Consider the following 47,088-nt stretch of genomic DNA (forward strand, 5'->3'; position numbering starts at 1 on the left):
GCCATCGGCGCCGGGGTCGCAGGGAGCCGTTCAGGAACTGTGGCCTGAGGCCGCAAACGCAGGATGCATACCGTCCGGCACACGCAGCGGGCATGGAGCGGCGGCTATGCTGCCGCTGCCCGTTTTTCCCGGCGGAGGAACCCCGATGATACGCATCGGCGAGATCGACCATGTCGTGCTGCGCGCCATCGACCCGGAGGCGATGCGGCGCTTCTACTGCGACGTGCTCGGCTGCCGCGAGGAGCGTCGCCAGGACGAGATCGGCCTGGTGCAGTTGCGCGCCGGCGCCTCGCTGATCGACCTGGTGGGCATGGACGGCAAGCTGGGCCGCATGGGCGGCGCCGCGCCGGGCAGCGAAGGCCACAACATGGACCACCTCTGCCTGCGGGTAGAGGACTACGACGAGGCGGCGATCCTCGCCCACCTCAAGGCGCACGGCGTGCGCATCGGCGAGCTGGGGTCGCGTTATGGCGCGCGCGGCGAGGGTCCGTCGATCTACTGCTACGACCCGCAGGGCAACATGGTGGAGCTGAAGGGGCCGGCGGTCATCTGAGGCTTCTGGAAGGTTCGAATCGCGGGCAGGATTCGAACCTTCCCTGGCGAAACGAAAAAGGTCGCCTTGCTGCGGCCGCGGGCAGCGAGGGTCACCCCTGATCGATCGTGGCGCCCAGGGCGGCGGCGAGGTTGCGGCAGTCGGCGAAGTGCCAGTCGGCAAGATCGGGCCAGCGGTTCACGGGCAGGTTCACCAACACGGACTGCGCGCCGGCAGCGCGGGCGCAGGCCAGATCGTGGGCATAGTCGCCGACCATCGTCAGCGTGGCCGGTTCGACCGCCCAGCGCCCAGCCAGCACGTGCAGGCCCGCGGGGTCGGGCTTGGGCGGCGCGTCTTCGCGGCCCAGCACGTCGCCCGGGTCGAAACAGTCGGCCAGGCCGATCCCTTCGAGGGAAAGCAGGGCCAGCTCGCGCAGGTTGCGGGTGAGGATGCCCAGCCGGCAGCCGCGCGCCGCGAGTGCGCGTACCAGCGCCGCAGCGCCGGCGGCGGGACGCGAGGCCTGCGCGAGTCCGCGTTCGTGCTCCAGCAGCCACGCGCGTTTCGCGTCCGCCTCGTGCGCGGGCAGCGCGGCGATGTGGGCGAGGATGTCCTCATCCGCACGGATGTCCAGCGCGCGGCGGATCGCGGCGAAATCGTGCACGGCCACGGTCAGCGTACCGTCCAGGTCGAACACCCAGTGGCGCCGTTCGGCGAGGGCATGGGGCGCGGACATCATCGGCATCGGCGGTTCATCCGTGGCGGCGCGTACGGATCGCAGAAACGACGAAGCCCGCATCGCTGCGGGCTTCGTCTACAATTGGTGCCCAGGAGAGGACTCGAACCTCCACGGTTTTACCCGCTAGTACCTGAAACTAGTGCGTCTACCAATTCCGCCACCTGGGCAAGGTGTCGCGCGAGCCAAGCGGGCTGCGTGAGCCGCGTAGAGTAGGGATCGGGCCGAACCTTGTCAACACTCAGGTTGACGCATTCATACATCGGGCTGCGCCATTGGCGGCGCGGCACCCCACACAAGGCTATTTCGTGACCAAGAAGAACAAGGAAGGCAGGCGCGCGGGCACCCGCGCAGCGCCCCGGAACACCCCCGCCCGCGCCGGGCGGGCCGAGCAGGGGCCACCTGCCGGCAGACGCAGGCAGGCGGGACAGGCGCGCGACCCGCACGCCGAGCGCGAGGCGCAGCGCTACGAGCGCCCCATCCCCAGCCGCGAGGCCATCCTCGCCCTGCTGGAGGAACGTGGCGAGCTGCTCACCGAGGCGCGCATCGCCGAGGCGCTGGAGCTGCATGACGCCGACGACCTGTTCGCGCTGCACAAGCGACTGGGTGCGATGGTGCGCGACGGCCAGTTGCTGCTGGGGCGCCGCGGCGGCTATGCGCCGGTGCAGAAGCTGGACCTGATTCCCGGCGTGGTGCTGGCGAACGCCGAAGGCTACGGCTTCCTGCGCCCCGACGAAGGCGGCGAGGACCTTTACCTCTCGCCGCAGCAGATGCGCGGCGTGCTGCACGGCGACCGCGTGCTGGCCAGCGTGGTGGGCGTGGACCGCCGCGGCCGCCGCCAAGGCGCGATCGCCGAGGTGCTGCAGCGCCGTTCGCCGCGCCTGGTGGGCCGGGTGGTGGTGGAGAACGGCGTGACCCTGGTGGCGCCGGACGACCGCCGCCTGCACCAGGACGTGATGATTCCGCCCGGCGAGACCCAGGGCGCCCGCGCCGGCCAGATCGTGGTCGCCGAGATCACCGACCCGCCCACGCCGCACCGCGGCCCGCTGGGCGCGATCCGTGCCGTGCTGGGCGAGCGCCTGCAGCCTTCGCTGCTGATCGAGATGGCGATCGCCAGCCATGACCTGCCGCACGAATGGCCGCCCGAGGTGTTGCGCGACGCGGCCGAGGTGGAGCCGGAGGTCACCGCCGCCGAGCGCGAGGGCCGGATCGACCTGCGCAAGCTGCCGCTGGTGACCATCGACGGCGCCGACGCGCGCGATTTCGACGATGCCGTGTATGCCGAGCCGAAACGCGGCGGCGGCTGGCGGCTGGTCGTTGCCATCGCCGATGTCTCGCATTACGTGCCCGTCGGCAGCGCGCTGGACCGCGAGGCGTTCGAGCGCAGCACGTCCACGTATTTCCCCGGCTTCGTGGTGCCGATGCTGCCGGAGACGTTGTCCAACGGCATCTGCTCGCTGAACCCCAAGGTCGAGCGGCTGTGCATGGTCTGCGACATGGTGGTCGACGCCGAAGGCGAGGTGGCGAAGTCGAAGTTCTACCCGGCGGTGATGCGCTCGCATGCGCGGCTCACCTACGACCAGGTGTGGCAGGCGGTGGGCCTGCGCGAGGCCGGCGCGCTCGATGCGGTGGCCGACGTGCTGCCGCAGCTGGAAAACCTGCATGCGCTGTACAAGGCGATGGCGGCGCAGCGCAAGCGCCGCGGCGCGATCGACTTCGAGACGCCCGAGGTGAAGTTCAGCCTCGACCAGCGCGGCGAGGTGGTGTCGGCCGGCGCCACCGAGCGCAACGACGCGCACAAGCTGATCGAGGAATGCATGATCGCCGCCAACGTGCAGGCCGCGCTGTTCCTCGAAAAGAAGAAGATTCCCGCGCTGTTCCGCGCCCACGAGCCGCCGCCGGCGGAGAAGTACGAAGACCTGCAGCAGTTCCTGCGCGAGTTCAAGCTGCGCATGCCGCCGGTGGAGGAGGTGACCCCCGCCGACTTCGCCGACGTGCTGCGCCTGGTGGCCGAGCGCCCCGAGCGCGAGCTGATCCAGAGCGTGCTGCTGCGCGCGCAGAGCATGGCGGCCTACCAGCCCGACAACCGTGGCCACTTCGGCCTGGCGCTTTCGGCGTATGCGCATTTCACCTCGCCGATCCGCCGTTACCCGGACCTGCTGGTGCATCGGGCGATCCGCTACGCGCTCACCGGCGGCAAGCCCGCGGGCTACACCTGGACGCCGGCGCAGATGGCCACCATGGCGGTGCACTGCTCGCAGCGAGAACGCCGTGCCGAGGAGGCCGAGCGCGACGTGGACGAGCGCTACAAGTGCGCGTGGATGGCCAAGCACGTGGGCGAGGAATTCGCCGGCGTGGTCACCGGCGTCACCTCGTTCGGGCTGTTCGTGGAACTGGACGAATCCAAGGTCTCGGGCCTGGTCCACATCAGCCAGCTCAGCAACGACTACTACCATTTCGACCCGCAGCGGCACCTGCTGAAAGGCGAGCGCAGCGGCACGCAGTACCGGCTGGGCGACCACGTGCGCGTGCAGGTGCTGCGCGCCAGCCTGGAGGACCGCAAGATCGATTTCCGGCTGGCGGCGCCGCGCGCTTCCGCCGCACCACCGCCGCGCAGCGGGAAGTCTTACGATTACGCCGCGGCGGGCGAGCGTTATTCGCTGCCCGGCCGCAAGGCGTCGCCGCCGCCCGGTCGCCGGGCGGAAATGGTGTTGCCGCCGCTGCCGCCGCGCGATAATCCGCCGCCTGCCGCTGCGCGGCCGTCCACCAGGGCGGCGGAGAAGAGCGGCGGCAAGCAAGGCAAGGCCGTGCAGAAGGCGCCGCGCGCGGCGAAGAAACCGGCAAAGCGTCAACCGGAACCGAAAGGCAGGAAATGAGCGAGCACTGGATCGTCGGCATCAACCCGGTCGATGGCGCCCTGGGCAATGATGCCGCACGGGTGCGCGAGCTGCTGGTCGAGAACGGCCAGCGCAACACGCGCGTGCACGAGCTGGCCGAACGCGCGAAGGCGCTGAATATCCCGGTGCACCACCGCCCGCGCGAGCAACTGGACAAGCTTGCCGGCGAGGCGCGCCACCAGGGCGTGGCGGCGCTGTACGAGGCGCCGGCGCTGGTGGGCGAGGGCGATCTGCCCGAGTTGCTGGGGCAGGCCAATGGCGCGGCGCTGGTGCTGGTGCTGGACGGCGTCACCGATCCGCACAACCTCGGCGCCTGCCTGCGCAGCGCGGCGGCCGCGAATGCCACCGCGGTGATCGTGCCCAAGGATCGCGCCGTGGGCCTGACCCCGGTGGTGCGGCGCGCCTCGGCGGGCGGCGCGGACCGCGTGCCGCTGATCGCGGTGACCAATCTCGCGCGCACGCTGCGCAACCTGAAGGATGCCGGCGTGTGGATCACCGGCCTCGCCGGCGACACCGAGCAGTCGATCTACGGCATCGACCTGAAAGGTCCGGTGGCGGTGGTGATGGGCAGCGAGGGCGAGGGCCTGCGCCGGCTCACCCGTGAGACCTGCGATTTCCTGGCGAAGATTCCCATGCCGGGGGCGATGGAAAGCCTCAACGTTTCCGTGGCGACCGGTGTCGTATTGTTCGAGGCGTTGCGTCAAAGGAGCGGATTGCCATGACTTTCTACTGGCACGATTGGGCCGGCTACATCGGTGTGCTGCTGGTGCTGCTGGCATTCTTCCTGCTGCAGGCCCACAAGCTGCATGGCAACGGCTTGACCTACCAGCTCATGAACGTGCTGGGCGCGGTGGGCGTGATGCTGTCGCTGCTGTTCGGCAGCTTCAACTGGCCGGCCTTCGTCATGCAGCTCGCGTGGCTGCTGATCGGCATCTATGGCATCGTGCGCGGGGCGCAGCGGCGCCGCGAGGCGCGACTGCCCTGAAACCTTCGGCCCGGCGGGCCGGCCGCGGCGGGACGACCCGACGCGATATCCCACTGGCGGGGACGACTCCGCGCGACATCCAAGGAGTAGTCCCATGGCATGGCTTTATCTGGTACTCGCAGGCCTGTTCGAGATCGTCTGGGCGATCGGCCTCAAATACACCGACGGCTTCAGCCGGCTGTGGCCCAGCGTGGGCACGCTGGCGGCGATGGCGGTGAGCATGCTGCTGCTGGCGCTGGCAGTGAAGACGCTGCCGATCGGCACCGCCTATGCGATCTGGACCGGCATCGGCGCGGTGGGCGCGGTGATCCTGGGCATCGTGCTGTTCCACGATCCCGCCACGCCGTTGCGGCTGGCTTGCGTGACGCTGATCCTGCTCGGCATCGTGGGCCTCAAGCTGGCCGGCGGGGCGCACTGAGCGTGCGCCCCGCAGCGGCCGCGGCGACGTTCAGTCGTTGCGGCCGTCCAGCTTGGGCATGTCGGGGTTGGCGGTGAGGTCGCCCTTCTTGCGCTGGGCGGTGAGCGGCTCGCCGGTGACCTGGTACCACACGTTCTCGGCGATGTTGGTGGCGTGGTCGCCGATGCGCTCGATGTTCTTCGCCATGAACAGCAGGTGCGTGCACGGCGTGATGTTGCGCGGGTCTTCCATCATGTAGGTGAGCAGTTCGCGGAAGTAGCCGGTATAGGCGTCGTCCAGCTCCACGTCGTCTTCCCACACTTGGTAGGCGCGTTCGGCGTCGCCGTCGCGGTAGGCGATCAGCACTTCGCGCACCTCGGCGGCCGCCAGCTCGGCGAGGTGGGCGAGGCCGCTGGTGGGGTTGATGGGCGCGGCCATGGACAGCGGGATCGAACGCTTGGCCACGTTCGCCGCGTAGTCGCCGATGCGCTCGATGTCGGCGGCGATGCGCAGCGCGGCGAACACGTTGCGCAGGTCGCCCGCCATCGGCGCACGCAGCGCCAGCAGGCGCACCACGTCGTGGCTGATTTCCTGCTCCAACTGGTCGATCGCGTCGTCGTTGCCCACCACGTGCTGGGCGGCGCGCTCGTCGCGGCGCTCGACCACGTCGATCGCGGCCTCCAGCTGACGTACCGAAAGCTCGCCCATGCGTACCAGTTCGCCGGTGAGGCGCGCCAGCTCGTCATCGTAGCTCTTGATGATGTGTTCCTTGCCGGTGCTCATGATCGCCTCGCTCAGCCGAACCGGCCGGTGATGTAGTCCTCGGTCTGCTTCTTCGAGGGCTTGGTGAAGATCTTCTCGGTGACGTCGAACTCGATCAGGTCACCCATGTACATGAAGGCGGTGCGGTCGGAGACGCGCGCGGCCTGCTGCATGTTGTGGGTGACGATGACGATGGTGTAGTCGTGCTTGAGTTCCTCCACCAGCTGCTCGATGCGGCTGGTGGCGATCGGGTCCAGCGCCGAGGTCGGCTCGTCCAGCAGCAGCACCTCGGGCTTGAGCGCGATGCCGCGGGCGATGCACAGGCGCTGCTGCTGACCGCCGGAGAGGCCCAGCGCGCTCTGCTTCAGCTTGTCCTTCACCTCGTCCCACAGCGCGGCGCGGCGCAAGGCCTGCTCCACGCGCTCGGTCATGTCGGTCTTCGACAGCTTCTCGTGGTGGCGGATGCCGTAGGCCACGTTCTCGAAGATCGTCATCGGGAACGGTACCGGCTTCTGGAACACCATGCCGACCTTGCTGCGCAGGCGGTTCAGCGAATACCCGGAATCGAGGATGTTCTCCCCGTCCAGCAGCACCTCGCCGGTGGCCACCAGCTTCGGGTAGATCGCGTAGATGCGGTTGAAGATGCGCAGCAGCGTGGACTTGCCGCAGCCGGAGGGACCGATGATCGCGGTCACCACCTTCTCCGGGATGTCCATGGTGATGCCTTTCAGCGCCTCGGATCCGTTGTAGTGGAAGTGGAGGTCGCGGACCGCGATCTTGGTGGGCGTCGTGGTGTTGGTTTCCGCGGCGGCCGTGAAGTCCGCGGCGTTGGCGGCGAGGTCAGTCATAACGCACCTTGTGGCGGGAGAACAGCATTCGGGTCAGCAGGCTCAGCACGAGCACGAACAGCGTGATCAGCAGTGCGCCGGCCCAGGCGATGGTGTGCAGCGCGGGACTGGGGTCGTTCGTGTACTGGTAGATGGCCACCGGCAGGCTCGCCATCTTGTCCATCGGGTGCACGGTCATGAAATTGTTGCCGAACGCGGTGAACAGCAGCGGGGCGGTCTCGCCGGCCAGCCGCGCCAGCGCCAGCAGCACGCCGGTGACGATGCCGGAGGTGGCCGCGCGCATCAGCACCTGCACGGTCATCTTCCACTGCGGGACGCCCAGCGACAGCGTGGCCTCGCGCAGCGTGCCGGGCACCAGCTGCAGCATCTCGTCGGTGGTGCGCACGATCACCGGCAGGCCGATCAGCGCAAGCGCCACCGCGCCCGCGAAACCGGAGAACGACACCTGGCCGTGGGTGAAGTTGGACATCGGCAGCACCACGATCACGTACACGAACAGGCCGAGCACGATGGACGGGGCCGACAGCAGGATGTCGTTGAGGAAGCGTATCGTCGCGCCGAGCTTGGTGCGGTTCGCGTACTCGGCGAGGAAGGTGCCGGCGAGCACGCCGATCGGGGCGCAGATCAGCAGCGCCATGAGGTCCATGATCAGGCTGCCCGCGATCGCGTTCGCGAGGCCGCCTTCGGCGCCGTAGGCGGTGATCTTGGTGAACAGGCGCGGAGTGATCGCGGCCAGGCCGCTCTTCAGCGTCATCCACAGGATCCAGGCGAGGAACACCAGGCCCAGTGCGGTGGCGAACGCGCTGAGGCCCAGCGCGATCACGTTGATCGCGCGGCGACGCACATAGACGGAGGCGGCCATCAGTTGCCCTCCCGGCGCGCCAGCTGGCGCAGCATGAGGCGTGCGATCAGCAGCACCACGAAGGTCACCACGAACAGCAGGAAGCCCAGCGCGATCAGCGCCGAGCGGTGCGTGCCCACCGCCTCGTTGAACTCGTTCGCGATGGAGGAGGAGATCGAGGTGCCCGGCATCAGCAGCGAACTGGAGATGCTGTAGGCGTTGCCCAGCACGAAGGTCACCGCCATCGTTTCGCCCAGCGCGCGGCCCAGGCCGAGGAAGACGCCGCCGATCACCGCCGAGCGGGTGTAGGGCAGCACGATGTCCCACACCACTTCCCAGGTGGTGGAGCCCAGCGCGTAGGAGGATTCCTTGAGCCGCACCGGCACGGTCTGGAACACCTCGCGCATCACCGAGCAGATGAAGGGCAGGATCATCACCGCCAGCACGATGCCCGCGGTGAGCAGGCCCAGGCCCAGCGGCGGCCCCTGGAACAGTTTGCCGACCAGCGGCAGTTTGCCCAGCGTGTCGCTGAGCGCAGGCTCGATGCTGGCCATGAACGGCACGAACACGAACAGGCCCCACATGCCGTAGATGATGGACGGAATGCTGGCCAGCAGTTCGATCGCGGTGGCGACCGGACTGCGCAGCCAGGCCGGGGCGATCTCGGTGAGGAACAGCGCGATGCCGAAGCTCACGGGCACCGCGAGCAGCAGCGCGATCAGCGAGGTCACCAGGGTGCCGAAGATCGGCGCCAGTGCGCCGTAGTCGTCGGTGACCGGATTCCAGGCGTCGCTGGTGAGGAAACGGAAGCCGTCCTTGAACAGCACCTCGCGGCCGCCCCACAGCGTGGACAGCGCGGCGCCCAGCAAGGTGGCCAGCACCAGCAGGGCGCAGAACATCAGCAACCAGCGGAACCACCTGTCGTGGCGGGCGTCGATGCGGCTGCGCTGTTCGGCGTCGGAAGCGAGGTCGGTGGCAGGGATCGATGACATGCGGTTTCCGCTTTGGGATCTTTTTCTTCTCCCCGGGGAAGGGAGGAAATGGCCCGGGGGCCCGGACGAAGGCCCGGGCGTCGCGAATCGTCTCGCGGCGCCCGGGCCCGTGCCCAACCCCTCCGACACAGGAGGGGCTTCATCGCGAGCTTACTGCTTGAACTCGGTCTTCCAGTAGTTCTCGATCTGGGTTACCAGGCTGGGGGGCAGCGGCACGTAATCCAGCGAGCGGGCCTGTTCCTGGCCGTTCGCGTATGCCCACTTGAAGAAGTCGAAGGTGACCTTGCCGTTGGTGGCGTTCTTCGGCTGCTTGTACATGATCACCCACGAGGTGGCGGTGATCGGCCACGCATCGGCGCCCGGTGCGTTCGTCATCAGCAGGTTGAAGTTCTTCGCGTGCGCCCAGTCGGCGGTGTCGGCGGCGGCCTGGAAGGTGGAGGTCTTGGGCTCGACCACCTTGCCGGCGGCGTTCTTCATCACCGCATAGCCGATGTGGTTCTGCAGCGCGTAGGCGTATTCCACGTAGCCGATCGAGTTCGGGATCTGGCGGATATAGGCTGCGACACCCTCGTTGCCCTTGCCGCCGATGCCGGTCGGCCAGTTGATCGCGCTGCCTTCGCCCACCTTGCTCTTCCAGTCGGCGCTGACCTTGGACAGATAGTCGGAGAAGTTGAAGGTGGTGCCCGAGCCGTCAGAGCGGTGCACCACGGTGATCTTGGTGCTCGGCAGCTTGAGGCCGGGATTCAGCGCGGCGATCGCGGGGTCGTTCCAGGTGCTGATGTTGCCAAGGAAGATGGCGGCGAGCGTGGGGCCGTCCAGCACGAGTTTGCCGGCGGCCACGCCGGGCACGTTGAACGCCGGCACGATGCCGCCGATCACGTCGGGGAACTGGCCCATGCCGAACTTGTCGAGCGTCGCCTCGTCCAGCGGGATATCGCTGGCGCCGAAGTCCACGGTGCCGGCCTTGATCTGGGCGATGCCGCCGCCGGAGCCGATCGACTGGTAGTTGACGCGGTTGCCGGTCTTCTCGGCGTAGCTGGCAGACCACTTGGAGATCACCGGGTACACGAAGCTGGAGCCCGCACCGGTGATGTCGGTGGCTGCGGCGGACATGGCGCCGAACGAGCAAGCGGCGGCGATCGCGGTGAACGCGCCGAGGCGGAACATGAATCGGGGTGAGGTCAACACGGTGGCTCCTTGGGAGTGCACGGGCGGCGCCCGGTGTGCTCGCCATTGCAGCGGTGGCGTGTTGCAATGAAATGAGATGAATGTTTCAGTTGGATGACAATGCCGCCCGGAAGGGGGCTCAGCCGATGTCCAGGCCCATGCGGTCGCGCTCGAACATTTCCAGTTGGCGCCAGCGGTTGACGATGTCGCAAAAAAGTACGGCGGTACTTTCGGCGTCATAGATCGCCGAATGCGCCTCGCGCGTGTCGAACATGCGACCGGAGGCCTGCACCGCCTTGCTGAGCACGGTCTGGCCGTAGGCGAGGCCGCCCAGGGTGGCGGTGTCGAAGCAGCTGAAAGGGTGGAACGGGTTGCGCTTGTTGCCGGTGCGGCGCACCGCGGCATTGAGGAAGCCCAGGTCGAACGCGGCATTGTGTCCCACCAGGATCGCGCGCTGGCAGCCGTGCTCGCGCACGGCGCCGCGTACCGCCTGGAACACGTGTTCCAGCGCCGCGCGCTCGTTCAGGGCGCCGCGCAGCGGGTTGTCCGGGTCGATGCCGGTGATTTCCAGCGCGCGCGGGTCCAGGTTCGCGCCGGGGAAGGGCTCCACGTGGGCATGTACGGTGGCGTGCGGATGCACGAAGCCGTGCGCATCCATGCTTATGGATATCGCGGCGATCTCCAGCAAGGCGTCGCGCTCGGCGTCGAAGCCCCCGGTCTCCACGTCCACGATCACCGGCAGGAAACCGCGGAAACGTTCGGCCACGCGGCCGGCCATGCTGTTGTTGGAAACGTCCATCGACGAAGCATATCAGCCGCCGGGCGAGGGTCGCGGGGGTGCCGGCGGAGCAGGGTGTCTTCGTTCTGTCATGTTAAGTGCACGCAAACGTAAACACGGGTGAGCATGCTGCGCCCCGTTCATGCCTTGCCGGCCGGCGTAAGCCAGGGGACGGTCGAGGCGGATCCCGCCATCACCCATCAGTGGAGAAAAGCATGCACTCGAAGACGCTCGCCATCGCGATCGCCGCCGGCCTGGGCCTTACAAGCTTCGCGGCCAGCGCCGCCGCGCCGCAGAAGACCACGCACCACAAGGCCGCCACGCCGGCGAAGGCCGCGACGGTCACTGCCGCCGAGGTCGCCCAGCTCAAGGCCCAGCTCGCCGCCCTGCAGGAGAAGGTGGACGAGCTGCAGGCGCAGTCCAGCGCGCAGAACGAGGCGCAGAGCCAGACCGCGCAGGCCGTGCAGCAGGTGAAGCAGGAGAGCGCCACCCCGGCCGCCTCGCTGACCAAGCGCGTCGACGCGCTGGACAAGCTGGTCAACAACACCAAGATTTCCGGCAAGATGTTCTTCGACTTCAGCAACATCGACCAGAAGAACAGCGACACCGGCAAGACCGCGGCCAACGGCGTCGGCTTCGACGTGAAGCGCTTCTACCTGGGCGTGGACCACAAGTTCAACGACGTGTGGTCGGCCAACCTGACCACCGACTTCAACTACTCCAGCACGCTGGGCCAGACCAGCGTGCTGGTGAAGAAGGCCTACGTGCAGGGCAAGTTCGACAAGGCGGCGATCTTCCGCATCGGTTCGGCCGACATGCCGTGGATTCCGTTCGTCGAGAACGTGTACGGCTTCCGCTACGTCGAGAACACCATCACCGACCGCCTGAAGTACGCGAACTCGGCCGACTGGGGCCTGCACGCCTTCGGCGACGTGGGCGAAAGCAACATGTTCAACTATGCGGTGTCGGTGGTGAACGGCGCCGGCTACAAGAATCCGAGCCGCAGCAAGGGCGTGGACGTGGAAGGCCGCGTGGGCTTCATGCCGTTCGAGGGCATGACCGTGGCGGTGGGCGGCTACTCCGGCCACCTCGGCAAGGAAACCCAGCTCGCCAACGCCGCCCACACCGCGGAGCGTGGCGACCTGCTGCTGGCCTACGTCAACAAGAGCTTCCGCGTCGGTGCCGAGTACTTCACCGCGAAGAACTGGAACAACGTGATGACCCCGAAGGCGGACAAGGCCGACGGCTGGTCCGTGTGGGGCAGCGTGGCGCTCACCGACGAGCTGGCGCTGTTCGCCCGCTACGACGAAGCCAAGCTGAGCAAGGACCTGGACGGCAACGCCAAGGACACCTACTACAACCTCGGTCTGCAGTACCAGGTGACCAAGGGCTTCAAGCTGGCCGGCGTGTGGAAGCACGAGAAGGGCGACAAGTCGGTGGCCACGCCGCTGCCGCCGCACGTGCAGAACGTGAAGACCAACGAGATCGGCGTGTTCGGCGAAGTGGCGTTCTAAGCCGCATCCCGGGCGCCGTCGCCATGGCGACCGCCCCTTCTCGCAGGGAAGGGGCGGTCGGGCGACGGGAGCCGCGACACGCGCGATATCGGTATCGCTTATCGCAAGGGAGTTCGACCCAGGGACGGAAAACGGCGGGCACGATGCCCGCCGTTTGCTTTTTTGCCGATGGGTGGCGCAACGCTCAATGGCCGAGGAAGGACGACACCGCCTTGTCGGCCACGTGCTTGCAGGCCTGCTTCGCCAGGCCGCTCTTCAGGCTGCCCAGGTCGAAGCTCTTGCCGTTCCCCGCCTGCAGGATGCCGCCCAGGCCTTGCTGGTAGCCGCTGTCCTGCTTCGCCGTGGCCGCGCCGCCGAACTTGCCCAGCAGCTTTTCCTTGAGCGTGTCGGTGGCGCTGGGCAGGTAGCCGTGCGACTGGCAGTAGCCGAGCACGCCCGCGGCGTTCTGCGCGCTGCCCAGCGAGGACAGCGACGGCAGCGCCGAGGTCGAGCCGTGCTGGCCGAGCAGGCCGCCGGCGGCGCTCTTCAGCGAATCCAGGCTTTGCGCGGACGCCGTGCCGGCGAACGCCAGGGCGGCGGCGAGCAGCAGCGGGCGGACAGGGATGGCTTGCATGGGGAAACCTCCGTGTGGGTGGAGGTTGCGTTTATACGCCATCCTTCGGTGCGTCGAGCAGTCGGCGGCCCCGGCGGTTCAGGTGGCCTTCGTCTTGTCCTTGTAACGACACAGGTCGCGGATCACGCAGTCCGGGCAGTCCGGCTTGCGCGCCTTGCACACGTAGCGGCCGTGCAGGATCAGCCAGTGGTGGGCGTCGCGCCTGAACTCCGCCGGCACCACCTTCTCCAGCGTGTCCTCCACCGTCCGCACGTTCTTGCCGGGCGCCAGCCCGGTGCGGTTGGCGACGCGGAAGATGTGCGTGTCCACCGCGATGGTGGGCTCGCCGAACGCGGTGTTGAGCACCACGTTCGCGGTCTTGCGGCCCACGCCCGGCAGCGCCTCCAGCGCCTCGCGGGTGCGCGGCACCTCGCCGCCGTGCTGCTGGACCAGCAACCCGCACAGCGCGATCACGTTCTTCGCCTTGGCGTTGAACAGGCCGATCGTGCTGATGTACTTCTTCAGCCCTGCCTCGCCCAGCGCGAGGATCGCCTCTGGCGTGTTCGCCACCGGATAGAGCTTGCGCGTGGCCTTGTTCACGCCCACGTCGGTGGCCTGCGCGGAAAGCACCACGGCGACCAGCAGTTCGAACGGCGTGGTGTAGGCGAGTTCGGTGGTGGGCTGCGGATTCAGTTCGCGCAGGCGGGTGAACAGCTCGACCACGTCGGCGCGCTTCATGGGCATGGCGGGATGTCCGTCTTCATGGGGATGCCGGGATATCCGCCTTCATGGGCATGGCGAAATGTCGTCATGCCGGCGAAAGCCGGCATCCAGTGCCTTGCCGTCGCCTGAGTACCAAAGTCGCTGGATTCCAGCGTGCGCTGGAACGACGACGTGCGGCGGTGCGCTTTCAAGGCGACTTGCCTTGTTTCGCGCGGGCGCGGGCCAGCGCGGCCAGCACCGGGCTGGTGCCTGCGGCGGCATCCACCTTCGCCTTGCGCGCGATCAGTTCCGCCTCGCGCTCGGCGGCTTCGCGTGCGAGCCGCGCCTCGCGGCGCCGGAAGTGTTCGCGCGCCGCATCGGCATGCGCCTGGTCGATCTGCTCCGCGGGCATGGGTTCCAGCACGATGCAGTCCACCGGGCAGGCGGGCACGCACAGCTCGCAGCCGGTGCAGTCGTCGGCCAGCACCGTGTGCATCAGCTTGGCCGCGCCCACGATGGCGTCCACCGGGCAGGCCTGGATGCACTTGGTGCAGCCGATGCATTCGTCCTCGACCACCCGCGCCAGCATGCGCGGCTTCTCCACGCCGTTGGCGGGATTCAGCGGCAGCGCAGGTCGATCCAGCAGGGCCGCCAGTTTCGCGATGCCGGCAGCGCCGCCGGGCGGGCACTGGTTGATCTCCGCTTCGCCGCGGGCGATCGCCTCGGCGTAGGGCCGGCAACCGTGGTAGCCGCATTGCTCGCATTGCGTCTGCGGCAGCAGCGCGTCGATGCGGTCGGCTGGGGGCGGAACGGGCGACATCATCGGCGTATTGTCGCGCAAGCTCCGCCGGGATGTGGCATCCATCATGTCCAGCGACAGGGCAGTGCGGGGGGCCATGGGGCCGCAGGATTTGCCGCGGGGCGGATTGTGGCGCCAGGAACGAATCGGACGCCTGACGGCGCCCGATTCGCCCGCATTGGCTGCGGGAGGCCGCTATTTCTTCGTCGACTTGTGGATCTGGATCTTGACCGACTGCGAGGCAATGCCGTTGGCGATCACCACGAGGTCGTACGGGCCGTCTTGCATGTTTGCCGGAATGTCGACCTGCGTCCCCACCAGGGTGGAGCCCGTCGCCACGCCCATGCTGGTGTGGTCATGCGTGCGCAGGTAGGAAACCGCCCCGGTAGGACGATAGGTGACCCGCACCAGGGGATAGTTGGTGAAGGAGTCGCCGTCGTCGCCGTAGTAGCTGCCCTGGGTCAGGCCGTTGAACTGGTAGCCGGAGATGGCGAAGGTGGTGCCCGCGGTGACCTGGTTGGGCGAATTCATGATGACCGGCGCCCAGTCCCAGGAAGCGCTGCCGGATGGAGTGAATGTATCGGCCTCGTTCAGGCTGCCGACCAGCACCTGGCCTGTGGGCAGGGTCAGGTTGAACGCGATGAAGGTCGGGATGCCGGCAGCGAAAGCCGGCTGGTTGGCGAGGGGCGAAGCCGTCGTTCCGCTCGGATCCAGGCTGAAGTAGGTCGAGGGAGGGGCGTAGCATTCGGGGGCGCCGATGAGCAGGGCGGTGCCGTCCGGAAGTACGCTGCCGGGGCCGTCGCAGGTTCCCTGCGGGATGCCGTTGGCGTCGATCAGCGAGGCCGATGCCGACCAGGAGCCTGTGCCGTGCAAGCTCGTGGGCGGCGTATAGACCGCGGTGTTCCCGCCCAGGGCCGGCACGACCAGCACGGTTCCATCCGGCCTCAGCAAGCCGGGACCGATTTCATAGTCGCGCGGGTCGGAGAGTTGCACCGGCGGCGTACCCGCCGGAATCCACGCGCCGTTCGGGGTGCCGTCCAGCCACGGCGGCAGGTAGCGATAGCCGCTGTTGTCTTCGACGTCCAGGGTGAAGACCGAGCCGTCCGGGAGCAGGGTCCAGCCGTTTTCGAGATTGCCGTGGGTGTAGGGCAGGCCCTTCGGATGCAGCACGGTCCAGGTCAGCGTCTTCGGGTCCAGCAGCGCGCTGTCGGCCGTGTAGTACTGGTTCGACGCCAGCAGGAGCTGGCTGTTCGGCATCACGACGCAGGAGTTGTCGCCACCGAAGACCTTGTAGCTGTACACCTTGCCGTTCGGGAAGGTCAGCGGCTGATTGGGCAGGGAAGGCAACGAACCCCAGGTGTTCGTTTGCGGATCATAGATCGCACCCTCGTTGGCTTCGGCGACCGTCGGGTTGCCGTTCGCGTCGAACAGGTATTCGCCGCCGAAGACGACGACACGTCCGTCCGCGAGCACGGCATGGCATTCGTACAACGGCGCATAGCCGTTCGGCATGGGCGCCAGCTTGGTCAGGGTGCCCTTGAGGTAATTGCCGGTGGCGTCGGGGTGCAGCGCCCACCAATAAGGCGTGCCGTACTCGCGGATCATCACGTCGCCGTTCGTAAGTTGCAGCGATGTGGACGGATAGAACGGCGGATTGTCCGCCGGGATCAGCGACTGCCACGTGCCGACCATCGCGCTCGAGGTATTCGCGTTCAGCTGAACGACCGTGCCTGCCGGGACGCCCGCGGCCTCCGGCCAGTGGCTCGGCGCCGGTGGGGGCATGTTGTCGTTGTCGTCCTGGCTCGCCCGCATCGCCGTGGTGCTCCCGTCGGGCGGGACCGGGCGTGGGTGGCGGTGGGATGCCTGTGCCGGGAGGGCCAGGCAGGTGCAGGCGAGCAGGGCGCCGATGGCGAAGGAAAGGGGGTGCTGACGTAAATTCATTGGGGTCTCCTGAACAAGGGAAAGAGTGCGAACAGGTGGGTGTTGCACGCATACCGCAGCAGGTGACCGGAATATCGTTGTTTTTGATGTTGCAGCCGACCCCAAAGACCATCAGTCCTTCGTCTCGGACTCCCCGCGGCGTTCGACGCACCGCGTACCCGGGCGTCGGGCGGCTACAACTACACGGGTCCAGCTCAAGAGATTGTGATGATTCAGTGCACGGCGGCGCCCGGCCTGGCGCCCTGGTCGGCATCGAGCAGGAACAGGTCGCTGCCGCCGTCGCCGGCGGAGAGGATCATGCCTTCGGAGAGGCCGAAGCGCATCTTGCGCGGCGCGAGGTTGGCGATGAACACCACGTTGCGGCCGACCAGTTTTTCCGGCTCGCCGTAGGCGGCGCGGATGCCGGAGAAGATCTGCCGCTTGCCGAGTTCGCCGGCATCCAGTTCGAAGCGCAGCAGCTTGTCCGAGCCGTCCACGAATTCGCAGGCCAGCACCTTGCCCACGCGCAGGTCGAGCCTGGCGAAGTCGTCGATGGCGATGGTGGCGGGCGCGTCAGTGGCGACGGGGGCAGCAGCGGGCTTGGCGGTGTCGTTCACGGGTTTCTTCTTGGTAGTTTCGGCGGCAGGCGCGGGGACGCCCAGCGATTCCTTCGAGGCTTCGACCATCGCCTCGATGCGCTTGGGGTCGAGGCGCGCGAGCAGCGGTTCGAAGGCGTTGATGGTGTGGCCGTGCAGTGCGTCGCGCGCGTCGGCGAAGCTGGCGATGGGTGCGGCGAGGAACTGCTCGGCGGCGGCCACGGTGGCCGGGAGGATGGGTTTCAGCAGGCCCGCGAGCAGGCGGAACGCAGCGAGCGCGAACGAACACACCTGCGCAAGCTCGGCGCGGCGCGACTCGTCCTTCGCCATCGTCCACGGCGCCTTCTCGGCGATGTGGCCGTTGACCAGGTCGGCCATCAGCACGAAGCGGCGGGTGAGTTCGGCGAACTCGCCGTCCTCGTACAGGGTTTCGACGCCTTCGTAGTGGGCGAGCAGGTTCTGCCACAGCGCGGCGCGTTCCGCGTCGAACGCATCGGCCAGCGTGCCGCCGGAGAACTTGTGCACGAAGCCCGCGGTGCGGCTGGCGATGTTCACCCACTTGCCGACAAGGTGCGAGTTGACGCGTTCCTCGAAGGCCTTGAGGTCGAGGTCCACGTCCACCGGCGTGTCGTTGAGCAGGCTGGCGAAGTAGTAGCGCAGGTAGTCGGGGTTGAGTCCGGCGTCGAGATAGGTGCGCGCCTGGATGAAGGTTCCGCGCGACTTGGACATCTTCGCGCCGTTCACCGTGAGGTAGCCGTTGACGTGCAGCGCGGTGGGCACGCGCATCTGCGCGCCGTGCAGCATCGCCGGCCAGAACAGGCCGTGGAAGTTGATGATGTCCTTGCCGATGAAGTGGTGCATCTCGGCGGTGCTGCTGGCGCCGAGGAAGTCGTCGAACTTCAGGCCGGTGCGGTCGCACAGCGCCTTGAAGCTGGCGAGGTAGCCCACCGGCGCGTCCAGCCACACGTAGAAGAACTTGCCCGGCGCGTCGGGGATCGGGAAGCCGAAGTAGGGCGCGTCGCGCGAGATGTCCCAGTCCTTCAGGCCGCCGTCCAGCCATTCGCGCAGCTTGGCGGCCACGCCGCCGTTCGCCACCGGCTTGCCGCCGGTGAACTTGCCGGCGAACCAGTCGCGCAGCAGCTCCTCGAACCTGGAGAGTTCGAAGAAGTAGTGCTCCGAATCCTTCAGCACCGGCGTGGCGCCGGAAACCACCGAGTAGGGGTTGATGAGATCGGTGGGCGCGTAGGTGGCGCCGCAGTTCTCGCAGTTGTCGCCGTACTGGTCGGGCGTGCCGCACTTCGGGCAGGTGCCCTTGATGTAGCGGTCCGGCAGGAACATCTGCTTCTCGGGGTCGTACAGCTGCTGGATGCTGCGCCTGGCGATGTAGCCCGCATCGCGCAGGCGCGTGTAGATCAGCTCGGCCAGCTCGCGGTTCTCGTCCGAGTGGGTGGTGTGGTAGTGGTCGTAGCTGAAGTGGAAATCCGCGAAATCGGCCTCGTGGCTGGCGCGGATGCCGGCGATGAACGCCTCCGGCGTCGTGCCGGCCTTCTCGGCGGCCAGCATGATCGGCGTGCCGTGCGCGTCGTCCGCCGCCACGAAGTGCACCTCGTTGCCCATCATGCGCTGCGCGCGCGCCCAGATGTCGGTCTGGATGTAGCCCAGCATGTGGCCGAGGTGCAGCGGGCCGTTGGCGTAGGGCAGGGCGTGGGTGACGAGCAGGCGGCGACTCATGGGGCGGCGCGGTCCGGGTGAAGAGGGTTGGTCATTATGTCATGCGTGGCTGTACAGCCTCATGGGCGCGGACCGCCACCGCTGCGCCGGGCTCCGCACGGAACGAGGGCGCGTGGGCATGCGACGGACATGTGCAGCGAAAGAGGCGCCGCGGCATGGTGCGCAGTCGCCCGTGCAAGGCAGGTTGGCGACATGACGCACGATCGTCGACATGTTGCACGTTGTTGCATGTTTTAGTATGTTCATACCTGATTTTTGGATGGAATGAACGTGGACGGCCTGGCCAGTATTTCCCCCGCACCCTCCGCTTCGGCGCTCTCGGCCGCCAGGCGGGCCACGCGCCTGATCTTCCTGGTATCCGGCTTCGGCATGTCCGCGTGGGCGCCGATGGTGCCGTACGCCAAGGCGCGGCTTGGCCTGGACGACGCCCAGTTGGGTCTCGCGCTGCTCGCGTTCGGCGGCGGTTCGATGCTGTCCATGCCGTTCGTCGGCTGGCTGGCGCACCGTGTCGGCAACCGCACCGTGATCGTGGCCTCGGGGCTGCTGATGTGCCTGGCGTTGCCGATGCTGGCGGCGGCATCCGGCGTGGCGGCGCTGGCGGCGGCGCTGTTCTATTTCGGCGTGATGCTGGGCGCGGTGGACGTGGCGATGAACGCCCATGCCGTGGACGTGGAGCGTCTGGACGGCGGCCGGCTGATGTCCGGGTTCCACGGGCTTTTCAGCGTGGGCGGCCTCAGCGGGGCGATAGCGATGAGCGGCTTGCTGGCGATGGGCGTGCCGCTGGGCTACGCCGCAAGCGCGATCGCCGCGCTGCTGCTGGCCACGGTGCTGTGGCTGCGGGGCGACCTGCTCGGGGATGCGGCGCATGCGGTCGAGATGCAGCGCAAGCCGCCGGGCATGCCGCATCCGCTGGCCTGGCTGCTGGGCCTGTTGTGCTTCGTGAGCTTCCTCGCCGAAGGCGCGATGCTGGACTGGAGCGCGGTGTTCCTGCGCGAGTTCCGGGGCGTCCCGCCGGCGTCGGCGGGGCTCGGCTATGCATGCTTCTCGGTGGCGATGGCGCTGGGGCGCCTCACCGGCGACCGGCTGGTCGGCCGCCATGGTCCGACCCGGGCAGTGTGCGTGGGTGCGCTGCTTGCGGCGGCGGGATTCCTGCTGGTGGCGGGTATTCCGCATGCCGCGGCGTCGCTGGCCGGTTTCGTGCTGATCGGCCTCGGCGCGTCGAACATCGTGCCGGTGCTGTTCAGCGCTGCGGGACGGCTGCCGGGCACCTCGCCGGCCATCGCCATCGCCACGGCGACCACGCTGGGATACGCGGGCCTGCTCAGCGGCCCCGCCTTGATCGGCTTCGTGGCGCATGCCAGCAGCCTGCCGCTGGCCTTCGCCGGCGTGGCCGGCCTGTTGATACTCGTCAGCCTCTCGGCCAGGGTGGTGCGGCGATGAACAAGCCGATCGACACCGTGATCTTCGACCTTGGCAACGTGCTGATCGCCTGGGACCCGCGCCGGTTGTTCCGGCAGCTGTTCGACGACGAGGCGGAGATGGAGTGGTTCCTGCGTAAAGTCTGCAACCACGCGTGGAACGAGCAGCAGGATGCCGGGCGTCCGTGGCTGGAAGGCGTTGCGGAACTGCAGGCGCGGTTTCCGGATTACGCTCCGCTGATCGATGCCTATCGCCTGCGCTGGGTGGAAACCCTGGGCGGCGCGATCGAGGGCAGCGTTGCCCTGCTGGCCGAACTCAAGGCGCGCGGCGTGCGCCTGCTGGCGCTCACCAACTGGTCGCAGGAGACTTTCCCGGTGGCGCGGCAGCGTCATGCCTTCCTCGGCTGGTTCGAGGGCATCGTGGTCTCGGGCGAGGAGCGCCTGGTCAAGCCCGACCCACGCATCTACCAGCGCCTGCTCGAACGCTACGGCGTGGACCCGCACGGCGCGTTGTACATCGACGATTCGCAGCGCAACGTCGAAGCCGCCGAGGCGCTCGGCATGCAGGGCTGGTGGTTCCAGCATCCGGAAGGCTTGCGCGGGCGCCTGCAGGCGCTGGGTCTGCTGGGCAACGAGGATCGGGAGACATCGCATGGCTAAGCCTGCCCCTCCGCTGCCGGACAGCGGCGCGCTGCCGCAGGAACGCCAGCAGCGCATCCTGGAACGGTTGCGCCGGGACGGCCGCGTGGTGGCGGTTGAGCTGGCGCAGGCGTTCGAGGTATCCGAGGATTCGATCCGCCGCGACCTGCGCGAACTGGCCGCGGCGGGCCTGTGCAAGCGCGTCTATGGTGGCGCGCTGCTGCCGGCGCTCACGCTGTCGCCGCTGAAGCAGCGCCGCAACGAGCATTCCGCGCGCAAGCGGGCGCTGGCGCGCAAGGCGGCGGCCCTGGTGCAGCCGGGGCAGACGCTGCTGATCGATGCGGGCAGCACCAACGCGGCCATCGCCGCCGAACTGCCGCGCGATGCGCGGCTCACCGTCATCACGAACGCGCCGCACATCGCGCAGGTATTGCTCGACCGCGAGGGATTCGACGTGCTGCTGATCGGCGGTCGCATCGATGCCGCCAGCGGCGGCGCGACGGGCGCGCAGGCGGTGGACCAGGTGCGCAGGCTGCGCGCGGACCTGTGCTTCCCGGGCGCGTGCGCCATCGACGCGGCACACGGCCTGTGGGGATTCGACAGCGAGGAGTCGCTGTTCAAGCGCGCGATGATCGAGGCCAGCGACGAGGCCGTGGTGGTCGCGACCGACGACAAGCTGGGCGCGGTGGCGACGCACCAGGTGGCCGAGCTGGCGCGCGTGCAGCACCTGGTGGTGGAGCATTCGGCGGACAAGGCGACCCGCGCGGCGTTTTCCTCGCGCGGCGTCGCCGTACATCGCGCCGAGGCGGCGGCGGACTGATCCGACGCGCTGCCTCGGCGGGTTCGTGCGGACCGTGGGCGCGGCTTACTGCTCGCGCTGCCAGGTCTGGCTGCGGCCCAGCATGGCGAAGCCGATGTAGCCGTGCACGTCCAGCTTCTGGCCGCCGTCTTCCAGCGTGAGCTTCACCTTGTAGACCTTGCCGCTCTTGGGATCGAGGATCTTGCCGCCGTCCCATGCGTCGCCGTTCTTGTGGACGCCCCACATGATGGTCATGCCCTCGATGGGCTGGTTCTTGCGCTCGCCATCGCACTTGTCGCACTTGGGATGCTCGCCGTCGCGGGCAATCGCCTCGGGGCTGCGGTTCAGCAGCTGGATCACCTTGCCCTGCAGCTCGCCGCCGGTTTCGCTGATCTGGATCACGGACTTCACCTTGCCGGTGGCGTCGTCCACCTGTTTCCAGTTGCCGACCGGCGTGGCGGTGTCGGCGGCGGACACGGCGCCCGCGCCCAGCAACAGGCCCAACGCGAGCGCGAGACGAACTGCGTGCTTCATGGTCATGCTTCCCGTACGAGTGAGTATGGATGCAGCCTGCCGATGCCCGGCAGGGCGGTCAAGCTGCATCGCGCCATGCTGATCTGCATCAGCGCGGGGCGTCGCCGGCGGCTGGCATAATGCCCTGTCCCCCTCAGCAACGTAGCACTCCCCGACATGACGCAGGCGAACGAAGCCCTGGTCCGCCACCTGCTTGGCGAACTGACCGATCCCCACACCGGCGCGCCGCTGGCCGAGGCCGTGCGAGCGGTGGGCGTGGACGGCGCGAAGGTGTCGGTGGACCTGCAACTGGGCTATCCCGCCGTTGGCGCCGCCGACATGCTGGCTGACAAGGCGAAGCGGGCGCTGGAGGCCGATCCGGCGATCGCTGCGGCCACCGTGTCGGTCGCCACCCGCATCCAGTCGCACAAGGTGCAGGGCACGCTGGCGCCGTTGCCCAACGTGAAGAACATCATCGTGGTGGCCTCGGGCAAGGGCGGCGTGGGCAAGTCCACGGTTTCCGCCAACCTCGCGCTGGCGCTGCAGGCCGAGGGCGCCAGGGTGGGCGTGCTCGATGCCGACATCTACGGCCCCAGCCAGCCGCGCATGCTGGGCATCAGCGGCAAGCCGGAATCGCCGGACGGCAAGAGCATCACGCCGATGCGGGCGCACGGCCTGCAGGCGATGTCGATCGGCTTCCTGGTGGACGAGGAGACGCCGATGATCTGGCGCGGCCCGATGGTGACGCAGGCGATGATGCAACTGCTCACCGATTCGCGCTGGGAGATGCTCGACTACCTGGTGATCGACCTGCCGCCCGGCACCGGCGACATCCAGCTCACGCTGGCGCAGAAGGTGCCGGTGGCCGGCGCGGTGATCGTCACCACGCCGCAGGACATCGCGCTGCTGGACGCGCGCAAGGCGCTCAGGATGTTCGAGAAGGTGGAGGTGCCGGTGCTCGGCATCGTGGAGAACATGGCCACCCACGTCTGCTCGAACTGCGGCCACGAGGAGCACATCTTCGGCGAGGGCGGCGGCGCGCGCATGGCGGAGCAGTACGGCGTGGCCTGCCTCGGCTCGCTGCCGCTGGACATCCGCATCCGCGAACAGGCAGACGGCGGCACGCCCACCGTGGTGGCGATACCGGATTCCGAGCTCGCCGCGCGCTACCGCGAGATCGCCCGCAACGCCGCCGGGCGGCTTTCGCGCCAGCCGCGCAACAAGTCGCTGGGGCTCGGCAAGATCGTGGTCCAGGGCACGCCCGCTGCATGAGCGCGCCGCGGCGCGTGCTGTGCCTGTGCGGCAGCCTGCGCCGGATCTCGTCCAACCGGGCCGCGCTGGAAGCCGCAAGGCAACTGGCGCCCGCGTCGCTGGAACTCGCGCTGTACGACGGCCTCGCCGCGTTGCCGCTGTTCAACCCGGACGACGAACGCGATCCGTTGCCGCCCGCAGTGCTGGCGCTGCGCGAGGCCGTGGGCCGCGCCGACGCGCTGCTGATCGCCTGTCCCGAGTATGCGCACGGCGTACCCGGCGCGTTCAAGAACCTGCTGGACTGGCTGGTGGGCAGCCTGGAATTTCCCGGCAAGCCGGTGCTGCTGCTGAACGCATCGGCGCGCGGTTCGCACCATGCGCAGCAGGCGCTGGCCGAGATCCTGCGCACCATGTCGGCGGAGCTGCTGAGCACCCAGGCCATGCCGGTGGCGCTGCCGGGCGCGGGGTGCGGCAGCGCGCAGGTGCTGGCCGCCGCAGAACGTTGCGCCGAGCTGCGTGTGGCGCTGGACCGCCTGGCAGCGGAGCTGGCCTGAGTCGCCCGCCGTGCTGGCGTGCAGGCGCCGATAGCATGTATTTTTGCCAATTCGCCCGGCCGGACCGGGCTTCACGCCGACCGCGGAGCGCATGTGAGCATCAAGTCCGACAAGTGGATCCGCCGCATGGCCCTGGGCCACGGCATGATCGAGCCGTTCGAGCCGGGCCAGATGAAGCAGCGCGAGGACGGCAGCCGCGCGGTGTCCTGGGGCACTTCCAGCTACGGCTACGACGTGCGCTGCGCGCGCGAGTTCAAGGTGTTCACCAACATCAACTCCACCATCGTGGACCCGAAGGCGTTCGATCCGGACAGCTTCGTGGACGTGGTGTCGGACGTGTGCATCATCCCGCCCAACTCGTTCGCGCTGGCGCGCACGGTGGAGTACTTCCGCATCCCGCGCGACGTGCTGGTGGTGTGCCTGGGCAAGAGCACCTACGCGCGCTGCGGCATCATCGTCAACGTCACGCCGCTGGAACCGGAGTGGGAAGGCCACGTGACGCTGGAGTTCTCCAACACCACGCCGCTGCCGGCCAAGATCTACGCGAACGAGGGCGTGGCGCAGATGCTGTTCTTCGAATCCGACGAGCCCTGCGAGACCAGCTACCGGGACCGCGGCGGCAAATACCAGGGCCAGCAGGGCGTGACCCTGCCGCGTACCTGAACAGGCACACGACGGCCGCACGCCAGCACCGTCACACACACGCCCCGGCGCTACACTCGCGGGGCCATCACGACCGCTTTTCGCAGGAGATCCCGATGACCCGTCTTTCCACCCTGTTGACCCGCACCGCCGCCGCACTGGTGCTGGGCAGCGCGTTCCTGCTCGGCGGCTGCCACATGTTCGGCGGCGGCGCCAAGGGACAGGTGAACACGGCCCAGTGGAAGGGCAAGTTCGACACCACCATCCAGGCCTACAAGGAAGGCCAGTTCGTGATCGACGGCGCCGTGCTCTCCGCGGTGGACGCGGGCAGCCATTTCGCCTACCTGAAAGACGCGCGCAAGCTGCCGAAGACCGTGCTGCTGCTGCCCAGCGACGACTCCAAGATCCGCAAGGTGCACCTGCAATACCTCGCGCGCATGGCGCTGGACTACGGCTTCACCGCGTACTACGACAACAAGGGCGAGCTCACCGAGATCAACGCGGTCAACACCAAGGCGCGCCAGCTGCAGGACCACCACGAGCCGATCAAGATCGACGACGGCCAGCAGTGCAAGACCGCGGCGGGCTGCGACTCCGTGGACCAGGCCGCGCGGCAGCAACACTGAGCCACCGGCCATCGCGAAGAGCCCGCGGAGCGATCCGCGGGCTTTTTTGTGCGGACGAGTTTGTGTGGACGAGGCGGGACCGGGCTCAGTCGATCGCGCCGCCGCTGACCGTCAGGTCGGTGCGCGTGGTCGCCGCCACGCGCAGCGCGATCTCCAGCCCGTGCACCATCTCCTCCAGCGCCATGCTGGGCTTGCCGTGCAGGCGGGCGGCCTGTGCGGGCAGGTAGGGGATGTGGATGAAGCCGGCGCGGGCGCCGCGCCGTTTCGCGGCCAGGTGCAGCATCGCGTAGGCGACGTGGTTGCACACGTAGGTGCCGGCGGTGTGCGACAGCTCGGCAGGCACGCCGCGGTCGCGCAGCGCCGCCAGCATCGCCTTCACGGGCAGGTTGCTGAAGTAGGCCGCGGGGCCGCCGGGGATCACCGGCTGGTCGATGGGCCGGGCGCCGGCGTTGTCGGGGATGCGCGCGTCCTGCAGGTTGACCGCCACCCGCTCGATCGACAGCCGCTCGCGCCCGCCGGCCTGGCCCACGCCAAGCAGGATCGCCGGCGCCGTCTCGCGCACGGCGGCCTTCAACAGGCGCAGCGAGGCGGCGAACTCGGTGGGCAGCAGGCGCGCCACCACGCGGTGGCCGCCGATGCGCCGGCCGTGCAGCGCACGCACGGCCTCCCACGAGGGGTTGATGCTTTCGCCGCCGAACGGGTCGAAACCGGTCAGCAGGATGTTCGGCAGGGAAGTGGCCATGCTTGCCTCGTCAACGGAACAACAGGAAGCACATCATCGCGACCGTGGCCGCGAGTATCCAGAATGCGCTCCACGCCTGCGCGCGGATCACGCCGTAGGGGTCGCGCAGTTCCAGCAGCGCCGCGGGCACCAGGTTGAAATCCGCGGCCATCGGCGTGAGCAGGGTGCCGCAGTAGCCGCACAGCATCCCCATCGAGCCGAGGATGGCCGGGTGGGCGCCATGCTGGTGGACCAGCAGCGGCAGGCCCATGCCCGCCATCATCACCGGGAACGCGGCGAACGCGTTGCCCATGATCACGGTGAACAGCACCATGCCCAGCGCGAACGCGAGCAGGCAGGCCAGCGCGCTGCCGGTGGGCAGCCAGGCCGTGGTGAGCGCGGTGATCGCCGTGCCCACGCCGCTGCGCGTGAACACCTCGCCCAGCGCGGCCAGCAGCAGCGGCAGCAGGGCGGCCCAGCCGATCGCGTCGAGCAGGCGGCGGCCTTCGGCGAAACCCTGCTGCAGCGGCGCGCGCGTCACCCGTGCGGCGGCGAACAGCGCGATCGCGCAGGCCAGCGCGAGGCCGGTCAGCGTCATCTGCGGCGCGGCGAACAGCGCATGGCCGCCCGCGGCCAGGTGCGCGTCGAACAGCGCCACCAGCAAGGTGACCAGCGGAATCAGCAGCGCCGGCACGAACAACCGGTGGCCCAGCGCCAGCGCGGACTGCAGCCGCTGCTCCACGCTGCGGCTTTCCGCGTGCGCCATGCGCTTGAGGCGCGGCGCCAGCACGGCCAGCAGCACCACGCCGCCGCCCGCGAACTGGGCCGGCAGCGTATTGCCGGCGGCCCGTTGCGCCAGCACCCAGTCGCCGCCGCCAAACAGCGCGGCCAGCACGATCCAGAACGCACCGTGCCAGGGACGCCGTTCGCGCAGGTTGCGCAGCCCCGCATACAGCAGGAACAGCGCGATCAGCCAGTAGGCGTGCTCGATGCGCAACATCTCAGTGCGCCTCGCCGCGTGCGCCGGCCGCGCGGCGCTGCAGGCGGCGCTGGTAGCGCCACACGCGCAGCGACTGCACCACGAACGCGACCACCGCCACCGGCAGCGCCCACAGCGCGATGGACAACGGCGTCAGCTCGATGCCGTGCTGCGCGTAGAACGCCTGGATCAGCAGCACCGCGCCCATCGCGACGAACACGTCCTCGCCGAAGAAGCGGCCCACGTTGTCGGTGGCCGCGGCGATCGCGCGCAGTTCGTCGCGGTCGGCGTCGCCGAAGCCCGGCAGGATCTTCTCCGCCGCCGCCTCGCCCATCGGCGCCAGCAGCGGTCGCACCGTCTGCGCCGCGCCGGCCACGCCGGTGAGGCCCAGCATCGCCAGCAGTTGGCGCAGCAGCAGGTAGCCGATCAGCAGCCGTGCCAGGGTGAGCCCGTGCAGCCGCCCTATCCATCGCTGCGCATGCTCGCGCAGGCCGGCGCGTTCCAGCAGGCCGATCGCCGGCAGCGTGAGCACGAACATCAGCAGCATGCGGCTGGACTCGAAGCTGCTGCCCAGCAACGCCAGCAACTGCCCCACCGAAAGTCCGGACAGCAGGCCGCTGGCGAGCGCCGCGACCACCACCACCGGCACCGGATTGAAGCGCAGCGCGAAGCCCGCCACGATCACCGCGATGCCGAGCAGGGGCCAGTAGTTCATGCGGCGCCCGGCGCCGCGATGCGCACGCTGGCGGCGGCGAGCGCATCGCGCAGGCGGCGGGCGAAGTCCAGCGCGTGCGGGCCGTCGCCGTGCAGGCACAGCGTGTCGGCGTGCAGCGCCACGCGGCGACCGTCCACCGCGGTCACCGCGCCGTCGCGCACGATGCCCAGCGCCTGCGCGCAGGCCTGCCTGGCGTCGTCCAGCAGCGCGCCGGCTTCGCCGCGCGGCTGCAGCGAGCCGTCGGCGCGGTAACCGCGGTCGGCGAACGCTTCCGCGGCGACCGCGAGGCCGGCGGCGCGGCCGGCCTCGACCAGCGCGGAACCGGCGAGGCCGACCAGGCGCAGCGCGGGATCGAAATCGCGCACGGCGCGGGCGATGGCCGCGGCCAGCCCGGCGTCGCGCGCGGCCATGGTGTACAGCGCGCCATGCGGCTTCACGTGCGCCAGAGGCACGCCTGCCGCGCGGGTGAATGCGGCCAGCGCGCCGAGCTGGTACAGCGTCAGCGCGTGCGCCTCGTCGACGCTCACGCGCATCTCGCGGCGGCCGAAACCCTGCAGGTCGGGCAGCGCGACGTGGGCGCCGATCGCTACGCCGCGCGCCGCCGCCAGCGCAACTGTGTGCTTCATGATCGCGGGGTCGCCGGCGTGGAAGCCGCAGGCGACGTTGGCCGAGCTGACCAGCGCGAGCAGCGCCTCGTCGTCGCCCATGCGCCAGGCGCCGAAGGATTCGCCGAGGTCGGCATTGAGGTCGATGCGGTTCATGCGTTCCCGTGCAGTCGTTGCGCGATCGCCGCCAGCAGGCGGGCCAGCCGGCGCTGCCGCGCCGCGAGACGTTGCCCTGCCTCGTCCGGCGAGCATGGCCGGAAGCATACGGCATCGCCAGGGCGCCGCTGCGCCAGCCGCGGCAGGTCCACCGCGGCGACCTGGCCGATGCGCGGGTAGCCGCCGGTCACCGGCGCCTCGGCCAGCAGCGCGATGGGCTGGCCGGAGGGCGGCAGTTGCACCGTGCCCGGCAGCACCGCCTCGGACACCAGCTCCAGCGGCGCGTGCAGGCGCAGGCGTGCGCCGTCCAGGCGACTCGCGGTGCGGTTCGCGTCCTTGCTGACGATGAAACCGGCCGGGTCGAACAACGCGCGGTGCGAGGCCGTGTCCAGCGCGTCGTGGTGGCTGCCGGGCAGCAGCGCGAGCGGCACGCCGTCGTCGCTCCAGGGGCGCGGGTCCAGTTGCCAGTGCGCCACCTGCACGGCATCGTCCGGCAGCGGTTCGGCTTCGGCCACGGGCAGTTCATCGCCCGCCTGCAGCGGGCGGCCGCCGAAGGGGCCGAGGCCGGCGTGCAGGTCGGTGCTGCGGCTGCCCAGCACGGGCGGCAGCGCGAAGCCGCCGCGTATCGCCAGCCATGCCCGGCAACCGCGCGCGAAGCCGCCCAGGCGCAGCACGGCACCGGCGGGCACGCGGCAGCGGGTCCAGCCCGGCAGCGGCCGGCCGTCGAGTTCCGCGGCGATGGCGGCGCCGGCGAGCGCGATCACCGCCGCCCGTTCGAAGCGCAGCGTGGGGCCCAGCAGGGTGATTTCCAGCGCGGCTTCGCCCTGCGTGTTGCCGACCAGCGCGTTCGCCAGCCGCCACGCCGGCACGTCCATCGCGCCGGCGCGGCCGATGCCCAGCGCGGCATGGCCCGGGCGGCCGCCGTCCTGCACGGTGGTGAGCAGTCCGGGCTTGAGCACGCGCACGCTCATGCCGGCGCATTCCGGGCCAAGCGGTGGAACGTGTCTGCATCGATGGCGCGGAAGCGCACGCGGTCGCCCGCCTGCAGCAGCGCGGGCGAGGCGGCATTCGCGTCGAACAGGCGCAGCGGCGTGCGTCCCATCAGGTGCCAGCCGCCGGGAAGCTCGGCGGGGTAGATGCCGGTCTGGTTGCCGCCTATCGCCACGCTGCCGGTGGGCACGCGCTGGCGCGGGTCGGCGCGGCGCGGCATCGCGAGGCGTTCGTCCAGCCCCAGCAGATAGGGAAAACCAGGTGCGAAGCCCAGCATCGCCACGCGGTAGTCGCCGGCGACGTGCAGCGCGATCGTGGCCGCGGCGTCCAGCCCGGCATGCGCGGCGAGCGCATCGAGGTCGGGCCCGAAGTCGCCGCCGTAGCAGACGGGAATCTCCACCAGGCGCGACGCGATATCCGCGGCGTCCGTTGCTTCCAGCGTTGCATGCACCGCGGCCTGCACCTGTTCGTGCCCATGCCATGCCGCCGGATCGAAACGCAGCAGCAGGCTGGCGTAGGCGGGCACGCATTCCAGTTGCGGAAGCGCCTGCCGCAGGCGTGCCGCGGCGGCCAGCACCTTCGCGCTGACGGCGGCGTCGATGCGTTCGCCGAAGCGCAGCAGCAAGGCATCCTCGGCGATGGTTTCGCAGCGGATGCCCGGCGGCGTCATCGCGGCAGTCAGGCTGCCAGCGCCTGCCGCAGCGCGGCCAGCCGCGCGGCCAGTGCACCGGCGTCATACGGCACGGCGGCGCCGCTGCCCCAGACCGGGCCCGGCCAGGCGTGGTCGCCCTGCATGCGCGCCACCACGTGCAGGTGCAACTGGCGCACGATGTTGCCCAGCGCGCCCAGGTTGAGCTTGTCGCAGGGCGCCACGCTGCGCAGCGCGGCCGCGCTGCGGTTCGCTTCGCGCCACAGCAGGGCCTGCCCGGCCTCGGCAAGGTCGGCGATCTCCACCAGGCCCGCGCGGCGCGGCACCAGGATCAGCCACGGGTAGCGCGCATCGTCCATCAGCCGCAGCTCGCACAGCGGCAGGGCGGCGACGTGATGGGTGTCGGCTTCAAGTCGCGGGTCCAGCGCGAATGCAGCCTCGCTCATGCGCCGGCCAGCTCGCGGTCGAAGAACGCCAGCGTGCGCTGCCACGCCAGCCTGGCGCTGGGTTCGTGGTAGTGCGCGTCGGCTTCGCGCATGAACGCGTGGCCCGCGCCTGGATAGGTGTGCACCTCCATCTGCGGCAGCAATTCGCGGTGCTGCGCCACCGCCTCGGGCGGGATCGAGGGATCGTGCTCGCCGAAATGGAACATCACCGGCGCCTTCGGCTTCTCGCCCAGGAAGGACACGTTGCGCGCTCCGTAGCAGCTCACCGCGGGGAAACCGAGCCGCAGCGCGGAGAGCAGGGCGATGGTGCCGCCCCAGCAAAAGCCCACCACGCCTATCCTGCCGGACGAGGCGATCGCGTTGGCCGCGCTCGCCACGTCCTCCAGCGGACGGTCCAGCCCCAGCTCGGAGACCAGGGTCTTGCCGCGTGCCATGCCGGTCTCGTCGTAGTCCAGCTCCAGCCAGGATTCGAGGTGGTCGAAGAAGGCCGGCGCGATCGCGGTGTAACCGGCGGCGGCGAAGCGGTCCGCCACGTTGCGGATGTGCTCGGTGACGCCGAAGATTTCCTGCACCACCACGATGCCGCCCTTCGGTTCCCCCGCGGGCTTGGCGAGGTAACCGCCGATGCACTGGGTACGCGAGGTGGGGATGTTGATGTGCTGGCCCATGACTTCGGCTCCGTTGCGGCGGGATGGCGGGAATTCTAGCCGGGGCGGATGCCGGCTCCGTAGCTTTTCCGTTCGCCCTGGGCGCAGGCCCGCAGGGCCGGAGTCGAAGGGTGGTCGCGCGGCGCCGGACTTCGCCTGCCGGCGCAGGCAGCGCCCAGCGTGAACGGGGTGCGCGGATGCTCGTCGGCGCGAACCCGGTGTCCGTATAATTCGGGGTTTTCCCCCGCCCACGGTTGCCGCCGCCATGTCGCAGGCCACGCAGAAGATCGGTTTCGTCAGCCTCGGCTGCCCCAAGGCATTGGTGGATTCCGAGCGCATCCTCACCCAGCTCAAGGTCGAGGGTTACGAGATCGTGCCCAGCTACGGCGAGGCCGACGCGGTGGTGGTGAACACCTGCGGCTTCATCGATGCGGCGGTGCAGGAGTCGCTGGATTCCATCGGCACGGCGCTGAACGAAAACGGCAAGGTGATCGTCACCGGCTGCCTCGGCAAGCGCGCCGAGCTGATCCGCGAAGCCTACCCGGACGTGCTCTCGATCAGCGGCCCGCAGGACTACGCCAGCGTGATGCATGCCGTGCACGAGGCGTTGCCGCCGGTGCGCAACAGGTTCCTCGACATCGTGCCGGATACCGGCGTGAAGCTGACGCCGAAGCACTACGCATACCTGAAGATTTCCGAGGGCTGCAATCATCGCTGCAGCTTCTGCATCATTCCGTCGATGCGCGGCGACCTCGTCTCGCGCCCGGTGGACGAGGTGCTGCTGGAAGCCGAGAAGCTGGTCAAGGGCGGCGTGAAGGAGCTGCTGGTGATCTCGCAGGACACCAGCGCCTATGGCGTGGACCTGAAGTACGCCGAACGCGGATGGCGCGGCAAGGCGTACCGCACGCGCATGACCGAATTGTGCGAAGGGCTGGCGGAACTCGGCGCGTGGACGCGCCTGCACTACGTCTACCCGTACCCGCACGTGGACGAGGTGATGCCGCTGATGGCCGAAGGAAAGCTGCTGCCGTATCTCGACATCCCGTTCCAGCACGCCAGCCCGCGCATCCTGAAACTGATGAAGCGCCCCGGCAACATCGACAAGACGCTGGAGCGCATCCGCCACTGGCGCAAGCAGGTGCCCGACCTCACCATCCGCAGCACCTTCATCGTGGGCTTCCCCGGCGAGACCGACGCGGAGTTCGAAGAGCTGCTGGATTTCCTGCGCGAGGCCGAACTCGACCGCGTGGGCGCGTTCGCCTACTCGCCGGTGGATGGCGCCAGGGCCAACGAACTGCCCGGCGCCGTGTCCGAAGAGCTGAAGGAAGACCGCCTCGAACAGTTCATGGCGGTGCAGGCAGAGATCTCCGCTGCCAAGCTGCAGCGCAAGATCGGCCGCACGCTCAAGGTGCTGGTGGACGAGGCGAACGCGGAAGGCGCCGTGGCCCGCTCGGCCGCCGACGCGCCGGAGATCGACGGCACGGTGCTGATTGCCGACGGCCAGGGCCTCAAGCCGGGCCAGTTCGTCGACGTGCTGGTCGAGGGCGCCAGCGAGCACGATCTCATGGCGCGCCTGGCGCATCCGGCCCTCAAGATCGTGTAAGCAACCATGCGCTACGTAGCGCCCGCTCGTGATGTGGTCGATCCGCAGATTTTCGGGCGGATGCCATTGGCGGCGTGGCGCGAACATGCCGGGCTGATCGAAGGCCGCGACTGGCCGTCCGTCGAAGCGCTCAACGCGCGTCGTCCCGACGGCGTGCGCGAGCGCTTCGCGGCGCAAACCCGCGAACTGCTGGCCGACGGCCTGCACTACGAGCAGCGCATCGCCGAACGCGGCGACATCGCCACGCGCGAGGACAACTGGCACGACCTGTTCAATGCGCTGGTCTGGTTGCGTCATCCAGGCTTGAAGCGCGCACTCAACGCGCGACAGATGGTCGAGATTGCGCACATGGGCCCGAAGCGACGCTCCCGCGCCCAATACGCGCTCACCCATTTCGACGAGGCGGGCGTGGTGGTCGCGCTGCGCGATCCCGCGCTGCTCCGGCTGTGGGACGCGCATGACTGGCACGGCCTGTTCTGGCGCGAGCGTGCGGCGTGGCTGGACGGTCGCGCCCGGGTGGAGCTGTTCGGCCACGCGCTGCTCGAACACGCGTTGACGCCGGGGCAACTGCTGGTGGGCAAGGCGCTGGTGGTGGCCGGCGCGGAGGCCTCCCCGGCGGCAGCCGTGCATGCCTGCACGCAGGCGATCCGTGCCGGCGCGGTGTTGCGCGATCCGCTGGAACTGCGCCCCCTGCCACTGGCCGGCATCCCCGGCTGGCACCTGGACAACGGGCAGGAGGTGTTCTGCCGCGAGGCGGCGTGTTTCCGGCCGGCGAGGGCGGGGCGGTGCTACCCTGCAGCCCTTGGCTGCGGGGCGGAAACCTGAACCTCCCTGTCCGGCCCGATGCGATGCCCCGGGAGAACCGCATGGATGGCATCTACCAGATCACGCCGTTCCTCCATGTGCCCGACATCGGCGAGGCACTTTCCTTCTATTGCGGCGTTCTCGCGTTCGAGGTCAGGTACCGCGAGGGCAACTACGCCTGCATCGAGCTGGGCGGCTGTGGGCTGCGCCTGCTCGAGGAACCGGCGCGCAAGCTCAACCCGGACGGGATCGCCCGGGTCGCGATCTGCATCGACGTGGCCGACATCGACGCGCTGCATGCGAAGCTTGGCCCCGCCCTCGCCACGCTGCCGCCGGATCGGGTGGGGCCGCTGAAGGACATGCCGTATCGCCAGCGGGAATTCCAGGTACGCATGCCGGATGGCGACTGGCTCAATTTCACGGCTGCCATGGCCTGAAATATCCGGCGGTCGCGGGCCGGGTTGCCCGGCTTGCCAGCTCAATCGTTCGCAAACCGGGGAGTCAACGAAATGAATGCGCCCAGGTGGTTCAAGATCGTCGCCGTGGTGGCCTTGCTGTGGAATCTGCTGGGCTGCTTCGCGTTTGCCTCGGACCTGCTGCTCACGCCCGAGGATGTGGCGAAGCTCCCGGCCGGGCAGCAGGCGCTGTACGCCGCACGTGCCGGATGGGCGGTGGCGGCCACCGCCGTCGCCGTGATCGCCGGCGCGCTGGGCTGCCTCGGGCTGCTGCTGGGCAGGAAGTGGGCGTTTCCCGTGCTGCTGTTGTCGCTGGTCGGCATCCTGGTCCAGGACTACGGATTGTTCGTGCTCGCGGACGGCGCCGCCCTGGCCGGGCCGGTGGCCGTGGTCATGCAAGGCATCGTGCTGGCGGTGGGCGTGGCGCTGGTGCTGCTGGCCCGCAAGGCGATGGCGCGGGGCTGGCTGGGGTGACCGTGGCGGCTCCCGATGCGTTCGGGCCACCGCCGCGTCGGCGGCTGGCGTGATCCGGGCCTGGACGCCGCACACCCCGATCCGGAGTTGCGGCATGGAAATCCCGGCTATCGTCGGGAACCTCGTTGCGGAGCATGCCGTCGCGGTGCGCCCCCGAGAGAGCGTGCAGCCGTTATCCGTTCCAGTGGTGGGCCAGGGCCCAGGCGTCAACGGCGGCGGGCTGCTGATGCTGGAGCCGGGGAGTTTGCGGCCGGAGTTCGACCGGCAGTTGCGTGGCCGTGTCCAGGCCGGCATGGCGCAATCATCCATGGACGCCGCCCTGGGTCGTGGCGTTGCCGGACGTGCGCTCGCTTACTGCATGCCGGTTTCGTAGTTGATCTCGACCACCAGGAACCGCGTGCGTCCGCCCGGCAGGTCCGCCTCGAACTCGTCGTCCAGTCGCTTCTTCAGCACCGCGCGGGCCATGGGCGAGTCGATGCTGATCCAGCCCAGCTTTGCGTCGGTCTCGTCGGGGCCCACGATGCGGTAGCCGACCTCCTCGCCGCTGGCGACGTTCTCCAGCACGATGCTGGCGCCGAAGAACACCACCTCGCGGTCGGCGGGCAGGCCTTCGGCCACCTTGAGTGCAGGGATGCGCTTGCTGAGGTAGCGCACGCGGCGGTCGATCTCGCCGAGCTGTTTCTTGCGGTAGGTGTACTCGGCGTTTTCCGAGCGGTCGCCTTCGGCCGCGGCGGCGGCCAGCGCCTTCACCACTTCGGGCCGCAGCGTGTGCCACAGATGGTCCAGTTCGGCCTTGAGCTTCTCGAAGCCGGCACGGGTGATGATCGCCGTGGAGCGGGGCGCGGGCGGACGCCAGCGGCTCATGCGCGCGCCTCGTGGCTCAGCAGAAACCGCATCGCTGGCGTCTTCATGCGGCGCCCGCCAGTTGCCGCTGCAACGTGGCGATGTCGCCGTGCCGCGGGTGGTCGGGCCATGCCGCGGCGAGCCGTTCCAGCAGCACCAGCGCCTCGGCGCGGCGCTCATGTTGCGCGCCCAGCAGGCGGGCGGCGAGCAGGCCGTAGTGCGGCGCCTGCGGATCGCGCGGCCAGTGCGCGACATAGCCGCGGCCGAGGTGGATGGCGAGGCGCGTCATGCCCAGCCGTTCGGCGAGGTCGGCCAGCTCGCCGCAGGTGCGCGGGTCGTCGGGCACGAAGGCGGGATCGATGCCGCAGCATTCCTGCAGCACGCCCAGCGCGCGGCGTGCTTCGTTCTGCGCGATCAGTGCGGCGATCCAGATCTGCCCGTGCACCAGCAGGTCGTCGCGCAGGCCCTGGCGGCGCAGCAGTTCACGGTAGAGCTGGTGCACCGGCGCAGGCGCGGCATGCTGGCGCAGGCGGTCGGCCAGCCGGTGCAGGGCGGCGACGGGATCGCTGCCGGCCAGCGTGCGCGCTTCCTCGACCAGTTGGCAGTCCGCGTCCTGGCCGGACGCCCTGGCGAGCTTCGGCGCCTCGGGCTCCAGCCCCAGCCGCGCGTGGTACTGGTGGACCAGCGCGCCCATCAGGTGGAAGGCCAGCACGATGAGCCATGTGTAGGCAAAGGCGAACAGCGGCACGGCGAGGACACGCGGCAGCAGGGTGGAGGTGAGCGAGGCCAGCACGATCAGCAGGCCCAGCAGCAGGTTGATCGTCACCGGCACCAGGTACACCACGCCGAACCGGTTGATCACGCGCATCCAGTTCAGCGGATTGAGCGCCAGCAGCAGGTTGCCGTCGAAGGCCAGCGACATGTCCACCGCCGGCAGCACCATCGCGGCCACCACCAGCACGGTCCACAGCGCGTCCGGAAAGAACGCCACCGCCAGCACGCACAGCGCGACCAGCAGCAGGTGGACGATGGTCAGTCCCCAGCCGCTGGCGCTGTTGCCGTCGCTGCCCACCTCCGGCGGCAGGGCGTAGCCGTTGGCGGTGTGCAGCAGGCAGTCCGCGGCATAGCGCCAGGTGGCCGCCCATACCAGCAGGTTGGCCAGCATGCCGATGCCGGGCAGCAGCGCCGCGTAGTGCGCCAGCGCCAACGCGGTGCAGGTGGCCAGCCCGGCACCGCGCAGCGGGTAGCCGAAGCCCGCGAGGAGGCGTTCGCCGAGCGGCGTATCCGCGGGGACCACCTCGACGCGCGGCATCAGCGTCGTCTCAACGCTTGCCGCCGAAGATGCCGCCCAGCACGCCGCGCAGGATCTGCCGCCCGAGCTGGTTGCCCATCGTGCGCACCACCTGCTTGCCCATGGTTTCGATCATGCCCTGGCGGCGCTTGGTGCCGAACAGTGCATCGTGCACGGCGCCGCCCCAGGCCGAGCCGCCTTCGCCGTCCTTGGCGGGCGCACCGGCGGCCACGGCGGTGGCATCGGCGGCCTTGTCGTCCGCGCGCCTGGCGAGGATCTCGGCGGCGGATTCGCGGTTGACCGACGTGTCGTACTTGCCGCCCACCGGCGAGCGCTGGCGCACCGTGTTGCGTTCGTCCGCACCGATCGCGCCGATGCGGCAGCACGGCGTGGTCACCAGCACCTGTTCCACCGGCGACGGCACGCCGCCGTCGCGCAGGGTGGAAGCCAGCGCCTCGCCCACGCCGAGCTGGCCGATCGCCGCGGTGACATCGAGCTTCGGGTTCGGCGCGAAGGTTTCGGCGGCGGCTTTCACCGCCTTCTGGTCGCGCGGCGTGAACGCGCGCAGCGCGTGCTGCACGCGGTTGCCGAGCTGGCCGAGGATGTTGGCGGGCACGTCGTCGGGATTCTGCGAGCAGAAATACACGCCCACGCCCTTGGAGCGGATCAGCCGCACCACCTGCTCCACGCGCTGCAGCAGGGCGGGCGGCGCGTCGTCGAACAGCAGGTGCGCCTCGTCGAAGAAGAACACCAGCTTCGGCTGTTCGAGGTCGCCCACTTCCGGCAACTGCTCGAACAGCTCGGACAGCAGCCACAGCAGGAAGGTGGAATACAGCCGCGGCTTCAGGATCAGCTGGTCGGCGGCGAGCACGTTGATCACGCCGCGGCCGCTCATGTCCTGGCGCATCAGGTCGGCGAGTTCCAGCGCGGGCTCGCCGAAGAACTGCGCGCCGCCGTCCTGTTCCAGCTGCAGCAGGGCGCGCTGCACGGCGGCGAGGCTGGTCTTGGCGATCAGGCCGTAGTGCGCGGAGATGTCCTTGCTGTTGTCGGCGGCGAAGGCGAGCAGGGCGCGCAGGTCGTCCAGGTCCAGCAACAGCCAGCCGTTGTCGTCGGCCAGCTTGAACACGATCTCCAGCACGCCCTGCTGGGTGTCGTTGAGTTCCAGCACGCGGCCGAGCAGGGCGGGACCCATCTCGCTCACGGTGGCGCGCACCGGGTGGCCGAGCTTGCCGTAGAGGTCCCAGAAGATCACCGGGTTGGCCTGCGGCTTCCAGTCGGCAAGCCCGAGCCTGGCGAGGCGCGCCTTGAGCTTGTCGCCCGGCTCGCCAGCGGCCAAGGCCAGCCCGGCGAGGTCGCCCTTGGCGTCGGCGAGGAAGCAGGGCACGCCCAGCTTGGAGAAGCCTTCGGCCAGCACCATCAGCGATACCGATTTGCCGGTGCCGGTGGCGCCGGCGATCATGCCGTGCCGGTTGCCGTAGCGCGGCTCCAGGCTGACGTCGATGTGTTCGTTGCGGCCGATCAGGATGTCGGTCATGGGAATCCTTCCGTTGCGAATCCGGCCGATTGTAGCCAGAGCCCGTAGGGTGAAGGTTCATTGAGTCCGCCGGTGCCGCAGGCTATGGTGTCCGCTTTCCATCGGATGGTTTTTTTCATGCGGCCTGCTCGTGTTGTTCGATCCCTGTGCCTGCCGCCGCTGGCGGCGGTCTTCGGCCTGCTCGCCGCCTGCTCCAGCACGGGAGGCGCCAGGCCGACGGCGCCGGTGGCTGCGCTGTACAACCAGCTCGACCAGGCCACGAAGGGTTACGACACCGCCTTGCAGCAGGTTCGCGCCGGCAACGACGCCGCCGGCAGGAAGACGCTGGACCAGGCGCTCGACACGCTGAAGAACGCGTCCGTCCGCTGCGGCGGCACGGCCGGCTGCGATCCGCAGCGTTTCCTGTCGGCCTACGACCGCATGCTGCGCCTCAAGGACGGCAGCGCCATCGGCGACGAAAGCATGGACGACGAGCCGCAGACCGGCATGGCGCTGGACCAGCGCGGCGTCGCCGCACTGCCCGAGGCGCAGCGCAGCGTGACCCTGCTGCACGGCCAGAAGCTTTCCGAGCTGATCGCGATGAACGGCGCGGTGAAGGCCGCGCTGCAGATGTGGCTGACCCAGTGGCGGCCGAACCTGATCGACGCCTGGATCAACTACCAGTACCTGCGTCACGAGATGTGGCCGGCGTACAAGCGCGCCGACCTGCCGGAGGCGCTGCTGTTCGGCATCATGGCCCAGGAGTCCGGCGGCAAGGTGCATGCGGTGTCGCGTTCCGGCGCGGCCGGCCCGCTGCAGTTCATGTATGCCACCGGCATGCGCTTCGGCCTGGTCAGCGACAACGGCTTCGACCTGCGCTTCGACCCGGCCGACTCCGCCCGCGCGAACGCGGAGTACATCAACGAGCAGCTCCAGGCGTTCAACGACAACCTGGAGCTGACGCTCGCGGCCTACAACGGCGGCGAGGGACGCATGCGCCGGCTGGTGGGTCCGGACACCTCGGTGAGCTTCTACGACCCGCGCATCTACGGCCAGCTCTCGCAGCAGACCCGCGACTACGTGCCGGCGGTACTGGCGGCGGCGTGGCTGTTCCTGCACCCGGACAGCTACAACCTGCGCTTCCCCCGCATCGACGGCGCCGCGGGCAGCGTCACGCTGAAGCGGCCGGCCTCGATCAGCGAACTCACCGTCTGCCTGGGCTCGGCCGGCGGCATGGAGGAAGGCTGGTTCCGCACCTTGCGCAACCTCAATCCGCGGCTGGACCCGCAGCAGGAGCAGCCCGCCGGCACGGTGGTGCAACTGCCCAGACTGCTGGAGAAAACCTACGCCGCGCGCTGCGTGGACGGCCCCTGGCCCATCCTCGCCGCCGACCTGCATGCCGCGGTCGCGCCGGTGGTGGCCGCGCCGCCGCCTCCGCCGCCGCCGAAGCCGGCCGGCACGCGTCGCTACAAGGTGCGCCGCGGCGACACCCTGGTCAGCATCGTGCGCAATCTGCGCTGCTCCAGCGTGCAGGAGGTGGCGGAGATGAACCACCTGCGGCACCACCACATCGCGGTGGGGCAGACGATCAAGCTGCCGGAGTGCCGCTGAGCCCGTTCAGGCGGTGACGCCGGTGCGCGCCCAGTCCCCGGTTTCGGACGTCCCGGCGGCCTGCGCGGCCGGGCGGTGCAGGCGCTTCAGCTCGTTCAGCAACCGCAACACCGCCAGGTGCTGCAACTGCAGACGGTCCTGCGGCGAGTGCTTGGTCTCGTGGTAGGCCACCGCCAGCCACAGCGCGATGCCGCGCAGCGCCACCTCGGGGTTGTCCGACCGCGCCCGCTCGTAGCCGGTGCCGGTGCCATGTCCCCACGGCTGGTAGCGCGCTTCCGGCGGCGTGCCGTACAGGTGCGGGAATTCGCTGCGCGAAGCCTGGCCGATCTCGCGCAGGGTCAGCACGCTGAGCTGGGCGCGGCTGCGCTGGGGCAGGGCGCGCACGCAGCGTTCGATCTCGCGCAACTGGCGAGTGAGCTGGTGGGCACGGAGGAAGGCGATGGCCGGGCTGATCAGCTGCATGGAATCCTCGTCCGCGGGCACCGCGACCGGTGCGTACCGGCCGCAGGATAGTGGGCGTGGTGCGCGCGAGGCGCCCAGCGCGTCACAAAATGACGTGTTGCGTCAGTCCGGCCGGCGACCCAGCCGCTGGCCCACCCGCACCGGCTGCTGCGGCTGCAGCGCGTCCAGTTCGGCCATGCCTTCAGGCAGCAGCACGATCACGGTGGAGCCCATGTTGAAGCGCGCCATCTCGGCGAAGCGCTCCAGCGCGACATGCTGCCCCGCGAACGACTTGCGCCGGATCGAGGACGCATACGGCGGGATCACCAGGCCGTCCCACACGGTGGCCACCGAGGACACCAGGATCGCGCCCACCATCACCACCACGAACGGGCCGTGCTCGCCCTCGAAGTGGCAGACCAGCCGCTCGTTGCGCGCGAACAGCCGCGGGATCGCCTCCACCGCGAACGGCGCCACGCTGAAGATGCGTCCCGGCACGTGCACGGTTTCCTTCAGCGTGCCGGCCAGCGGCATGTGCACGCGGTGGTAGTCGCGCGGCGACAGGTACACGGTGACGAAACGGCCGTTGCGGTAGGGCGCGGCGGCGGCCTCGTCGCCCAGCAGTTCGGCCGCGGTGTAGCTCTGCCCCTTGGCCTGGAAGATGCGCCCGTCCTCGATCGTGCCAGCCTGGCTGATGCGGCCGTCGGCGGGCGAGAGCAGGGCGGCCGGGTCGGCGTCGGCCGCGCGCGCGCCTGGCTTCAGCTTGCGGGTGAAGAAGGCATTGAAGTGCTGGTAGGCCAGTGGATCGGGCTGCGCCGCCTCGGCCATGTCCACGTGGTAATTGCGCACGATGGTGGAGATCAGCCAGTTCTTCCATGGCGCGAAGGTCCAGCGCGTACCCCGGTAGACCAGGCGCGACAGGAAGCGGTGCGGAAGGGCGTACTGCAGGAAAACCTTGAAAGTCATCCGGCCAGTATACGGGGGCGCCGGGGCGATTCGCCCCGTTTCCTGCGCCATCCACGAGCGCGGCAGGGCCGCCCCATGCCCCGTTCGCCCTGAGCGTAGACACGCTGTGCCGAAGTCGAAGGGCGCTCCGTTCAAGGCGCCCCTTCGACTTCGCTTCGCTACGCTCAGGGCGAACGGAGCATTCGCTGCGTATGGCCCAAACGGCGCCGGGCTTATAATCGCCGGCCGACCTGCCGCCTCCCGGATCGCCGTGACCGCCGAACTCGCCACCATCATCGACTTCATCCGTTACGGCGCCAGCCGCTTCTCGGCGGCCGGGCTGACCTTCGGCCACAGCCACGACAACCCCATCGACGAGGCCACCCACCTGGTGCTGGCCAGCCTGCACCTGCCGCCGGACATTCCGCCGGCCTACGGCGCGGGCCGGCTCACCGCGAAGGAGCGCGCGAACGTGCTGGCGCTGATCGAGCGCCGCGTCGGCGAACGCCTGCCGGTGGCCTACCTGGTCGGCGAAACCTGGTTCGCGGGCCTGAAGTTCAAGAGCGACCGCCGCGCCCTGGTGCCGCGCTCGCCGATCGCCGAGCTGATCGAGTCGGGCTTCGCGCCGTGGCTGGACGAGCGCCATGTCGAACGCGCGTTGGACCTGTGCACCGGCTCCGGCTGCATCGGCATCGCGATGGCCGAGTACAACCCGGACTGGCGCGTGGACATCGTCGACATCAGCGACGAAGCACTGGCGCTGGCGCGCGAGAACATCGTGTTCCAGCACGTCGAGTCGCGCGTCGAGGCCGTGAAATCCGACCTGTTCGAAGGCGTGCGCGGCCGCCGCTACGACCTGATCGTCTCCAACCCGCCCTACGTCACCGAGGACGAATACGCCGAACTGCCCGGCGAATACGCGCACGAGCCCAAGCTCGGCCTCACCTCGGGCGAGGACGGCCTGGACATCTGCCTGCGCATCCTCGACGAGGCCGCCGACCTGCTGAGCGACGACGGCCTGCTGATCGTCGAAGTGGGCGAGAGCGAGCACGCCCTGGCCGCGTTGCTGCCCGAAGTGCCCTTCGTGTGGATCGAGTTCAAGGTGGGCCAGATGGGCGTGTTCGCGCTGGAACGGCGCGACCTGGTCGAGCACAAGGCGGCGATCCATGCTGCCGCTGCCGCGCGACGCTGAGCCGATGGAACTGGTCACGGCGCGCCTGCGGCTGGACGCCTTGCGCCCCGACGATGCGGAGGCCCTGTTCGGCTACCGCGCCGATCCCGCGGTTTGCCGCTACCAGAACTGGCGTCCGTCCATGCTGGCCGAGGCACGGCGTTTCATCGACAGCCAGGCGGCGCTGGCCGCGCCTGTGGCAGGCGAGTGGTTTCAGCGCGCCATCCGCCGTCGCGACGACGGGGCCCTGGTCGGCGACCTCGGCTTCTGCATCGCTGACGCCCAGGCCGAGTTCGGCATCACGCTGGCGCCGGCCGCCCAAGGTGTGGGCTATGCCCGCGAGACGCTGCACGCGCTGTTCGGCTGGCTGTTCGGCGAAATGGGCGTCCATCGCGTGCATGCCTCGGTCGATCCGCGCAACGCGCCCAGCATGGCCTTGATGCGGGCGATGGGCATGCGCCAGGAGGCGCATTTCCGCGAAAGCCTGCAGTTCCATGGCGAATGGGTGGACGACGCGGTGTTCGGGCTGCTGGCGCGCGAATGGCCCGGCCCGGGCGGCGACAGCGCAGGAATTGTTGCATCGCGGTAAGCTGTGGCGGTTTCCCATGGACGTCCAGAACCCGTGTCCAGCAATTCCTTCGGCAAGCTGTTCACCGTCACCACCTTCGGCGAAAGCCACGGGCCGGCCATCGGCTGCGTGATCGACGGCTGTCCGCCGGGCCTGGCGATCGGCCCGGAGGAATTCCGTCACGACCTCGACCGCCGCGCCACCGGCAAGACCCGACACACCTCGCAGCGCCGCGAGGCGGACGAGGTGGAGATCCTCTCGGGCGTGTACGAGGGAAAGACCACCGGCACCCCGATCGCGCTGCTGATCCGCAACACCGACCAGCGCAGCAAGGACTACGGCGACATCGCGGACACGTTCCGTCCCGGCCATGCCGACTACACCTACTGGCACAAGTACGGCATCCGCGATCCGCGCGGCGGCGGGCGTTCGTCCGCGCGCGAGACCACCATGCGCGTGGCCGCCGCGGTGGTCGCGAAGAAATGGCTGGCCGAACGCCACGACGTGCGCGTGCGCGGCTACCTGGCGCAGCTCGGCGAGATCGCGCCGGCGGCGTTCGACTGGGACGCAGTGGAACAGAACCCGTTCTTCTGGCCCTGCGCCGAACAGGTGCCGGCGCTGGAAAAAGCCATGGATGCCTTGCGCAAGTCCGGCGACTCGGTGGGCGCGCGCGTCAGCGTGGTGGCCGAGGGCGTGCCGCCGGGCTGGGGCGAGCCGATCTACGGCAAGCTGGACGGCGACCTCGCCAGCGCGTTGATGTCGATCAACGCGGTGAAGGGCGTGGAGATCGGCGACGGTTTCGCCGCGGTCGCCCAGCACGGCAGCGAGCACCGGGACGAGATGCGTTTGGACGGCTTTACGTCCAATCATGCCGGTGGCATCCTTGGCGGCATCAGCACGGGGCAGGCGGTAGTCGCCTCGATCGCGCTGAAGCCCACCTCCAGCATCCTGATCCCCGGCCACAGCGTGAACCTGGCCGGCGAGCCGGTGGAGGTGGTCACCAAGGGCCGCCACGACCCCTGCGTCGGCATCCGCGCCACGCCCATCGCCGAGGCGATGATGGCGCTGGTGCTGATGGACCACGCGCTGCGCCATCGGGCGCAGTGCGGCGACGTGGGCGCGGTGGCGCCGCGCATTCCCTGAGGCCCGCCCCGTGCACCGGAACCAAGGCAGATGACCGCGCGACCCAGCGTCTGGGTTTCGCGCCCCACCTTCCCGGACGTGATCGCCCGGCTGGAGCCGCATTTCCATGTGTCGGCGGAGCCGGTGGAAACGAAGTTCGCCCCCGCCGAACTGGCCGCCAGATTGGCGGCGTGCGACGCCGCCATCGTGGGCCTCAAGGAACGCGTCGGCGCAGCGGAAGTCGCCGGGGCGAAGCGCCTGCGCATCGTCGCCAACCTCGCCGTGGGCTACGACAACCTCGACCTGCCCGCGCTCGGCGCCGCGGGCATTGCCGCCTCCAACACCGCCAATGTGCTCAACGAGAGCGTGGCCGACTACGCGTGGGCGCTGCTGCTCGGCCCTGCGCGCGGGGCAGTGGCAGGCCACCGAGTTCACGGGCTGGCTGGGCAGCGATGTGCATGGCCGCACGCTGGGCATCCTCGGCATGGGTCGCATCGGCCAGGCCATCGCCCGGCGCGCGCAGGGTTTCGGCATGCCCGTGCTCTACCACAACCGCTCGCGCCTGCCCGAAGCCATCGAGCAGGAATGCCGCGCCCGCCACGTGGACAAGGCCACGCTGCTGCGCGAGTCGGACTGCCTCATGCTGGTGCTGCCGCTGGCGCCGGAAACCCGCCACGCCATCGGCGCCGCCGAGCTGGCGCAGATGAAGTCCACCGCCGTGCTGGTGAACGTGGCGCGTGGCGGCATCGTGGACGAAGCGGCGCTGGCCGCCGCGTTGCGCGGGGGCCAGCTTGCCGCGGCGGGTCTGGACGTGTTCGAGGGCGAGCCGCGCGTGCATCCGGACCTGCTCGCGCTCGACAACGTGCTGCTCAGCCCGCATATCGCCAGCGCCACGACCGATACCCGCCGCGCCATGACCGCCGTGGCGGTGGACAATGTGCTGGCGTTCTTCGGCCACGGTCCGCACGCCGGACACCCGCCGAACCTGCTGAATCCCGATGCGCTGGCCGCGGCCGGCGTGACTTTTCCACCCCACCAAGAACCCGTCAGATGAGCAAGAAGAGCAGTTACAAGGTTGCGATGGTCGGCGCCACAGGCGCCGTGGGCGAGACCCTGCTCGCCATCCTCGCCGAGCGCAATTTCCCGGTCAGCGAGCTGGTGCCGCTGGCGAGCGAGCGTTCCGCCGGCGGCAAGGTGGAGTTCGCGGGCAAACAGGTGACGGTGAAGAACCTTGCCGACTACGACTTCGCGGGCGTGGACATCGCGTTCTTCTCCGCCGGCGGCTCGGTGAGCAAGGAGCATGCGCCGCGCGCCGCGGCAGCCGGCGCGGTGGTGATCGACAACACCTCCGAGTTCCGCTACCAGGACGACATCCCGCTGGTGGTGAGCGAGGTGAACCCGCACGCGATCGCCCAGTACACCACGCGCGGCATCATCGCCAACCCGAACTGCTCGACCATGGGCATGCTGGTGGCGCTGGCGCCGATCCATCGCGAGGCGGGCATCGAGCGCATCAACGTGGCGACCTACCAGTCCGTCTCCGGCGCGGGCCGCTCCGGCATGGAGGAGCTGGGCAAGCAGACCGCGGCGCTGCTGAATTTCCAGGACGTGGAGTCGAAGAAGTTCCCCAAGCAGATCGCCTTCAACGTGATCCCGCACATCGACGACTTCCAGGCCAACGGCTACACCAAGGAAGAAATGAAGATGGTGTGGGAGACGCGCAAGATCCTCGAGGACGACAGCATCCAGGTGAACCCCACCGCGGTGCGCGTGCCGGTGTTCTACGGCCATTCCGAGGCGGTGCACATCGAGACCCGCGACAAGATCACCGCCGAGCAGGCGCGTGCGCTGCTGGAGCAGGCCGAAGGCGTGGTGGTGATGGACGAGCGCAAGGCCGGCGGCTACCCCACCCCGGTGGGCGACGTGGCCGGCAAGGATCCGGTGTACGTGGGCCGCATCCGCGAGGACATCTCGCACGAGCACGGCCTGGACCTCTGGGTGGTCTCCGACAACATCCGCAAGGGCGCGGCGCTGAACGCGGTGCAGATCGCCGAGCTGCTGGTCGAGGACTACCTGTGAGGCGCGGCGCGGCCGGGCTGGTGCTGGCCGGCGCGCTGCTGGCCGTATCGCTGGTGCAGGCGCAGCAGGCCAGCCCTGCCGCGCCCGTCTCCGGCGCCGCGGTGCACAAACAGGCCGCGGCAGTGGACCGCCAGCGCGCCGAGGTGCAGCGCCTGCAGCACGACGTGGCCGCGCAGGAGGCCGGCAGCCATGCCGCCGCCGACCGGCTCAGGCAGCAGGACGCGAAAATCACCGAACTGCGGCAGCAGCTGCAGGCGGCGCAGCAGGCCGGGTCGACCGCCGGCGACGGGCATTGATCAACCCGCAAGTTCTGGAATGTGCGGCAGCAATGCGCCGCAAGTCTGCGATCCCGCTATTGTTGATACGTCCGCATCTAACTTAAAGTGGCGCCTCGTCGGGTCGGAGCGCCGCCGCTGGGGTGGCCTTGCCGGATGCCACGGTTTGTTCGGGGGAGTGGGTAAATGAATCGTTCGTTGAAACTGCCGCTGCTGGTGGCGCTGGCCCTGGGCAGCGGCCATGCACTGGCGCTGGACCTGGGCCAGATCCAGGTCAAGTCCGCCCTGGGGCAGCCCCTGCTGGCGGAGATTCCGGTGCAGCAGGCCACCGCGGCCGAGTTGCAGCAACTCAGCGTGCAACTGGCTTCCGGCGACGAATTCACCCGCGCCGGGGTAAGCAACGGACGGCCCTCGATGCCGCTGCGCTTCGACGTGGTCGACGGCGCGAACGGCCGCAAGCTCATCCGCATCACCAGCGAGGCGGCGGTCAACGACCCCTTCCTCGACCTGCTGGTGGAGATCAACGCGGGCGCCGGCAAGAGCGTGCGCGAATACACCATCTTGCTCGATCCGCCCTCCACGCCGGTGGCGACGCGTTCGCATGGCGCGCGGGCGGCGAAGGCAGCGGCGCCGGCGGCGGCTCCCGCGCCGGCGACCCGCGCCGGCAAGGCACCGGCCGAGGCCACCAGCCAGGTGGCCAACGGCCGCTACGGGCCGGTGGCCCGCGGCCAGACCCTGTCCGAGGTGGCGCACCAGA

The 47,088-nt window shown here is 69.4% G+C and carries 51 protein-coding genes, 1 tRNA gene and 2 pseudogenes; 26 read left to right on the forward strand and 28 right to left on the reverse strand.

Annotation, left to right across the window (positions count from 1 at the left end; all coding sequences use genetic code 11):
• Nucleotides 1–145: 145 nt before the first annotated feature.
• Complete coding sequence (locus PCA_RS06370; RefSeq protein ID WP_181301761.1) at nt 146–553, forward strand: VOC family protein; 408 nt, start codon at nt 146–148, stop codon at nt 551–553.
• Nucleotides 554–644: 91 nt separating this feature from the next.
• Here the strand turns inward: PCA_RS06370 and PCA_RS06375 are convergent, their stop codons facing one another.
• Nucleotides 645–1,274 (reverse strand): HAD-IA family hydrolase, encoded by a 630-nt coding sequence (locus tag PCA_RS06375; protein WP_255436703.1) that lies wholly within the window; start codon nt 1,272–1,274, stop codon nt 645–647.
• Nucleotides 1,275–1,350: 76 nt separating this feature from the next.
• A tRNA-Leu gene (locus PCA_RS06380) sits at nt 1,351–1,435 on the reverse strand.
• 309 nt (nt 1,436–1,744) lie between these two features.
• Between PCA_RS06380 and rnr the strand changes: the two genes are divergently transcribed.
• The 4 genes from rnr (at nt 1,745) to sugE (ending at nt 5,565) form a co-directional block, all read left to right on the forward strand.
• The gene (gene rnr, locus PCA_RS06385; RefSeq protein WP_343204421.1) at nt 1,745–4,141 is read left to right on the forward strand and encodes a ribonuclease R; all 2,397 of its coding nucleotides are present in this window, start codon (nt 1,745–1,747) and stop codon (nt 4,139–4,141) included.
• Nucleotides 4,138–4,884 (forward strand): 23S rRNA (guanosine(2251)-2'-O)-methyltransferase RlmB, encoded by a 747-nt coding sequence (gene rlmB / locus PCA_RS06390; protein WP_181301764.1) that lies wholly within the window; start codon nt 4,138–4,140, stop codon nt 4,882–4,884. The genes rnr and rlmB overlap by 4 nt, the downstream gene beginning before the upstream one ends.
• On the forward strand, nt 4,881–5,147 hold the full coding sequence (locus tag PCA_RS06395; protein WP_181301765.1) for a hypothetical protein: 267 nt from the start codon (nt 4,881–4,883) through the stop codon (nt 5,145–5,147). Before rlmB ends, PCA_RS06395 begins: the two co-directional genes overlap by 4 nt.
• Nucleotides 5,148–5,241: 94 nt before the next feature.
• Entirely contained in the window at nt 5,242–5,565 is a 324-nt protein-coding gene (sugE, locus tag PCA_RS06400; protein ID WP_181301766.1) for a quaternary ammonium compound efflux SMR transporter SugE, read from the forward strand.
• Between the two features lie 30 nt (nt 5,566–5,595).
• Here the strand turns inward: sugE and phoU are convergent, their stop codons facing one another.
• The 6 genes from phoU to rnt form a co-directional block, all read right to left on the reverse strand.
• The gene (gene phoU, locus PCA_RS06405; protein ID WP_181301767.1) at nt 5,596–6,327 is read right to left on the reverse strand and encodes a phosphate signaling complex protein PhoU; all 732 of its coding nucleotides are present in this window, start codon (nt 6,325–6,327) and stop codon (nt 5,596–5,598) included.
• 11 nt (nt 6,328–6,338) lie between these two features.
• Complete coding sequence (gene pstB, locus PCA_RS06410) at nt 6,339–7,154, reverse strand: phosphate ABC transporter ATP-binding protein PstB (RefSeq protein WP_181301768.1); 816 nt, start codon at nt 7,152–7,154, stop codon at nt 6,339–6,341.
• Nucleotides 7,147–8,016, reverse strand: a complete 870-nt coding sequence (gene pstA / locus PCA_RS06415) for a phosphate ABC transporter permease PstA (protein ID WP_181301769.1) — start codon at nt 8,014–8,016, stop codon at nt 7,147–7,149. Before pstA ends, pstB begins: the two co-directional genes overlap by 8 nt.
• Entirely contained in the window at nt 8,016–8,987 is a 972-nt protein-coding gene (pstC, locus tag PCA_RS06420; protein WP_181301770.1) for a phosphate ABC transporter permease subunit PstC, read from the reverse strand. The genes pstA and pstC overlap by 1 nt, the downstream gene beginning before the upstream one ends.
• A gap of 150 nt (nt 8,988–9,137) precedes the next feature.
• A complete protein-coding gene (pstS, locus tag PCA_RS06425) occupies nt 9,138–10,154 on the reverse strand; it encodes a phosphate ABC transporter substrate-binding protein PstS (RefSeq protein WP_181301812.1) in 1,017 nt (338 codons plus the stop codon).
• A 139-nt stretch (nt 10,155–10,293) separates the two neighbouring features.
• Complete coding sequence (gene rnt, locus PCA_RS06430; protein WP_181301771.1) at nt 10,294–10,953, reverse strand: ribonuclease T; 660 nt, start codon at nt 10,951–10,953, stop codon at nt 10,294–10,296.
• Nucleotides 10,954–11,147: 194 nt separating this feature from the next.
• Here rnt and PCA_RS06435 point away from each other — a divergent pair, with 194 nt between their 5' ends.
• The gene (locus PCA_RS06435) at nt 11,148–12,446 is read left to right on the forward strand and encodes a porin (protein ID WP_181301772.1); all 1,299 of its coding nucleotides are present in this window, start codon (nt 11,148–11,150) and stop codon (nt 12,444–12,446) included.
• Between the two features lie 184 nt (nt 12,447–12,630).
• On the opposite strand, the gene PCA_RS06440 is transcribed toward PCA_RS06435, so the two are convergent.
• From PCA_RS06440 to metG, 6 genes are all read right to left on the reverse strand, one after another.
• A complete protein-coding gene (locus PCA_RS06440; RefSeq protein WP_181301773.1) occupies nt 12,631–13,059 on the reverse strand; it encodes a DUF2501 domain-containing protein in 429 nt (142 codons plus the stop codon).
• Nucleotides 13,060–13,137: 78 nt separating this feature from the next.
• On the reverse strand, nt 13,138–13,776 hold the full coding sequence (gene nth / locus PCA_RS06445; protein WP_181301813.1) for an endonuclease III: 639 nt from the start codon (nt 13,774–13,776) through the stop codon (nt 13,138–13,140).
• Nucleotides 13,773–13,952, reverse strand: a complete 180-nt coding sequence (locus PCA_RS06450) for a hypothetical protein (protein WP_181301774.1) — start codon at nt 13,950–13,952, stop codon at nt 13,773–13,775. Before PCA_RS06450 ends, nth begins: the two co-directional genes overlap by 4 nt.
• Nucleotides 13,949–14,563, reverse strand: a complete 615-nt coding sequence (locus tag PCA_RS06455) for an RnfABCDGE type electron transport complex subunit B (protein ID WP_181301775.1) — start codon at nt 14,561–14,563, stop codon at nt 13,949–13,951. The genes PCA_RS06450 and PCA_RS06455 overlap by 4 nt, the downstream gene beginning before the upstream one ends.
• 171 nt (nt 14,564–14,734) lie before the next feature.
• Nucleotides 14,735–16,480, reverse strand: a complete 1,746-nt coding sequence (locus PCA_RS06460) for a hypothetical protein (RefSeq protein ID WP_181301776.1) — start codon at nt 16,478–16,480, stop codon at nt 14,735–14,737.
• 212 nt (nt 16,481–16,692) lie between these two features.
• Nucleotides 16,693–18,786 (reverse strand): methionine--tRNA ligase, encoded by a 2,094-nt coding sequence (metG, locus tag PCA_RS06465; protein ID WP_181301777.1) that lies wholly within the window; start codon nt 18,784–18,786, stop codon nt 16,693–16,695.
• Between the two features lie 264 nt (nt 18,787–19,050).
• Here metG and PCA_RS06470 point away from each other — a divergent pair, with 264 nt between their 5' ends.
• The 3 genes from PCA_RS06470 to PCA_RS06480 are packed head-to-tail and all read left to right on the forward strand — an operon-like array spanning nt 19,051 to nt 21,663.
• Nucleotides 19,051–20,226 carry an MFS transporter gene (locus tag PCA_RS06470; protein ID WP_181301778.1) on the forward strand — a complete coding sequence of 392 codons (1,176 nt, stop codon included), beginning with the start codon at nt 19,051–19,053 and terminating at the stop codon, nt 20,224–20,226.
• The gene (locus PCA_RS06475) at nt 20,223–20,864 is read left to right on the forward strand and encodes an HAD family phosphatase (protein ID WP_181301779.1); all 642 of its coding nucleotides are present in this window, start codon (nt 20,223–20,225) and stop codon (nt 20,862–20,864) included. The genes PCA_RS06470 and PCA_RS06475 overlap by 4 nt, the downstream gene beginning before the upstream one ends.
• The gene (locus PCA_RS06480) at nt 20,857–21,663 is read left to right on the forward strand and encodes a DeoR/GlpR family DNA-binding transcription regulator (protein ID WP_181301780.1); all 807 of its coding nucleotides are present in this window, start codon (nt 20,857–20,859) and stop codon (nt 21,661–21,663) included. Before PCA_RS06475 ends, PCA_RS06480 begins: the two co-directional genes overlap by 8 nt.
• Nucleotides 21,664–21,708: 45 nt before the next feature.
• Here the strand turns inward: PCA_RS06480 and PCA_RS06485 are convergent, their stop codons facing one another.
• The gene (locus PCA_RS06485; protein ID WP_181301781.1) at nt 21,709–22,176 is read right to left on the reverse strand and encodes a DUF2147 domain-containing protein; all 468 of its coding nucleotides are present in this window, start codon (nt 22,174–22,176) and stop codon (nt 21,709–21,711) included.
• Nucleotides 22,177–22,332: 156 nt separating this feature from the next.
• Here PCA_RS06485 and apbC point away from each other — a divergent pair, with 156 nt between their 5' ends.
• The 4 genes from apbC to PCA_RS06505 all read left to right on the forward strand — a co-directional run bounded on the left by apbC (nt 22,333) and on the right by PCA_RS06505 (nt 25,228).
• A complete protein-coding gene (gene apbC, locus PCA_RS06490) occupies nt 22,333–23,427 on the forward strand; it encodes an iron-sulfur cluster carrier protein ApbC (protein ID WP_181301782.1) in 1,095 nt (364 codons plus the stop codon).
• Nucleotides 23,424–23,960, forward strand: coding sequence for an NADPH-dependent FMN reductase (locus tag PCA_RS06495; RefSeq protein WP_181301783.1), 537 nt, complete (start codon nt 23,424–23,426; stop codon nt 23,958–23,960). Before apbC ends, PCA_RS06495 begins: the two co-directional genes overlap by 4 nt.
• A gap of 93 nt (nt 23,961–24,053) precedes the next feature.
• Nucleotides 24,054–24,623 carry a dCTP deaminase gene (dcd, locus tag PCA_RS06500; RefSeq protein ID WP_181301784.1) on the forward strand — a complete coding sequence of 190 codons (570 nt, stop codon included), beginning with the start codon at nt 24,054–24,056 and terminating at the stop codon, nt 24,621–24,623.
• Nucleotides 24,624–24,718: 95 nt separating this feature from the next.
• Nucleotides 24,719–25,228 (forward strand): hypothetical protein, encoded by a 510-nt coding sequence (locus tag PCA_RS06505; protein WP_181301785.1) that lies wholly within the window; start codon nt 24,719–24,721, stop codon nt 25,226–25,228.
• A gap of 85 nt (nt 25,229–25,313) precedes the next feature.
• Here the strand turns inward: PCA_RS06505 and pcp are convergent, their stop codons facing one another.
• The 8 genes from pcp to PCA_RS06545 are packed head-to-tail and all read right to left on the reverse strand — an operon-like array spanning nt 25,314 to nt 31,157.
• The gene (gene pcp, locus PCA_RS06510) at nt 25,314–25,970 is read right to left on the reverse strand and encodes a pyroglutamyl-peptidase I (RefSeq protein ID WP_219918590.1); all 657 of its coding nucleotides are present in this window, start codon (nt 25,968–25,970) and stop codon (nt 25,314–25,316) included.
• A 10-nt stretch (nt 25,971–25,980) separates the two neighbouring features.
• Nucleotides 25,981–26,949 (reverse strand): DUF979 family protein, encoded by a 969-nt coding sequence (locus PCA_RS06515; protein WP_181301786.1) that lies wholly within the window; start codon nt 26,947–26,949, stop codon nt 25,981–25,983.
• Between the two features lies 1 nt (nt 26,950).
• The gene (locus PCA_RS06520) at nt 26,951–27,643 is read right to left on the reverse strand and encodes a DUF969 family protein (RefSeq protein ID WP_181301787.1); all 693 of its coding nucleotides are present in this window, start codon (nt 27,641–27,643) and stop codon (nt 26,951–26,953) included.
• Nucleotides 27,640–28,404, reverse strand: coding sequence for a 5-oxoprolinase subunit PxpA (locus PCA_RS06525; RefSeq protein WP_181301788.1), 765 nt, complete (start codon nt 28,402–28,404; stop codon nt 27,640–27,642). The genes PCA_RS06520 and PCA_RS06525 overlap by 4 nt, the downstream gene beginning before the upstream one ends.
• A complete protein-coding gene (locus PCA_RS06530) occupies nt 28,401–29,375 on the reverse strand; it encodes a biotin-dependent carboxyltransferase family protein (RefSeq protein ID WP_181301789.1) in 975 nt (324 codons plus the stop codon). The genes PCA_RS06525 and PCA_RS06530 overlap by 4 nt, the downstream gene beginning before the upstream one ends.
• Nucleotides 29,372–30,064, reverse strand: a complete 693-nt coding sequence (gene pxpB, locus PCA_RS06535) for a 5-oxoprolinase subunit PxpB (protein WP_181301790.1) — start codon at nt 30,062–30,064, stop codon at nt 29,372–29,374. The genes PCA_RS06530 and pxpB overlap by 4 nt, the downstream gene beginning before the upstream one ends.
• Before the next feature lie 8 nt (nt 30,065–30,072).
• Nucleotides 30,073–30,489, reverse strand: coding sequence for an HIT domain-containing protein (locus PCA_RS06540; protein ID WP_181301791.1), 417 nt, complete (start codon nt 30,487–30,489; stop codon nt 30,073–30,075).
• The gene (locus PCA_RS06545; protein ID WP_181301792.1) at nt 30,486–31,157 is read right to left on the reverse strand and encodes a dienelactone hydrolase family protein; all 672 of its coding nucleotides are present in this window, start codon (nt 31,155–31,157) and stop codon (nt 30,486–30,488) included. The genes PCA_RS06540 and PCA_RS06545 overlap by 4 nt, the downstream gene beginning before the upstream one ends.
• A 244-nt stretch (nt 31,158–31,401) precedes the next feature.
• On the opposite strand from PCA_RS06545, the gene rimO reads away from it, so the two are divergent.
• The 5 genes from rimO (at nt 31,402) to PCA_RS06570 (ending at nt 34,845) form a co-directional block, all read left to right on the forward strand.
• Nucleotides 31,402–32,739, forward strand: coding sequence for a 30S ribosomal protein S12 methylthiotransferase RimO (gene rimO, locus PCA_RS06550; protein WP_181301793.1), 1,338 nt, complete (start codon nt 31,402–31,404; stop codon nt 32,737–32,739).
• Between the two features lie 6 nt (nt 32,740–32,745).
• Nucleotides 32,746–33,564: a DUF3025 domain-containing protein gene (locus PCA_RS06555; RefSeq protein WP_181301794.1), complete on the forward strand. Its 819-nt coding sequence runs from the start codon at nt 32,746–32,748 to the stop codon at nt 33,562–33,564.
• A 41-nt stretch (nt 33,565–33,605) separates the two neighbouring features.
• A complete protein-coding gene (locus tag PCA_RS06560) occupies nt 33,606–33,980 on the forward strand; it encodes a VOC family protein (RefSeq protein WP_181301795.1) in 375 nt (124 codons plus the stop codon).
• 72 nt (nt 33,981–34,052) lie between these two features.
• A complete protein-coding gene (locus tag PCA_RS06565; protein WP_181301796.1) occupies nt 34,053–34,472 on the forward strand; it encodes a hypothetical protein in 420 nt (139 codons plus the stop codon).
• Between the two features lie 94 nt (nt 34,473–34,566).
• Nucleotides 34,567–34,845 carry a hypothetical protein gene (locus PCA_RS06570; RefSeq protein ID WP_181301797.1) on the forward strand — a complete coding sequence of 93 codons (279 nt, stop codon included), beginning with the start codon at nt 34,567–34,569 and terminating at the stop codon, nt 34,843–34,845.
• Here PCA_RS06570 and greB read toward each other — a convergent pair.
• From greB to PCA_RS06585, 3 genes are read right to left on the reverse strand one after another with little or no spacing between them, the layout of a single operon-like run.
• A complete protein-coding gene (greB, locus tag PCA_RS06575) occupies nt 34,824–35,336 on the reverse strand; it encodes a transcription elongation factor GreB (RefSeq protein WP_181301798.1) in 513 nt (170 codons plus the stop codon). The two genes, PCA_RS06570 and greB, sit on opposite strands and share 22 nt — an antisense overlap.
• A 43-nt stretch (nt 35,337–35,379) precedes the next feature.
• Nucleotides 35,380–36,627, reverse strand: a complete 1,248-nt coding sequence (locus PCA_RS06580; protein WP_181301799.1) for a hypothetical protein — start codon at nt 36,625–36,627, stop codon at nt 35,380–35,382.
• A 10-nt stretch (nt 36,628–36,637) separates the two neighbouring features.
• Nucleotides 36,638–38,140, reverse strand: coding sequence for a helicase HerA-like domain-containing protein (locus PCA_RS06585; protein ID WP_181301800.1), 1,503 nt, complete (start codon nt 38,138–38,140; stop codon nt 36,638–36,640).
• Between the two features lie 117 nt (nt 38,141–38,257).
• On the opposite strand from PCA_RS06585, the gene PCA_RS06590 reads away from it, so the two are divergent.
• Nucleotides 38,258–39,730, forward strand: a complete 1,473-nt coding sequence (locus PCA_RS06590; protein WP_255436704.1) for a transglycosylase SLT domain-containing protein — start codon at nt 38,258–38,260, stop codon at nt 39,728–39,730.
• A gap of 6 nt (nt 39,731–39,736) precedes the next feature.
• On the opposite strand, the gene PCA_RS06595 is transcribed toward PCA_RS06590, so the two are convergent.
• Nucleotides 39,737–40,192, reverse strand: coding sequence for a hypothetical protein (locus tag PCA_RS06595; RefSeq protein ID WP_181301802.1), 456 nt, complete (start codon nt 40,190–40,192; stop codon nt 39,737–39,739).
• A 102-nt stretch (nt 40,193–40,294) separates the two neighbouring features.
• Nucleotides 40,295–41,137: an archaetidylserine decarboxylase gene (gene asd / locus PCA_RS06600; RefSeq protein ID WP_181301803.1), complete on the reverse strand. Its 843-nt coding sequence runs from the start codon at nt 41,135–41,137 to the stop codon at nt 40,295–40,297.
• Nucleotides 41,138–41,387: 250 nt separating this feature from the next.
• Here asd and prmB point away from each other — a divergent pair, with 250 nt between their 5' ends.
• From prmB to PCA_RS06635, 7 genes and pseudogenes are all read left to right on the forward strand, one after another.
• Nucleotides 41,388–42,308, forward strand: coding sequence for a 50S ribosomal protein L3 N(5)-glutamine methyltransferase (prmB, locus tag PCA_RS06605; protein WP_181301804.1), 921 nt, complete (start codon nt 41,388–41,390; stop codon nt 42,306–42,308).
• Nucleotides 42,283–42,876 carry a GNAT family protein gene (locus PCA_RS06610; protein ID WP_255436705.1) on the forward strand — a complete coding sequence of 198 codons (594 nt, stop codon included), beginning with the start codon at nt 42,283–42,285 and terminating at the stop codon, nt 42,874–42,876. Before prmB ends, PCA_RS06610 begins: the two co-directional genes overlap by 26 nt.
• Before the next feature lie 33 nt (nt 42,877–42,909).
• Nucleotides 42,910–43,998, forward strand: a complete 1,089-nt coding sequence (gene aroC, locus PCA_RS06615) for a chorismate synthase (protein WP_181301805.1) — start codon at nt 42,910–42,912, stop codon at nt 43,996–43,998.
• A 30-nt stretch (nt 43,999–44,028) separates the two neighbouring features.
• Nucleotides 44,029–45,031 (forward strand): annotated as a pseudogene (locus PCA_RS06620) (D-glycerate dehydrogenase).
• Entirely contained in the window at nt 45,028–46,056 is a 1,029-nt protein-coding gene (locus PCA_RS06625) for an aspartate-semialdehyde dehydrogenase (protein WP_181301806.1), read from the forward strand. The pseudogene PCA_RS06620 and the gene PCA_RS06625 overlap by 4 nt, the downstream one beginning before the upstream one ends.
• On the forward strand, nt 46,053–46,352 hold the full coding sequence (locus PCA_RS06630; protein WP_181301807.1) for a hypothetical protein: 300 nt from the start codon (nt 46,053–46,055) through the stop codon (nt 46,350–46,352). The genes PCA_RS06625 and PCA_RS06630 overlap by 4 nt, the downstream gene beginning before the upstream one ends.
• Before the next feature lie 165 nt (nt 46,353–46,517).
• Nucleotides 46,518–47,088 (forward strand): annotated as a pseudogene (locus PCA_RS06635) (fimbrial protein FimV); the annotation flags it as partial.

The organism is Rhodanobacter sp. PCA2, assembly GCF_013620825.1.
GTDB lineage: Bacteria > Pseudomonadota > Gammaproteobacteria > Xanthomonadales > Rhodanobacteraceae > Rhodanobacter_A.

Bases quoted from the DNA above. Each gene is read 5' to 3' on its own strand.
- rnt (WP_181301771.1), bottom strand. From the start codon at position 10,953: ATGGACGTTTCCAACAACAGCATGGCCGGCCGCGTGGCCGAACGTTTC.
- asd (WP_181301803.1), bottom strand. From the start codon at position 41,137: ATGACTTTCAAGGTTTTCCTGCAGTACGCCCTTCCGCACCGCTTCCTG.
- rlmB (WP_181301764.1), top strand. From the start codon at position 4,138: ATGAGCGAGCACTGGATCGTCGGCATCAACCCGGTCGATGGCGCCCTG.
- PCA_RS06530 (WP_181301789.1), bottom strand. From the start codon at position 29,375: ATGAGCGTGCGCGTGCTCAAGCCCGGACTGCTCACCACCGTGCAGGAC.
- PCA_RS06590 (WP_255436704.1), top strand. From the start codon at position 38,258: ATGCGGCCTGCTCGTGTTGTTCGATCCCTGTGCCTGCCGCCGCTGGCG.
- PCA_RS06595 (WP_181301802.1), bottom strand. From the start codon at position 40,192: ATGCAGCTGATCAGCCCGGCCATCGCCTTCCTCCGTGCCCACCAGCTC.
- phoU (WP_181301767.1), bottom strand. From the start codon at position 6,327: ATGAGCACCGGCAAGGAACACATCATCAAGAGCTACGATGACGAGCTG.
- sugE (WP_181301766.1), top strand. From the start codon at position 5,242: ATGGCATGGCTTTATCTGGTACTCGCAGGCCTGTTCGAGATCGTCTGG.
- pstA (WP_181301769.1), bottom strand. From the start codon at position 8,016: ATGGCCGCCTCCGTCTATGTGCGTCGCCGCGCGATCAACGTGATCGCG.
- rimO (WP_181301793.1), top strand. From the start codon at position 31,402: ATGTCGCAGGCCACGCAGAAGATCGGTTTCGTCAGCCTCGGCTGCCCC.
- PCA_RS06520 (WP_181301787.1), bottom strand. From the start codon at position 27,643: ATGAACTACTGGCCCCTGCTCGGCATCGCGGTGATCGTGGCGGGCTTC.
- PCA_RS06470 (WP_181301778.1), top strand. From the start codon at position 19,051: ATGAACGTGGACGGCCTGGCCAGTATTTCCCCCGCACCCTCCGCTTCG.
- PCA_RS06555 (WP_181301794.1), top strand. From the start codon at position 32,746: ATGCGCTACGTAGCGCCCGCTCGTGATGTGGTCGATCCGCAGATTTTC.
- metG (WP_181301777.1), bottom strand. From the start codon at position 18,786: ATGAGTCGCCGCCTGCTCGTCACCCACGCCCTGCCCTACGCCAACGGC.
- PCA_RS06540 (WP_181301791.1), bottom strand. From the start codon at position 30,489: ATGAGCGAGGCTGCATTCGCGCTGGACCCGCGACTTGAAGCCGACACC.
- PCA_RS06505 (WP_181301785.1), top strand. From the start codon at position 24,719: ATGACCCGTCTTTCCACCCTGTTGACCCGCACCGCCGCCGCACTGGTG.
- PCA_RS06515 (WP_181301786.1), bottom strand. From the start codon at position 26,949: ATGTTGCGCATCGAGCACGCCTACTGGCTGATCGCGCTGTTCCTGCTG.
- greB (WP_181301798.1), bottom strand. From the start codon at position 35,336: ATGAGCCGCTGGCGTCCGCCCGCGCCCCGCTCCACGGCGATCATCACC.
- apbC (WP_181301782.1), top strand. From the start codon at position 22,333: ATGACGCAGGCGAACGAAGCCCTGGTCCGCCACCTGCTTGGCGAACTG.
- PCA_RS06560 (WP_181301795.1), top strand. From the start codon at position 33,606: ATGGATGGCATCTACCAGATCACGCCGTTCCTCCATGTGCCCGACATC.
- PCA_RS06545 (WP_181301792.1), bottom strand. From the start codon at position 31,157: ATGGGCCAGCACATCAACATCCCCACCTCGCGTACCCAGTGCATCGGC.
- PCA_RS06525 (WP_181301788.1), bottom strand. From the start codon at position 28,404: ATGAACCGCATCGACCTCAATGCCGACCTCGGCGAATCCTTCGGCGCC.
- PCA_RS06375 (WP_255436703.1), bottom strand. From the start codon at position 1,274: ATGCCGATGATGTCCGCGCCCCATGCCCTCGCCGAACGGCGCCACTGG.
- pcp (WP_219918590.1), bottom strand. From the start codon at position 25,970: ATGGCCACTTCCCTGCCGAACATCCTGCTGACCGGTTTCGACCCGTTC.
- PCA_RS06585 (WP_181301800.1), bottom strand. From the start codon at position 38,140: ATGACCGACATCCTGATCGGCCGCAACGAACACATCGACGTCAGCCTG.
- pstS (WP_181301812.1), bottom strand. From the start codon at position 10,154: ATGTTCCGCCTCGGCGCGTTCACCGCGATCGCCGCCGCTTGCTCGTTC.
- PCA_RS06480 (WP_181301780.1), top strand. From the start codon at position 20,857: ATGGCTAAGCCTGCCCCTCCGCTGCCGGACAGCGGCGCGCTGCCGCAG.
- PCA_RS06460 (WP_181301776.1), bottom strand. From the start codon at position 16,480: ATGAATTTACGTCAGCACCCCCTTTCCTTCGCCATCGGCGCCCTGCTC.
- pxpB (WP_181301790.1), bottom strand. From the start codon at position 30,064: ATGACGCCGCCGGGCATCCGCTGCGAAACCATCGCCGAGGATGCCTTG.
- PCA_RS06570 (WP_181301797.1), top strand. From the start codon at position 34,567: ATGGAAATCCCGGCTATCGTCGGGAACCTCGTTGCGGAGCATGCCGTC.
- PCA_RS06455 (WP_181301775.1), bottom strand. From the start codon at position 14,563: ATGATGTCGCCCGTTCCGCCCCCAGCCGACCGCATCGACGCGCTGCTG.
- PCA_RS06565 (WP_181301796.1), top strand. From the start codon at position 34,053: ATGAATGCGCCCAGGTGGTTCAAGATCGTCGCCGTGGTGGCCTTGCTG.
- pstB (WP_181301768.1), bottom strand. From the start codon at position 7,154: ATGACTGACCTCGCCGCCAACGCCGCGGACTTCACGGCCGCCGCGGAA.
- PCA_RS06610 (WP_255436705.1), top strand. From the start codon at position 42,283: ATGCTGCCGCTGCCGCGCGACGCTGAGCCGATGGAACTGGTCACGGCG.
- PCA_RS06475 (WP_181301779.1), top strand. From the start codon at position 20,223: ATGAACAAGCCGATCGACACCGTGATCTTCGACCTTGGCAACGTGCTG.
- PCA_RS06370 (WP_181301761.1), top strand. From the start codon at position 146: ATGATACGCATCGGCGAGATCGACCATGTCGTGCTGCGCGCCATCGAC.
- PCA_RS06495 (WP_181301783.1), top strand. From the start codon at position 23,424: ATGAGCGCGCCGCGGCGCGTGCTGTGCCTGTGCGGCAGCCTGCGCCGG.
- PCA_RS06580 (WP_181301799.1), bottom strand. From the start codon at position 36,627: ATGCCGCGCGTCGAGGTGGTCCCCGCGGATACGCCGCTCGGCGAACGC.
- PCA_RS06440 (WP_181301773.1), bottom strand. From the start codon at position 13,059: ATGCAAGCCATCCCTGTCCGCCCGCTGCTGCTCGCCGCCGCCCTGGCG.
- PCA_RS06625 (WP_181301806.1), top strand. From the start codon at position 45,028: ATGAGCAAGAAGAGCAGTTACAAGGTTGCGATGGTCGGCGCCACAGGC.
- pstC (WP_181301770.1), bottom strand. From the start codon at position 8,987: ATGTCATCGATCCCTGCCACCGACCTCGCTTCCGACGCCGAACAGCGC.
- PCA_RS06435 (WP_181301772.1), top strand. From the start codon at position 11,148: ATGCACTCGAAGACGCTCGCCATCGCGATCGCCGCCGGCCTGGGCCTT.
- nth (WP_181301813.1), bottom strand. From the start codon at position 13,776: ATGAAGCGCGCCGACGTGGTCGAGCTGTTCACCCGCCTGCGCGAACTG.
- PCA_RS06395 (WP_181301765.1), top strand. From the start codon at position 4,881: ATGACTTTCTACTGGCACGATTGGGCCGGCTACATCGGTGTGCTGCTG.
- PCA_RS06485 (WP_181301781.1), bottom strand. From the start codon at position 22,176: ATGAAGCACGCAGTTCGTCTCGCGCTCGCGTTGGGCCTGTTGCTGGGC.